The sequence below is a fragment of the Capnocytophaga cynodegmi genome, assembly GCF_002302475.1.
GTDB lineage: Bacteria > Bacteroidota > Bacteroidia > Flavobacteriales > Flavobacteriaceae > Capnocytophaga > Capnocytophaga cynodegmi.
Genome location: NZ_CP022378.1, coordinates 1,550,245 through 1,603,830 on the forward strand (window position 1 = coordinate 1,550,245; position 53,586 = coordinate 1,603,830).

Annotated in this window: 81 protein-coding genes (2 of these 81 cut by a window edge); 2 read left to right on the forward strand and 79 right to left on the reverse strand. The window is 32.4% G+C overall.

Features of this window, described 5'->3' with window-relative positions; translation table 11 throughout:
* From CGC48_RS06820 to CGC48_RS07200, 77 genes are all read right to left on the reverse strand, one after another.
* On the reverse strand, positions 1–290 hold the start of the coding sequence (locus tag CGC48_RS06820) for a hypothetical protein (protein WP_098028977.1). The gene continues 652 nt to the left of window position 1, outside the view; 290 of the gene's 942 nt are visible here — the first part of the coding sequence; the start codon lies at positions 288–290; its stop codon lies off the left edge, out of view.
* Between the two features lie 42 nt (positions 291–332).
* Entirely contained in the window at positions 333–584 is a 252-nt protein-coding gene (locus CGC48_RS06825; protein WP_098028978.1) for an eL43 family ribosomal protein, read from the reverse strand.
* A 49-nt stretch (positions 585–633) separates the two neighbouring features.
* Positions 634–1,005 (reverse strand): hypothetical protein, encoded by a 372-nt coding sequence (locus CGC48_RS06830; protein WP_098028979.1) that lies wholly within the window; start codon positions 1,003–1,005, stop codon positions 634–636.
* Between the two features lie 38 nt (positions 1,006–1,043).
* Positions 1,044–1,475, reverse strand: coding sequence for a hypothetical protein (locus tag CGC48_RS06835; protein WP_098028980.1), 432 nt, complete (start codon positions 1,473–1,475; stop codon positions 1,044–1,046).
* A 48-nt stretch (positions 1,476–1,523) separates the two neighbouring features.
* Positions 1,524–2,393, reverse strand: coding sequence for a hypothetical protein (locus CGC48_RS06840; RefSeq protein WP_098028981.1), 870 nt, complete (start codon positions 2,391–2,393; stop codon positions 1,524–1,526).
* A gap of 33 nt (positions 2,394–2,426) precedes the next feature.
* Complete coding sequence (locus tag CGC48_RS06845; RefSeq protein WP_098028982.1) at positions 2,427–2,996, reverse strand: hypothetical protein; 570 nt, start codon at positions 2,994–2,996, stop codon at positions 2,427–2,429.
* 24 nt (positions 2,997–3,020) lie between these two features.
* Positions 3,021–3,251, reverse strand: a complete 231-nt coding sequence (locus CGC48_RS06850) for a hypothetical protein (RefSeq protein ID WP_098028983.1) — start codon at positions 3,249–3,251, stop codon at positions 3,021–3,023.
* Positions 3,244–3,609 carry a hypothetical protein gene (locus CGC48_RS06855; protein WP_157909881.1) on the reverse strand — a complete coding sequence of 122 codons (366 nt, stop codon included), beginning with the start codon at positions 3,607–3,609 and terminating at the stop codon, positions 3,244–3,246. The genes CGC48_RS06850 and CGC48_RS06855 overlap by 8 nt, the downstream gene beginning before the upstream one ends.
* 23 nt (positions 3,610–3,632) lie before the next feature.
* Positions 3,633–3,878: a hypothetical protein gene (locus tag CGC48_RS06860; RefSeq protein WP_098028985.1), complete on the reverse strand. Its 246-nt coding sequence runs from the start codon at positions 3,876–3,878 to the stop codon at positions 3,633–3,635.
* Between the two features lie 135 nt (positions 3,879–4,013).
* Complete coding sequence (locus tag CGC48_RS06865) at positions 4,014–4,892, reverse strand: leucine-rich repeat domain-containing protein (RefSeq protein WP_098028986.1); 879 nt, start codon at positions 4,890–4,892, stop codon at positions 4,014–4,016.
* Positions 4,893–4,905: 13 nt separating this feature from the next.
* On the reverse strand, positions 4,906–5,373 hold the full coding sequence (locus tag CGC48_RS06870) for a hypothetical protein (RefSeq protein WP_098028987.1): 468 nt from the start codon (positions 5,371–5,373) through the stop codon (positions 4,906–4,908).
* A 33-nt stretch (positions 5,374–5,406) separates the two neighbouring features.
* Positions 5,407–6,114 (reverse strand): DUF2695 domain-containing protein, encoded by a 708-nt coding sequence (locus CGC48_RS06875; protein WP_098029790.1) that lies wholly within the window; start codon positions 6,112–6,114, stop codon positions 5,407–5,409.
* 55 nt (positions 6,115–6,169) lie between these two features.
* Positions 6,170–6,694 carry a hypothetical protein gene (locus CGC48_RS06880; protein ID WP_098028988.1) on the reverse strand — a complete coding sequence of 175 codons (525 nt, stop codon included), beginning with the start codon at positions 6,692–6,694 and terminating at the stop codon, positions 6,170–6,172.
* A gap of 20 nt (positions 6,695–6,714) precedes the next feature.
* On the reverse strand, positions 6,715–7,644 hold the full coding sequence (locus CGC48_RS06885; protein ID WP_098028989.1) for a hypothetical protein: 930 nt from the start codon (positions 7,642–7,644) through the stop codon (positions 6,715–6,717).
* A 26-nt stretch (positions 7,645–7,670) separates the two neighbouring features.
* Complete coding sequence (locus CGC48_RS06890; RefSeq protein ID WP_157909882.1) at positions 7,671–8,948, reverse strand: hypothetical protein; 1,278 nt, start codon at positions 8,946–8,948, stop codon at positions 7,671–7,673.
* 36 nt (positions 8,949–8,984) lie between these two features.
* A complete protein-coding gene (locus tag CGC48_RS06895; protein WP_098028991.1) occupies positions 8,985–9,467 on the reverse strand; it encodes a HEAT repeat domain-containing protein in 483 nt (160 codons plus the stop codon).
* A gap of 83 nt (positions 9,468–9,550) precedes the next feature.
* On the reverse strand, positions 9,551–9,850 hold the full coding sequence (locus CGC48_RS06900) for a hypothetical protein (RefSeq protein WP_098028992.1): 300 nt from the start codon (positions 9,848–9,850) through the stop codon (positions 9,551–9,553).
* 10 nt (positions 9,851–9,860) lie between these two features.
* Positions 9,861–10,316 carry an SMI1/KNR4 family protein gene (locus tag CGC48_RS06905; protein WP_098028993.1) on the reverse strand — a complete coding sequence of 152 codons (456 nt, stop codon included), beginning with the start codon at positions 10,314–10,316 and terminating at the stop codon, positions 9,861–9,863.
* A gap of 220 nt (positions 10,317–10,536) precedes the next feature.
* Positions 10,537–11,013 (reverse strand): hypothetical protein, encoded by a 477-nt coding sequence (locus tag CGC48_RS06910; RefSeq protein WP_098028994.1) that lies wholly within the window; start codon positions 11,011–11,013, stop codon positions 10,537–10,539.
* Positions 11,014–11,038: 25 nt separating this feature from the next.
* Complete coding sequence (locus CGC48_RS06915) at positions 11,039–11,746, reverse strand: hypothetical protein (protein ID WP_098028995.1); 708 nt, start codon at positions 11,744–11,746, stop codon at positions 11,039–11,041.
* A 102-nt stretch (positions 11,747–11,848) separates the two neighbouring features.
* Positions 11,849–12,649 (reverse strand): hypothetical protein, encoded by an 801-nt coding sequence (locus tag CGC48_RS06920; RefSeq protein WP_098028996.1) that lies wholly within the window; start codon positions 12,647–12,649, stop codon positions 11,849–11,851.
* A gap of 4 nt (positions 12,650–12,653) precedes the next feature.
* Positions 12,654–13,109 (reverse strand): SUKH-3 domain-containing protein, encoded by a 456-nt coding sequence (locus CGC48_RS06925; RefSeq protein WP_098028997.1) that lies wholly within the window; start codon positions 13,107–13,109, stop codon positions 12,654–12,656.
* Between the two features lie 16 nt (positions 13,110–13,125).
* On the reverse strand, positions 13,126–13,833 hold the full coding sequence (locus CGC48_RS06930) for an SMI1/KNR4 family protein (RefSeq protein WP_098028998.1): 708 nt from the start codon (positions 13,831–13,833) through the stop codon (positions 13,126–13,128).
* A gap of 22 nt (positions 13,834–13,855) precedes the next feature.
* Positions 13,856–14,335 carry an SMI1/KNR4 family protein gene (locus tag CGC48_RS06935; protein ID WP_098028999.1) on the reverse strand — a complete coding sequence of 160 codons (480 nt, stop codon included), beginning with the start codon at positions 14,333–14,335 and terminating at the stop codon, positions 13,856–13,858.
* Between the two features lie 2 nt (positions 14,336–14,337).
* Complete coding sequence (locus CGC48_RS06940) at positions 14,338–14,838, reverse strand: SMI1/KNR4 family protein (RefSeq protein ID WP_098029000.1); 501 nt, start codon at positions 14,836–14,838, stop codon at positions 14,338–14,340.
* A 106-nt stretch (positions 14,839–14,944) separates the two neighbouring features.
* Positions 14,945–15,829: an NTF2 fold immunity protein gene (locus tag CGC48_RS06945; protein ID WP_098029001.1), complete on the reverse strand. Its 885-nt coding sequence runs from the start codon at positions 15,827–15,829 to the stop codon at positions 14,945–14,947.
* 19 nt (positions 15,830–15,848) lie between these two features.
* Positions 15,849–16,322, reverse strand: coding sequence for a hypothetical protein (locus CGC48_RS06950; protein ID WP_098029002.1), 474 nt, complete (start codon positions 16,320–16,322; stop codon positions 15,849–15,851).
* A gap of 41 nt (positions 16,323–16,363) precedes the next feature.
* Complete coding sequence (locus CGC48_RS06955) at positions 16,364–17,464, reverse strand: hypothetical protein (RefSeq protein ID WP_198537130.1); 1,101 nt, start codon at positions 17,462–17,464, stop codon at positions 16,364–16,366.
* A gap of 273 nt (positions 17,465–17,737) precedes the next feature.
* Positions 17,738–18,193, reverse strand: a complete 456-nt coding sequence (locus CGC48_RS06960) for a hypothetical protein (protein ID WP_098029003.1) — start codon at positions 18,191–18,193, stop codon at positions 17,738–17,740.
* 22 nt (positions 18,194–18,215) lie between these two features.
* A complete protein-coding gene (locus CGC48_RS06965) occupies positions 18,216–18,587 on the reverse strand; it encodes an NTF2 fold immunity protein (protein ID WP_098029004.1) in 372 nt (123 codons plus the stop codon).
* An 11-nt stretch (positions 18,588–18,598) separates the two neighbouring features.
* The gene (locus CGC48_RS06970) at positions 18,599–19,261 is read right to left on the reverse strand and encodes an SMI1/KNR4 family protein (RefSeq protein WP_157909883.1); all 663 of its coding nucleotides are present in this window, start codon (positions 19,259–19,261) and stop codon (positions 18,599–18,601) included.
* 89 nt (positions 19,262–19,350) lie between these two features.
* Entirely contained in the window at positions 19,351–19,842 is a 492-nt protein-coding gene (locus CGC48_RS06975) for a hypothetical protein (RefSeq protein WP_098029006.1), read from the reverse strand.
* A 123-nt stretch (positions 19,843–19,965) separates the two neighbouring features.
* Entirely contained in the window at positions 19,966–20,748 is a 783-nt protein-coding gene (locus CGC48_RS06980; RefSeq protein ID WP_098029007.1) for a hypothetical protein, read from the reverse strand.
* Between the two features lie 50 nt (positions 20,749–20,798).
* Positions 20,799–21,353, reverse strand: a complete 555-nt coding sequence (locus CGC48_RS06985) for a DUF4303 domain-containing protein (protein WP_098029008.1) — start codon at positions 21,351–21,353, stop codon at positions 20,799–20,801.
* A gap of 54 nt (positions 21,354–21,407) precedes the next feature.
* Positions 21,408–21,950, reverse strand: coding sequence for a hypothetical protein (locus CGC48_RS06990; protein ID WP_098029009.1), 543 nt, complete (start codon positions 21,948–21,950; stop codon positions 21,408–21,410).
* A gap of 4 nt (positions 21,951–21,954) precedes the next feature.
* Complete coding sequence (locus CGC48_RS06995; protein WP_232780470.1) at positions 21,955–22,128, reverse strand: hypothetical protein; 174 nt, start codon at positions 22,126–22,128, stop codon at positions 21,955–21,957.
* A gap of 68 nt (positions 22,129–22,196) precedes the next feature.
* Complete coding sequence (locus tag CGC48_RS07000) at positions 22,197–22,865, reverse strand: hypothetical protein (protein ID WP_098029011.1); 669 nt, start codon at positions 22,863–22,865, stop codon at positions 22,197–22,199.
* Positions 22,866–22,880: 15 nt separating this feature from the next.
* Positions 22,881–23,258, reverse strand: a complete 378-nt coding sequence (locus tag CGC48_RS07005; RefSeq protein ID WP_098029012.1) for a hypothetical protein — start codon at positions 23,256–23,258, stop codon at positions 22,881–22,883.
* On the reverse strand, positions 23,255–23,533 hold the full coding sequence (locus CGC48_RS07010) for a hypothetical protein (protein ID WP_098029013.1): 279 nt from the start codon (positions 23,531–23,533) through the stop codon (positions 23,255–23,257). Before CGC48_RS07010 ends, CGC48_RS07005 begins: the two co-directional genes overlap by 4 nt.
* A gap of 8 nt (positions 23,534–23,541) precedes the next feature.
* Positions 23,542–24,345: a hypothetical protein gene (locus CGC48_RS07015; RefSeq protein WP_098029014.1), complete on the reverse strand. Its 804-nt coding sequence runs from the start codon at positions 24,343–24,345 to the stop codon at positions 23,542–23,544.
* 186 nt (positions 24,346–24,531) lie between these two features.
* A complete protein-coding gene (locus CGC48_RS07020) occupies positions 24,532–25,128 on the reverse strand; it encodes a hypothetical protein (protein WP_098029015.1) in 597 nt (198 codons plus the stop codon).
* 45 nt (positions 25,129–25,173) lie between these two features.
* Positions 25,174–26,163, reverse strand: coding sequence for a pentapeptide repeat-containing protein (locus CGC48_RS07025; protein WP_098029016.1), 990 nt, complete (start codon positions 26,161–26,163; stop codon positions 25,174–25,176).
* 18 nt (positions 26,164–26,181) lie between these two features.
* Positions 26,182–26,880, reverse strand: a complete 699-nt coding sequence (locus CGC48_RS07030; protein WP_098029017.1) for a hypothetical protein — start codon at positions 26,878–26,880, stop codon at positions 26,182–26,184.
* An 18-nt stretch (positions 26,881–26,898) separates the two neighbouring features.
* Positions 26,899–27,294, reverse strand: coding sequence for a hypothetical protein (locus tag CGC48_RS07035; RefSeq protein WP_041993731.1), 396 nt, complete (start codon positions 27,292–27,294; stop codon positions 26,899–26,901).
* Positions 27,295–27,321: 27 nt separating this feature from the next.
* On the reverse strand, positions 27,322–27,750 hold the full coding sequence (locus tag CGC48_RS07040; RefSeq protein WP_018278739.1) for an NTF2 fold immunity protein: 429 nt from the start codon (positions 27,748–27,750) through the stop codon (positions 27,322–27,324).
* 13 nt (positions 27,751–27,763) lie between these two features.
* On the reverse strand, positions 27,764–28,201 hold the full coding sequence (locus tag CGC48_RS07045; protein ID WP_098029019.1) for a hypothetical protein: 438 nt from the start codon (positions 28,199–28,201) through the stop codon (positions 27,764–27,766).
* 5 nt (positions 28,202–28,206) lie between these two features.
* Positions 28,207–28,653, reverse strand: coding sequence for an SMI1/KNR4 family protein (locus CGC48_RS07050; RefSeq protein WP_098029020.1), 447 nt, complete (start codon positions 28,651–28,653; stop codon positions 28,207–28,209).
* Position 28,654: 1 nt separating this feature from the next.
* Complete coding sequence (locus CGC48_RS07055; protein WP_098029021.1) at positions 28,655–29,020, reverse strand: hypothetical protein; 366 nt, start codon at positions 29,018–29,020, stop codon at positions 28,655–28,657.
* A 1-nt stretch (position 29,021) separates the two neighbouring features.
* The gene (locus CGC48_RS07060) at positions 29,022–29,486 is read right to left on the reverse strand and encodes a hypothetical protein (RefSeq protein ID WP_098029022.1); all 465 of its coding nucleotides are present in this window, start codon (positions 29,484–29,486) and stop codon (positions 29,022–29,024) included.
* A gap of 30 nt (positions 29,487–29,516) precedes the next feature.
* Positions 29,517–30,092 carry a hypothetical protein gene (locus CGC48_RS07065; RefSeq protein ID WP_098029023.1) on the reverse strand — a complete coding sequence of 192 codons (576 nt, stop codon included), beginning with the start codon at positions 30,090–30,092 and terminating at the stop codon, positions 29,517–29,519.
* Between the two features lie 8 nt (positions 30,093–30,100).
* Complete coding sequence (locus tag CGC48_RS07070; RefSeq protein WP_098029024.1) at positions 30,101–30,745, reverse strand: hypothetical protein; 645 nt, start codon at positions 30,743–30,745, stop codon at positions 30,101–30,103.
* Between the two features lie 16 nt (positions 30,746–30,761).
* Positions 30,762–31,208, reverse strand: a complete 447-nt coding sequence (locus tag CGC48_RS07075; RefSeq protein WP_157909884.1) for a hypothetical protein — start codon at positions 31,206–31,208, stop codon at positions 30,762–30,764.
* 19 nt (positions 31,209–31,227) lie between these two features.
* Positions 31,228–31,614, reverse strand: a complete 387-nt coding sequence (locus CGC48_RS07080) for a hypothetical protein (protein WP_098029026.1) — start codon at positions 31,612–31,614, stop codon at positions 31,228–31,230.
* A 2-nt stretch (positions 31,615–31,616) separates the two neighbouring features.
* On the reverse strand, positions 31,617–32,519 hold the full coding sequence (locus CGC48_RS07085; RefSeq protein ID WP_098029027.1) for a hypothetical protein: 903 nt from the start codon (positions 32,517–32,519) through the stop codon (positions 31,617–31,619).
* A 57-nt stretch (positions 32,520–32,576) separates the two neighbouring features.
* The gene (locus CGC48_RS07090) at positions 32,577–33,350 is read right to left on the reverse strand and encodes a hypothetical protein (protein ID WP_098029028.1); all 774 of its coding nucleotides are present in this window, start codon (positions 33,348–33,350) and stop codon (positions 32,577–32,579) included.
* An 82-nt stretch (positions 33,351–33,432) separates the two neighbouring features.
* Positions 33,433–33,852 carry a hypothetical protein gene (locus CGC48_RS07095; protein ID WP_098029029.1) on the reverse strand — a complete coding sequence of 140 codons (420 nt, stop codon included), beginning with the start codon at positions 33,850–33,852 and terminating at the stop codon, positions 33,433–33,435.
* 45 nt (positions 33,853–33,897) lie between these two features.
* Complete coding sequence (locus CGC48_RS07100) at positions 33,898–34,656, reverse strand: hypothetical protein (RefSeq protein ID WP_098029030.1); 759 nt, start codon at positions 34,654–34,656, stop codon at positions 33,898–33,900.
* 2 nt (positions 34,657–34,658) lie between these two features.
* Positions 34,659–35,540 (reverse strand): hypothetical protein, encoded by an 882-nt coding sequence (locus CGC48_RS07105; protein WP_157909885.1) that lies wholly within the window; start codon positions 35,538–35,540, stop codon positions 34,659–34,661.
* A 181-nt stretch (positions 35,541–35,721) separates the two neighbouring features.
* A complete protein-coding gene (locus tag CGC48_RS07110) occupies positions 35,722–36,123 on the reverse strand; it encodes a hypothetical protein (protein WP_098029032.1) in 402 nt (133 codons plus the stop codon).
* Between the two features lie 270 nt (positions 36,124–36,393).
* Complete coding sequence (locus tag CGC48_RS07115) at positions 36,394–36,846, reverse strand: hypothetical protein (RefSeq protein ID WP_041993697.1); 453 nt, start codon at positions 36,844–36,846, stop codon at positions 36,394–36,396.
* A gap of 306 nt (positions 36,847–37,152) precedes the next feature.
* Positions 37,153–37,488: a hypothetical protein gene (locus tag CGC48_RS07120; protein WP_157909886.1), complete on the reverse strand. Its 336-nt coding sequence runs from the start codon at positions 37,486–37,488 to the stop codon at positions 37,153–37,155.
* Between the two features lie 11 nt (positions 37,489–37,499).
* The gene (locus CGC48_RS11790; protein ID WP_198537131.1) at positions 37,500–38,165 is read right to left on the reverse strand and encodes a hypothetical protein; all 666 of its coding nucleotides are present in this window, start codon (positions 38,163–38,165) and stop codon (positions 37,500–37,502) included.
* A gap of 29 nt (positions 38,166–38,194) precedes the next feature.
* Positions 38,195–38,608 (reverse strand): hypothetical protein, encoded by a 414-nt coding sequence (locus tag CGC48_RS07130; protein WP_098029034.1) that lies wholly within the window; start codon positions 38,606–38,608, stop codon positions 38,195–38,197.
* 46 nt (positions 38,609–38,654) lie between these two features.
* Positions 38,655–39,095, reverse strand: a complete 441-nt coding sequence (locus CGC48_RS07135; protein ID WP_098029035.1) for a DUF4304 domain-containing protein — start codon at positions 39,093–39,095, stop codon at positions 38,655–38,657.
* A 479-nt stretch (positions 39,096–39,574) separates the two neighbouring features.
* Positions 39,575–39,889: a hypothetical protein gene (locus tag CGC48_RS07140; protein ID WP_098029036.1), complete on the reverse strand. Its 315-nt coding sequence runs from the start codon at positions 39,887–39,889 to the stop codon at positions 39,575–39,577.
* A gap of 155 nt (positions 39,890–40,044) precedes the next feature.
* Positions 40,045–40,716 carry a hypothetical protein gene (locus CGC48_RS07145; RefSeq protein ID WP_098029037.1) on the reverse strand — a complete coding sequence of 224 codons (672 nt, stop codon included), beginning with the start codon at positions 40,714–40,716 and terminating at the stop codon, positions 40,045–40,047.
* 37 nt (positions 40,717–40,753) lie between these two features.
* A complete protein-coding gene (locus CGC48_RS07150) occupies positions 40,754–41,086 on the reverse strand; it encodes a hypothetical protein (RefSeq protein ID WP_098029038.1) in 333 nt (110 codons plus the stop codon).
* A gap of 45 nt (positions 41,087–41,131) precedes the next feature.
* Positions 41,132–41,575, reverse strand: a complete 444-nt coding sequence (locus tag CGC48_RS07155) for a hypothetical protein (protein WP_098029039.1) — start codon at positions 41,573–41,575, stop codon at positions 41,132–41,134.
* A 38-nt stretch (positions 41,576–41,613) separates the two neighbouring features.
* Positions 41,614–42,258, reverse strand: a complete 645-nt coding sequence (locus CGC48_RS07160) for a hypothetical protein (protein ID WP_041993673.1) — start codon at positions 42,256–42,258, stop codon at positions 41,614–41,616.
* A 21-nt stretch (positions 42,259–42,279) separates the two neighbouring features.
* Positions 42,280–43,032, reverse strand: a complete 753-nt coding sequence (locus CGC48_RS07165; protein WP_098029040.1) for a hypothetical protein — start codon at positions 43,030–43,032, stop codon at positions 42,280–42,282.
* Positions 43,033–43,049: 17 nt separating this feature from the next.
* Positions 43,050–43,382: an immunity protein Imm33 domain-containing protein gene (locus CGC48_RS07170; RefSeq protein WP_018278767.1), complete on the reverse strand. Its 333-nt coding sequence runs from the start codon at positions 43,380–43,382 to the stop codon at positions 43,050–43,052.
* Positions 43,383–43,529: 147 nt separating this feature from the next.
* Entirely contained in the window at positions 43,530–44,081 is a 552-nt protein-coding gene (locus CGC48_RS07175) for a hypothetical protein (protein WP_098029041.1), read from the reverse strand.
* Complete coding sequence (locus CGC48_RS07180; RefSeq protein WP_098029042.1) at positions 44,068–44,763, reverse strand: hypothetical protein; 696 nt, start codon at positions 44,761–44,763, stop codon at positions 44,068–44,070. Before CGC48_RS07180 ends, CGC48_RS07175 begins: the two co-directional genes overlap by 14 nt.
* A 15-nt stretch (positions 44,764–44,778) precedes the next feature.
* Positions 44,779–45,624, reverse strand: coding sequence for a hypothetical protein (locus CGC48_RS07185; protein ID WP_098029043.1), 846 nt, complete (start codon positions 45,622–45,624; stop codon positions 44,779–44,781).
* A gap of 18 nt (positions 45,625–45,642) precedes the next feature.
* A complete protein-coding gene (locus tag CGC48_RS07190; protein ID WP_098029044.1) occupies positions 45,643–46,296 on the reverse strand; it encodes a DUF6707 family protein in 654 nt (217 codons plus the stop codon).
* A gap of 67 nt (positions 46,297–46,363) precedes the next feature.
* Positions 46,364–48,505, reverse strand: coding sequence for a suppressor of fused domain protein (locus tag CGC48_RS07195; RefSeq protein ID WP_098029045.1), 2,142 nt, complete (start codon positions 48,503–48,505; stop codon positions 46,364–46,366).
* A 38-nt stretch (positions 48,506–48,543) separates the two neighbouring features.
* Positions 48,544–49,512, reverse strand: coding sequence for an SPFH domain-containing protein (locus CGC48_RS07200; protein WP_098029046.1), 969 nt, complete (start codon positions 49,510–49,512; stop codon positions 48,544–48,546).
* Between the two features lie 180 nt (positions 49,513–49,692).
* Here CGC48_RS07200 and CGC48_RS07205 point away from each other — a divergent pair, with 180 nt between their 5' ends.
* On the forward strand, positions 49,693–50,046 hold the full coding sequence (locus CGC48_RS07205) for a hypothetical protein (RefSeq protein ID WP_098029047.1): 354 nt from the start codon (positions 49,693–49,695) through the stop codon (positions 50,044–50,046).
* A gap of 66 nt (positions 50,047–50,112) precedes the next feature.
* Here the strand turns inward: CGC48_RS07205 and CGC48_RS07210 are convergent, their stop codons facing one another.
* Positions 50,113–52,014: a coiled-coil domain-containing protein gene (locus CGC48_RS07210; protein ID WP_098029048.1), complete on the reverse strand. Its 1,902-nt coding sequence runs from the start codon at positions 52,012–52,014 to the stop codon at positions 50,113–50,115.
* Positions 52,015–52,342: 328 nt separating this feature from the next.
* Here CGC48_RS07210 and CGC48_RS11740 point away from each other — a divergent pair, with 328 nt between their 5' ends.
* Positions 52,343–52,501 (forward strand): hypothetical protein, encoded by a 159-nt coding sequence (locus tag CGC48_RS11740; protein WP_157909887.1) that lies wholly within the window; start codon positions 52,343–52,345, stop codon positions 52,499–52,501.
* 82 nt (positions 52,502–52,583) lie between these two features.
* Here CGC48_RS11740 and CGC48_RS07215 read toward each other — a convergent pair whose 3' ends face one another.
* Positions 52,584–53,586, reverse strand: partial view of a TonB-dependent receptor domain-containing protein gene (locus CGC48_RS07215; protein ID WP_098029049.1) — the 3' portion only. 1,406 nt of this gene lie beyond the right edge of the window; the window shows 1,003 of its 2,409 coding nt (coding positions 1,407–2,409); its start codon lies beyond the right edge, outside the window — the gene reads right to left on this strand; it ends in the stop codon at positions 52,584–52,586.

Here is a 53,586-nt window from a genome sequence, read left to right on the forward strand (position 1 = left end):
TGTATTTTCCGAAACCATTTTTCTTTTATATTGCCTTCGGGAGTTTGTTTTTCTCGAATTGTTGGTTCGTGAAACTGAATTTGATTGTCAAAAACTTCTTGAGCTTTGTTGATTATGCTGGTAAATTGCCCCTGAATTCCCATTTTGAAGTTAAAAAAACTTCGTTTGTGAGGGTCAATGTCATCATTATAAAAGTCTTGTACAGAAGATTTTGTTTCTTTTGCAAGTTCGTTGGCACGTTCGGTTAATTTGTTTAAAAAATTCTCGAATCTAATGTGTAATTCTTCCATTTTATATGTGTTTGATGTTCAAATTTTGTTTCTGCAAGGAGGTTAAAACTTTTGGCTATTATCTTCTTTTTTGATGTAAATTCCTTCATCAAGTTTATTGCTGATAAATTCATAACCGCAATAGGCACAATGTGTTATTCCTTCGTGTTTTGCTCTTCCTGCTCCACAATTTGGACAATCTTGTGTGTCAAGTTTTGCTTGTTCTGTTTGGAATTTATCATCGCCATATTTTTTCTGCTGTTGTGTTTTTAGTTTCATCTTCTCTACAAAAGATAATTTTTTATTTTCTTCCATTGGTAAGCGATTTTTATTGATATAACATTTTATTCCAGTAAAAATAGAGTTAAACGCTGAAATATTTGAATAAAAACTTCGGGAAATGATTATCCGTGTGATACTCTCCAATGATGTAGCCCAAATGCTCTTTTCCTTCAAAGAAAACACATTCTACTCCATATTCAGTAGGTTGTTTGGTGCTTTCATTATAAGTGAAAATTTCTAAGTAATCTTGTCCGCTGACTTGCTTCTGCATTTCTTCTATTGGGAAAATTCTTAATTTACTCAGGTCTTCCACAAAATCAAGCATTTCGTAAATTTCTTCCAAAAACTCTCCCGAAATATCAAACTTTTCGGCTAAGGTTTTGAAATCCTTTGTTTTGTAGCTTTCTATGAAATCTGAAATAGCAAAATAAATTTCTTCTTTAAGTGTTTGCATATTATTTAATTTTAGAAAAAGTTAATGCAAAATGCTTTTTATTCATTATCAATAGGTTGATTAGTAAGGAGTTTTTGAAATTTAGTGAAATTATCAGCGTGTTTTTCGCAAAACATATCGCTGTACCAGGTCCAAACCGAACCGTTGTGTAGATTGATGAACAGAAGTCCCTCGTTTAGGCTCCCAATCACGAAACCACTTTCTACTTCTTCGGGAGTGATATAACATACATCTTCACGAAAATCAATCATTGAAAAATCCAATTCTGACTTGCTTAACCACTGATAGTTAGCATTGTTTTTATCATAAGTATTTGAAAGTAATTGGCTTTCTGTCCAAATTTCTACTTCCTCACTAAATTGGTTTTCTGTGTTTGGGTACATTGTTAGCCAAAAATCTTGTTTCTCATAGCTGGTTATGAAATCTAAATATTCCTTTGGAAGGTTTCTTCCTAAATGTTCTGTAATCATATTGTTATATTTTATTTTGAGTTTATTTTTACACTATTTTTTGAAAGTTTATAAATTTATAGTTGTTTGTCCCCACCATTGTTCCTCTCCTGTTTTTGTAATTTTGAAGTAGCTGAAGATGAGTGTCCCATCGTGGTATTCCATTGAAGCAATATCGGAAAGGATTTCTCCGTCTTCGTTTTCTTCTGGTTCGTAACCTTCAATGATGATTTCTTCGCCAAATTCCATTGTTTCGGGATTAAACAGAAAATGACGTGCACTATATTCATTGGAAACAATCCAACATTTGTCCGTTATTTTGCTGATTCCTCCATAAGAAAAATCCTCTGGAAATGTGAATGTTTTCAGCGTTTTTAGGTCGGGATAGGAAACTATGAAAATGGTATCTTCATAGAAGTTAAGTAGTAAAGCCTTTGTGTTGTTATCGAATGCAAACAAAAAACATGCATTACTTTCTATTTCACGCTGAATTTCTATTTTGTTAGCTTTTACGGACAAAAAATACTCTTGTGAGCCATCTTGTCCTCCGCAAAAATCAATGGCAACGCTTGTTTTCTCGGGAAGTAACGTAATTATAAAGCTCGAATCGTATATCACATCTTCCATTTGGGTAGAAGCGAGTTGTTTTCCTGTGTAATCGTAAACAAAAATGCTTACTAATTCCTCATTTTCACGACGAACGAGCCAAATCCACTCATTACGCGGGTCGAATTTTGCATAACAGATACTTTCTTTCAGTTCCCAAAGTTTTTGACGTTCAAAATTCCATACCGAAAAGGTTTCATTCTGCTTGTCCCATTTCAGAAGTAGTTTATTCTGCTGGTCAATGTCAAAACTTATCCAGTCCGATACAAAGTTATCGAGATTTATAGTATACTTTGGGTGATAATTCGTTTTTGTAAAATTGCGTATAATCATATTTTTTATAATTACTTTTTTGTTGTAAATCGCTCAAAATTGTTTGTATTTATGTTCATTTTGAAGATAACGAAGGCAGTATTTTCTTGTTTCTGCTTCGCCTCGTGTGTGTTCTATTTTCTGATATAAGGCTTTGACTTTTTCGCTAAAACCTCCAATTTTGCGACTGCATAAAACGCGCATTGTTATATAGCCCCAAGAGATCGGGATTTCGCTTAAAGTTTTCACGTAATCAGTGATTTGCTTATCCATTTTAGCATCTTCCAAAGTGTATAGGAAATTAATTCTTGCCTCTGCAGAATATTTTTCGTTGTAAAAAACCTCTAAAATAGCGTTTTGCACTTTTTCAGATTTTGCCAATTTCGGATAAAAACGCTTTAAGCCTGTACCTACACGCAGGGCAATGGTGGCAAGTTCGTATTCGTATTCTTGCTTTGCCCACGAGTTGGCAAGGCGAAACGGCTCTTGAAAATTGTCAAAGGCAAAATCTACCGCTTCAAAAAAATGTGCTACTAAAGTATCTTCGGTAAAACTTTGATTTTCATCAATAAAGCGATATAACATCGCTAGCATTTTATGGTCTTTTTCGGTCAATTGTTTCATTTAATTATAAGTTAAAGATTAATTTTATTTTTTTAGAAGCCACGATTTTAAAATTTGCTTAAAGTCGCCCCAGCCAATAATCGCCAGGCATTCGCAGATTCGTACTACTGTGTTCCATTCGGTAGCATTCTGATAATGAGAAAATTTCAAAAACGCGTGTTGTAATTGTTCTCGTAACTTGATTTGATTTTCGGAAGAAACAAGGAATTCTTCAATTTTGTGTAATTCATTGATTTTTAAAATTTTATCAAGCATTGTTCTCTCTTTTAATTTCTATTTTGGAGTTTTCAAATTTGTATTCTAACCAACTTTTAGAAGTGGCACTATATCCTTTGATAATCAAACTATTATTTTCTTTAAAGATTTCTTGTATCAACTCAAAAGGTTCTATTTCATTTTCCGAAATATCTTTTATTTGATGGTTTCCAAAAGGTATATCTGATGTAAAATGTTTACCACTAAACTCAGACCAATTTTTAATTTTGATGGAGATATAAGACGAATACTTTTCTTGAAAATTTGTATAATTATCTAAAATACAGATTGTTATTTCTTTTTTACGGCTAATCATTTGAATTACAGGACAATCGCTAATATTTATAATGTTAAACATTGTTTTTGTTTGATTTTCTTTTTTCATAGAATTTCTTTCGTCAATAGTGTTTCTCCACGATATTTTTTCTCATATTTTATCAAAATGCCATTATGAAAATAGCCAATGTAATAAGCACACTCGTTTTCTTGTTCAATAGCTTGTTGCTCACTGATTTCTTCATACAAATAGGTAGGTTTAGCGGATTTTTGTTTATGCAAATCGGAACACGATAAGAAAAAACGCTTTTCTATAGTTGTTTTTTGCTCTTTTAATGAGTTTTTTGTCATAATATGGTTGTTTTTACAAGAAATCGAAACAAAAAATGATAAAATCAGACTAAATTTAATAATTTTCATTTTATCTTCTTCATAGTGTGAAACTGCTTTTGAGTACCTAATTCTTTTCTATTGAATTTCATAATGTTATTTTTTCTGCAATTCGTTCAGAATCGCGGTCAATTCTTTATTGGAGTGAGTGTAATTGGGCTTTTTCGTTCCGAAATAAACTTCTTTTAGTTTAGCATCAACAGCTGGTTGTAAGTTCCCATCTGTCAGTTCTTTAAATTGCAAAAATTCTAATTTTGGGCAATCTTTCACAAAATTAATATTTTGTATTTTTTGTAGAAAAATAGCTTTTTGTAAAGTTCTGGATTTCAGTTGAATGTCCTTCAATTTTCGACAAGATTCAATATTCAGTATTTTAAGATTTTCACAACCGCCTACATCGTTGACATCCTCTAATTTACTGCCCATTTGTAACCAAATTTCCTCCAAATTTGACAAATTTTCCAATCCTTTAGCAGTTTTGCATAAAAATTGAGCAAAACGAACCTTTTTAAGGTTTTTTAGTAGTGACAAACGGCTAAAATTTTTATCAGAAAAATGACGAATTTGGATATATTCCAAACGTTCACTCTTTTCAAAATTGATGATATTTTTATGCAAAGCACCAATAAATTCCGTGAGATTTTTGCATTGCGAAATATCGAAAACTTCGTTATTTTCAGTCTGAAAAATATCATTGAACCACATCAGGTTGATTCTCCGTAAATTGGGTAGGGAATAGAGAGCCTCGAACCCTGTGATTATCGTATCATTATCGTGAACAATAGTCAAATCCCGAATGCTTTTTAAATCTTTCAGGTAAGACAAGTCAATTCGTTTTACTTTATCCCAACCAATACCTCCAAAACTTATTGTATCATATTGATTTTGTATGATTTGCTCACGAACATATTCGCCTTCTGGAGCATATCCACTGAATATATTTCCTGTTGGGAAAGTTTCAAATTTACTTTTCATTTCTTTTTCAAAATTAGATGTTTTCTTTCAAAAATAGAGACCAATCATCATCTTCATCTTTAAAATGGAGGATATGATTTCTATACTTATCTCCAAAAACATAATCTTCTACAAATTCTGTAAAACTTGTATCAATGTTTAGCATATCTCTGTATTTTTCGGCATCAAAATGTACATTTCCAGTATTTTTGTCCATAAAAACAGGTTCGTAGAGTATTTGTCCAATTTCATACATTGTGTTTTTGGTACTTTCAGGAACTCGGTATTGGCTGTCCAGAATTTCCGCAGTTCCCCATAGTACTACATCTCCAAAATAGCCACCATCACAAATTTTTAAGAAATTTTTGTGCTCATCGGTTAGTAAATTTTCGACTTCTGTGTTAAAATGTGTTGCTCCGTCGGGTATTGCTCCAATCAAAATAGCGTCTTCCAAAGCATTTAGCCGATTTCTGTAATGTGAAATTAAATCTTTTATCTTCATATTTTAAATTAAAATTATTTGTAAATCAAAGTATTATTTTATTGCGTTTAATAATTTTTCCAATTCTTTTAGGTCGCCTTTGTAGCGTTGATTTTCAGTGTAAATTTCTAAATACCACATGTTTGTGTTTTTAGGTTTGCACCATATCACTACACGAATATTGTTTTGCGAACGCAAAATAACCAAATGATATTTTTCTAATTCTGAACGTTCAATAGTGTGATTTTCATAATCTTTTAAAAAGAATGTATCATTTTTCCATTGATTTTCAGGAAAATTTTCCTTCAGATTTGCCAAACAAACATTCATTCCTTTTCCAATTTGAAAATAATATTTCTTGTTTTCCTGCTCAATACCTTCGGTCATTTTCCAAGGCTGAGGTACTGCATCGATTTCGAATCCAAAATTTGTGTGTAATTTGTTGATTTTTTGCTTCTTTTCAAGGATTTGTTTGAACTCTTTGGGGATTTCCACAGGCTCTTCCCAAGTATTTTCTAAATGGCTAAAAAGCTCAGTTACATTGTACAAAATCTCACAATCGCAATATCCACCATTGTCTGCCAACCAATCAATTACTTGATGCGGATTTTTAACTTTGTGTTTTGTCAGAAAAGTGAAAGTATTTTCGATAGTATGTTTGCAACTCTTTTGTTGTAATTTTTCATTCAAAAAGGTAAATAATTTAGGAAAAAGTGCTTCTTCCATTGGCAAATCTGTTAAAAATTTTTGTTTTTCTCCCATTTGAATTGTTTTTTGTTTGCTTAAATATTTTTTATTTATGGCTATTATTTTTAAATTATTTCCAAATTTTCGCAACAATTTCTTCTATTGATAATTCGTGCCAATTACCGTTTTTATCTTTTTGGCTGTTGAAAAAATCTGGCTTGTATCGCTTAAAATTCAACTCCAAAAACTGACGAAAATAATTATGACTGTAAAACATATAGGGCATAAACTGCTCCTGAAATTGATTTTCACACTCAAATTCATTATTGCGAATGATAGTAACAAAGGCTTGTAAATCATCACGCGTAAGGTTGTCGTGCTTTTGGGCTTCGGGCATCGCCAAATCAAACGCAAAAACCTCAATGCCATTGCTTTCCCACCATTCCCATAGCCAAGTTTCGGACAAATCTTTGCCTGTCAGCTCACTTAAATAAACCTCCATTGCTTTGTATTCGGCATCAAAAACCGCTTCTGGGGTATCATCAGGCTGAGCATCCCAAAAGGTTTCATAATCTTGCAATCTCTTTAAAATCAGAGGGTAGAGTTTTTCTGTGGTTGCCCAGTCGGGACGTAATTCTTGCCGAAGTGTGTTCATACTTTTTAATTTATTATGTATTAGATGTTTACGTTTATTACTTTTTTATCTCCTGATGCGTGAGCAATTGCCAAAATTAATTGCTTTTCTTCAAAAAAATGAAGAATAGATGTGCTTTTAGGTGCAGTGATTTCGTTAATTATGCTTTCTTTTTCGATAGAAAACTGCCAAATTTTGCTGTCTCCGATTAAAAATAATGAATTTTCATCGTTTGAAAGCATAATTTCATTAAAATTAAACTCAAAATAGTATGTTTTCTGTTGTTTTTCAGCAGAAATAATTAAAATTTGACTTAAAGGTTTGATCGTGTCGGTATTCATACCGCCTGTTTTAAATTGTCCTAATTGAAAATAAAAATTTCCTTTTTTATCCTTTGTGCCATCGTGAAAAACTTGGGTTTCCAGTACAATTTCCAAACTATTGTTTGGCAAATTATAACGTTGTATAACGCCATTTTTTGAGCTGAAAATCAGATAATTATCTGTATCTTCTTTGATGATATTACAACACCAATCTTTTTTGGTGACTTTCTTTTTTAAGAGTTTGTTCTCCAGATGATTAAATACAGAAATTGTTTTTCCTGCGTAATTCATCATCACAAAATTCCCTACATCATCGCTTTGCATAAAATCGGTATATTTGGGTATGCTCTTATCAAATTTTTCTTCGATTTGTAGTGTTTCTCGATTGATTTTGAATATTTTACTATCCGTTATAGCAAAAATAGATTTGCCTTCAGGCGAAAAATATAGACATCGAACCATACTGCGTATCAACACATTAGCGGTCTCTTTACCTGAAAGAAAAGAAATTCTACGCAATCGCATTGAGCTATACATCGAAGTCCAGCCATCTGCCAGATAAAATTCATCAGGCGAGAAAGGGTCAGGAGTTGGAGGAAGGATTCCCACAATACTATTTTTAAATGTTGTTTCCCAGAGGATTTTCATACGCTATGAAAGTTTTTGATTTTGTGTTATTTATTTTGTAGTTTTTTTATTGCATCTTGATTGACCAAGTTTGCTGGTAATTTTTTGTAAAAATTCAATTTTTGTTCGTCTGTCCATCGAGTGTTGTTATTGAGCATAATAGGAATGTTGTATTTGCTTACGGCTTCAGGTTTGTAGGCTATCCACTTTTCTATTATTGCTTCGGTGATGGGAACTTGCAAAAGGTTAAGAGCATCAATGTAGAGTGAAGCCCCCTTTTCTGCTTTTTCCCGTTTCAAGAAATATGTAGCTAATTTTTCTTTAATAAATTGATTTTCAAAATTTTTAGGAAGTAAAGCCTGTAATATTTGGTCATATGATTCATACGCAGCCGCCACTCCCGCACTCAGCGAGAAGTATGTTTGTAATGCAATTTTTTCAGGTACTATTTCGGTAAGTATTTCCAGCCATCGCTCGTCCAAATTCTCCTTAATTTCTCTGCTGAAATAGGTGCTTGTGTCGTTTCTCTCATCGTAATAGTTGCCCCATTGAGCTATGGCAGTGTGTTTTTCAGTTTTCTTGTTGAAATATAAAAGTGCCAGTGCATCAAGTATATATGTTTTTTCTTTCGAGAGAAGAAGAGGCGAATATTTTTCGAAAAGAACTTCTGCCTTTTCAGTAAAAAATGAAGCAACCATTTTTGCTGTGAGCCAATTTTCTCCGTATTTTTGGGTAAGTTCGTCTGCCAAAGTAATCAAACGCTGGTCTGGATTTCTGATGATGGAGAGTGAGAGGGTTTGAGGGAAAATTTTCTTTTTGGTTTCTTTGGTAAAGGTATAAAAATTAAAATGCTGATTAATAGATGATTTGAAATTGAAAGAAGCAAACTTATCGTTGTTTTCAGCCAAAAGTCGGTAGATATTTCGCATTTTTTCACTTGCTTTACCCAATATTAAGGAAAGAAATCTTTGAAAATCCTCGAAATTATCAACTGATAAGCAATAACTTTTTTCATTTTGAAATAATTTGGTGAAAAACGTGTGAATTTCCTCTGCCACTAAGTCCGAAACCATATCCGAAGTGCCGTGTAATAAGATTTTTTCGCCTTTACTTTTGGATTTGAGTAGTTTTTTGAAGATTGGTAAAGCCTCTGCTACATCAAATCTTGTCAGTCCTTGCAAAGCATATTCCTTGTTGTAACCTTTTTCATTTTCTGCAAGATGCAGTAACACAGGAATGTTTTTCGCATCATTTGCTAAGTTTTTTATAAAATCTAATTTCTCGCCACCTTTTAGTTTCGCGATTTTGTTTAATGTTTCTTGCATATTTCCTTTTTTATTCAAATTTTTATCTTCACTCTTTTACATTTCGCTTAAAATTTGTTTGGCATAGGGCTTCATATATTTATCTGAAAGTAAAATAGTTAAAATTTCTTTTTTAGCGTCACTGGGTAATTTTTCAATAGCAGATAAGGCGTTGTGTCGCAAATTTTCGTCTTCATCGCTATCACAAACAATTGATTTTGCTAATATTACAAGTGGTTGATAATCAGTAAAGTTTTTTAAAGCCATTACCGCATAATTTTTTACCAAATAATCTTCTTCATTAGTAATGATATGCTCCAAACTTTGGGCGATTTTGTCTTTCTTTTGGTATGGAATTTCATAAAGACCAATGATTTTCAGTGCTTCAATTCGTGCTAAATCATATTCTGATTCGTTTGCGATAATTGCGTTGAAAAAATCCCATTTTTCATCAGTTTCTTCGTATTCAACTTCTCTAATAAAATCATATTTTTGGTCATCTTTTAAAGCATTTAGCTTTTCTAAAAAAGTATTTGTCATAATAGTTTCTTTTTTTTTAATTAAGATCGAAAGTCTTCGACATAATTTTTTTTTAATATATTTTACTAAAGTCTTTCTAAAAATTATTCTTGATAATCAATAATTTGAATTGATATATTTTGCGAGTACAGATAGTTTTCCAGCTCTTCCAGATATTGCCAAACATCAGCTGTACTCCACTGGCAAATATAAATACCATCACTTTCGATTATGAGACTGACATTGGGAAGCTTTCCGTGATTGTCAGAATGCCGAAAATCCCAAAATAATTGTTCTTTTACCCAATATTTTCGCTCAAAATAGTCATTTTTTGATAAAATTTGTTCTATTTCAGAGATTTGTTGGGGTGTTAGTTTTACTCGTATTTTGTATTCAAATCCCATTTCTTGAAGTCTATTCTTGTTCCACTATCTCGGATTTGGACAATAATTCATCAAAGCAATCAGCAATTTTTCCCACGCTGCCTTCGTCTAACCAATATTCCCAAACAGACATATTGTCTTGAATATCAAAATATAAACGAATGCCATCACTGCTGTCAGCGAACAAAAATCCATTGGCTACTCGCTCTCTCGGAAGTGTTTCTGAGCTATCGTTTCGTTTAACTAATTCGGGTTTGGTTTGTTTGTGGGTATTATCTTGTGTCCATTGATGCAAATATTGCCATTTTTGCAGACCACTTTTCGTATCTATTGAACTAGAAAGGCGATTAATATTTCTGATATCTATTTCTTTTCCTTCGTATTCTAATACGCAAAATGATTCAAACTCGCTTATCAATTTTTTGTAAGATTCTGGTAATGTTATGTTTAATTTGTTTTCAATTTCTTTTAAAAAATGTGTGTTCATATTTTTTCTCTTTTTCTTTAAAATTATTTATTCTTTTTCATAACTAAGTGGTAGAGCCAATTCTTCAAATATTTGTTTGGCTTTTTCCGAAATAAATATGCCCAATCTGTTCCCATTTTTTCGTGTAAAATTAAATGTAGTTTTACACCATAAATATTCATAATATTATTGAAACTTTTTATTTTTACGGACTTTTCAAAACCTAAATTTTCGGTAAAGTTTAAAAATCTTCATTTTCAAATTTATTTCCAATTGGTTCTAAGCTAATCATTTGTAAAAAATCACAGAAATTGTCAGCATATTTTTCGCAATGATAAAGGATAATCTCATTTTCCCAGTCCGAATCATCACTGAAATGCCAAATTGAGCCATTGTGCAGATTGATAAAAACATTACCTTCATAAGTACCCGCTATCGTAAAGCAGGTTTTCACTTCATCAACAGAAATCGGCTCTTTTGGGTGTAAGGGTTTTACCTTTTTAAACGCATAATCGCCTTTACTAATCCATTCATACCAATAAGAGTTTTTATCATAACTATTTGACAATAAGCCTCTCTTGGTGTAAAGATTGATTTTCTTGTTATTGTGATATGTATTATTAAAATAGTACATCTGAAAATTTTCTTTTAAATTGATTTTTTCAATAAATTCCAAATAGTCTTCTGGAATAGTTCTACCTAAGTGTTTTGTAATCATATTTTTAGTTTTTTGAATTTCAAATTTATCGTTTTTTCATTTTTGGTCGGAAAGAAGTTTTTTTGTCAAAACCTTTATTTTCAATTTTTTGTTCGTTAGGAACTTCTGGAGACTTTTCGGTTTGAGATTTTAAATCGGACAAAAACTGCACGATGTTTTGCCACATAAAATCAGCATCGATATAAATCCCAGCCTGAGCCAAAAACGGATTGGAATCTAATAATATAGACGAGTCGTGCCAGAGTCTTCTAAGTAGCAACAACGGTTTTTGTGAAAAATCTTCCCATTGCAATTTATTTCCTTTACCCGTTAGAATGTTTTGCACAACATAGATGTTTTTGGCTCTGCTTTGGTGAAATTGCTCATATAGTGAATAATTATTTTTGGTATATAGATACGAAGTGATGGTAATGCTTTTGCCGTTTTTGAGTTTGAAATCATCACTCCCTAAAAAATAATCAGAATATGCATCCAAGTCCGTCACATTTTCCAAGTCAAAATGCGTGTAAATGTGGTTTTTAGTTGAAAAAATATGCACCAACTCATTGCCTACATACAGCACGGAATGTAAAGCATCAGTATCAGTTGGTTCTTTAAAAATGTTATTATTTACAAGCAGTCCATTTTTAATGAGTAAAACAGGGTCACGGCGGTCGAAGATAAGCGTCTCATCTATTCCGTATTCGGCAACTTTCCAATCGTAAAAATCTTTGAATTGACTGATAATTTTCATTTTTCTGTTGTGAAATGTTATGAGACAAAAATAGCCCAATTTTTTTCAGAAATAAGAAATTGGGCGTCTACAAAGTGTCTACAAAATATAAAAAAACATTTTTTATTTTACGATTTCCAAAGAATAGATTTTCCCATTTTTAATATCAAAAGCCATTGTTTTTGTTTCTGCTTTGATAGCTCCGTTTTTCGTTTTTATCACAAAACCTGTACGAACTGCAAAATAATTTTTATTATTGGTGAGTTGTTTTTGCCACAGATATTTAGTTTCGGTATTTTCTTGGATTATTTTCTGAAAGAATGTTTTTATTTTCTCAATTCCGATATGTTCTTCTCCTTTGTCGGAAACAATTTCTCCTTTTTCGTCGAAAAGATTGCATAAATCATCTAAAATTATAGGATTTTGAACGAGAATTTCCAATTTTTCGAAAAAATAAGCTACTAAATCGTGTAGTTTTTGTATTGTGTTGGGGTGGTATTTTGGGTGAAAAACAATCAATTTTCCATTGGGATATTCGCCTTTCCAGCCACAAGGAAACGCACCTTTTTTGTATGCTTTGAAGATCATATTCCAAATAGGATTGTTTTGCCTGTGCTTGATATTCAGATAACAATTGAGCAAATCGTATTCTACTTCGTCATAATAGGCTTCATAACCAGCTTTTTGTAATTTTTGTAGAATGTCTTTTTGTACGTATCTCCATTGCGTTTCTTCGTCCTGATTTCGTGGAAAATCCCAATCCAAGTCGTTTTTTTCTCGTAAATCAAGCCAAACTTGCTCAACATCATCATTGTACAGATAAATTTCGGCTTTTTGTTGGTCGGTTAAAATTTCCCAATCATCGTTTTCAATCGGGTCAAATTCAAATAACTTGTTGTTTATCAAATTAATAATTGATTTCATATTTTTAAATTCGTTTTCTTTCTAAGGGTGTATTTTGTAAAATATTTTGGAGTGCCACAAACGGATTTTCGCCATACAAAATAAGTTCATCTCCTTCAATATGAAAGGCATAAACTGCTCCACTTTCATCGGAAAACAAATCGTACCAACCTGACCTCATTGTTCCGAGTGGAAGTATTTGTTTTTCAAGCAGTTTTTCTGCGTATTCCGTTTGGCTCTTTGGAAAATATTTCATCAAGTGCTCTAAATTAAATTCGGTAATATGTCCTTTGTGTGAAATTTGCTGACCGTTGAAATAGCAGAAAAATAGCACAACTTCTCTTGGAACAGACTTATAACCTGCATTTTGATAAAGACTGATGATTCGTTGTTCTCGTTCAGAAAAGATTTCTTTTGGAATTTTTCTTTCGATTTCAACTCCAATTTTGAAAAGTAGATTTTGTAAGGATTGCGAAAACATATCAGATATTTTTTACTTATTTGATTGAGGCATATTGTTGTAAAAATTTGATGATTTCGTTTGCTTTTGAGGAGAAAAGTTTCTGAAATTTCATTCGGATTTCGCCTGTATCCAAATTGAAATACACCCAACCGCCAATATTTTGCAAAACGCACTTAGGTTGGTAATTTTCTTCTCCGAAAATCATATCAATTGTATAGTTTTTTTTGAATTTTTTATAGAGAATGTTTATTTTTTCGAGTGTTAAGTCCGAAAATTCTCCTTCAATTTGGAAAAATCGCCAATCATTCTGATAAAAAGAGTCAAAATAGAGTTTTTTAAGATGATACTCATTTTTGTACCAATTAATTATTTCCCAAAGACTAACAAACGATTTGGGATATTCGGAATGACGAGGTAGGAGCAAGTAGGGCGAATCCTCATCGTTAAGAGCAAGGATTATATCGCCATCAATGGTTTTGGCGATCATCACGCTATGGAGAGCCTTTTGTTGTAATGTTTCGTTCCATTCCCAAAGGTCTAAATATTGAGCAAAATTGTTCTTTATAAAATTTTCATCAGGTATCTCAAAAAGTAATAATTCATTGAGATTTCCGTAACCGTAATCTGCTAAAAATATTTTGTAATCTTCTGGTAAAGAATATTTAGCCAAATTTTCTACATTGCAAATTTCAGCTTCACTCACTGAATTTGCTTTCCCAATGTAATAGATGTTGTTTTTCATATGCAAGATTTAATGAATGGAATTATTTTAAATTTTCTAATAAATCCGTAAAATTTTTAGCTAAAATGCCTGATTTTTCGTCAATTTCACCAGAATTATGGTCGAAATAATATATTTTTCCGTCATTTTTCATCAAAAAATAGTTTCCTGAAGGGTCTGTTGCTATAGGTAAGCCTTTTGAAGCAAACTCCTCCAACAAATCTACAATGGAATTATATTTATAATCTGATTTTAGAGATAAAAAATGGTCAATAACCTTGCTTTTTATTCGTGATTTAGAAGGAATTCCACCGTTCTGCTTCAAGAGAAAATCAAAATAATCTTTTGGAAGATTAAAATTTATTTTTTCTTCTAATTTACATATCATTTCAGTAGAAATTTCTGCGGTTTGATGGGCATTTATGAGGTTTCGCGTTGTTCTTTTGTCCAATTTCAGGTTGAAACGTTTCATATATTCCAACTTTTCAGGACTCAATCCGTATTTTTCAAATTTTATTTTCATTTTTATCTAAAAGAAGTTTTCAGGATTACTAATTCTTGTATTAAATCTTTTAACCAATCGTTAAAGTTCATAAAATCAGTGTCTTCTTCCCAGTATTCGGGTGGAATGTCAGCATAAAAAACACCAAAATTATTTTCTTGTTTTTCAATCAAAAATCCCATTGGATGTCCGTTATCTGAACCAATGATTAGAAATGAAGGGAATAAATTTACGCCAGTTCCTTCAAATACTTGTCTTGACCAATCAAATATTTCATCAGGAGGTAAAAAATCAATTCCTAAACCATATTCCGTTTCAAAAAGCGTACACGCTCCCACAGAAAGCAGAAATTCTTTGTAATCAGCTGGAAATTTGATGTTATGCTTCTCTTCAAATCGAATAATTTCTTCTTCACTAACAAGTCGTTTTAGCTTAAAACAATATTCATCATTTCCATACGGAATCATTGCTCCCTTACTTTTCAAAATTAATTGGTTGATTTTCTGTAACAATTCTGAATTCATAAAATGGTTTTTTATTTGTTTGCAAGATTACACGTTCCCTTATTAAAAACCTAAAAGTGTGCGTCTACAATGTGTCTACAAATGAGACTTATTTTAGATATTTTTCTTATAGACTTTGTTTCTCCCAATTACCTCGTTTACGCTGACAATCATCTATTTGCCAAGAATTATCTTTTTGTTTTATCATCAAAAATCGGTCTTGGAAAATATCGGCGTTGGTGTGAATATAGATTCGGTTTTTGGAAATGATTTCAATATCAACAATTTGGTGTTGTCCATAAGAACCTCCTTTCGTTGTAGACCAATGATATCGGTCGTTGTTGTGATGTTTTTGGGTTGCGTATTTTTGGTAAAGTTGCTTCACTTTAGATGTTATTTCGTTTTCGTCTCCTTTGTTAAAATTAATGTCGGCAAATCGCTCCCATTCTGCCATCGCTTTGAAAAATGCTAACAAATGATTTTTAGCTATTTCTATTTCTGTTTCACTCAGTGTCGCAGAGGTTTTCTTTTTGGCAAAATTTCTTTGCGTTTGTTTGAAAAATTCCATTTGTTCAGCAGAAAATTGGGTGTGGGAAACGGGTTTGAGCTTTTTATTGTCCGCCACCGCCAAAAGTCCTTCAAAAGTTATCTTTGTACCATCAATTCTCAAGGTAGTAAGTTTCGGGATTTTAGTTATGATTTTCAGGGTGTTGTCGTCTACTTTGGTTTTTTCGATACCGATACAATCAAGTTTTGGGTGATTTTCAAAATGAATAAAACCTTCGCCTGTGATTTTCGTTTCACCCAACCAAAGCAACTCAAGTTTAGGTAATGTTGCCAGATACTCAAGGGCTTTGTCTGTAATATTTGTACCTTCCAAACCTACATTGACGAGTGATTTGCATCTACAGATTTCCTGTACATCATCATCCGTTATTGGTTTGTATGTCAATGAAATGCCTTTATTTTTGCTTTTGCCAATTTCTATGGCTTCGGGGTGTAAATTACTCATATTCTCTGTGTTTATTTTTTTAATTCAATATTTTTTCTAAAACTTCCCACTCATATTCAGCATCGTGCAAAGCCAAAGCGTATTGATTTGGAATAAAAACTTCAAAATCAGGATATTCTTCAAACCAAGTGTCCAAATATTTGCAAAGTGTAGATAATGAAACCTTCACAAAAAAATATATATCATTTTCTGAAAGAGTAATCCAAACAAAATCATTTGGTAGGGATTTTATTTTTTCAATAAAAAAGATTTGTGCTTTTTTGTGTTGTGAATGATACAAATCCTTATCTATCAGTCCGTTGTTGTGAAAAGAAAATGACTTCACAGCTTTATTTTCATGGTTCCAAATACCTGAATTTCTGAACTCAGTGAAGAATTTTTCTCCTTTTTCATCTTTTGAATTTATGATTTCTTCAATATTCAAAAAACAAAATCTTTCCAAAAGTTTCTTTTCAGCATTTTTTATTCTCAATTGTTCCAATTTTTCAGACATTTTGTTCAATTTTAGTTTGAAATTACAATGGAATATCTTTTTTATTTCAGAATTTTCTTAAATTCATTCATTTTTTCAGGATTGATTGTTTTAAAGTTCTTTTTGAAGTCCGATTGGTCGAAATATCCTGCTACGATTACAAAATCATCTGTTTTGTTCAAATTAAATTCTTGTAAATCTTGTTTTAGAGCCTTGGCACATTCCACCATAACTTTCGTCGCCGTGCTGTATTTTTCGTTGAGCTCGGTTTGCTGATTGAACAAATCAAACAAATTTGCTGTTTCGTCATCTGTATCAATTTCCACCCAGTGTGAGTAGTCCGCTACATTCCAAATGATTTCGCTATGAGATTCATCTTCAGTCCACTGCTCTCTATCTGATTGAGTCCCAAAACCAATTTGTGGTGGGATTATATTCTGACTAAAATAACTCAGGTTGATACAATAGAGTTTTTCCGAAGGAGCGTGATTTTTAATATTTTGTTTTAATAAAGCGAGTAATTTTTCTTGTACTAATTCAGTTAATTTCTTGTAGGATAATCCTTTTTGTGGTTTTTGATACCAAATGTAATCACCTTCTTTAATGGTTTTCAACTGCCCAATTTCATCATAATCATAACTCATTGTACGATTGAAATTTTCACCATAATTATCCACGCCTTGCCATTCTTTGCGGATAAGTTTATCATTTTTGTAGATAAAATGCTCTATCCAGTAGCCATTTTCTTCAAAAAAAGAATGGATTTCGGTTAATTGGTTGTTTTCGTACAGAAGTTTTTTAATGTTTATGAGTTCTTTGTCATTTCCGTAATCAAAATGATAACTCAAAATCTCATTTTGGCTTCTGAAATAGAAAGTTTCATAGAAATTATCTTTGAAACTGGTCATTCCCCTCGCTACAATTATTTCATCAGCGGCATTTACGCCATATTGTACAGCATATTGCCTATTTTTGGTAGGTTCTTCCTTTAATATTTTACCTTTCGAAAACCGATTTTGCTCAAACCAAAACGGATTTAACGAAAAAAAATCATTACTCGTCCAAAACCAGCGAACTACCTGACTTTCAATATTTGCTTTTAAGGTTTGATAATCATTTTGAGCTTTGTTAAAAAGCTGTTTTAATTCTTCAATGTGTTTCATATTTTTCAAAAAATGATTTTACTTAATTTTTTATTATGACGCATATCTATTATACGACGTGAGCTTATCCAATACACGACTGCTAAAAACAATGGCGTGAGTAAAATAGGTAGCCAATGAAATCCTAAAAAGTAATACAAGCTACACAAAATCAGTTTTTTTAATTTTTGTACTATTGATTATTTCTTAGTAAGATAGTTACTTTTATTGAAATCAAACTTTTAGTTATTTGTAAAAGTAGCTAAATTCTTTTTTGTCCGTTTCCGTGTATTTTTAATTGTCTTTTGTATTGCCTAAATAATTAAAATACGTATTTTCAAACAAAACAAAATGGGTTTCATCTGTTTGATTTAGATTTACTTCTATTTTTTGCTGAGCAATAGGTTCTTCTCCATTCCAGTAGAGAAAGCTATCAACTTTAAATCCTTCATCTACAAGATTTTTTATGATTTTGAAAAGAAGCTGTGTGTTGAGAATATTTTCGTCGTTATCTTTTTCCTCTAGCCAGTCTTGTAGCTCACAAAATCCGATGTCTTGTGCTAAATTTTGTTCAAAAATTCGCAAGTGACAACTGCAACTATTCGGTGCCATTGTAGCCATTTCATAACAATACGGATACTTCAAATTTACTTTTGATGGGTTTTGCATTTTCTCAAAAAATAAATTATCACTATTGTACAAAGCCAAATCTTTAGGGAAATCTGTACTGATTATTAATATATAACACATATTTTTATGGATTAAAAGATATTTATCTGCTATGTGATAGTTTTAAGATTTTTGCATCTTTTTTGCGAATAATGATTTCAAAAGTGCCTCCTCGAATTCCCATAGGAAGCGTTCCATTTACAACAAAATACTGCTCGAAATCGTGTATTTCATAGGGCTTTTGGTCTTCAATTACCGATTTTGGGTAATGCTTAAAAAGTATTGGCTCGATAACTTCCAGTAGTATTTTTTCGTCGGAAATGATTTGGAATTCATCTCGGGAAAGCAAATTATGTGTTTTGTTTTCTGTCAAAACTTCTTTCAGAACACTTTCGGCATATTCTTTACCCAAAAATAAGCGTTCATTGGCTATTCTTGCGAGTTCTTTTTTATGTTTGTTCGCGTTTTTTTTCATTTTGTTGCCAATTAAGGATTGATAAATTCACTATCTTCCAATTTATACTTCGGATTGTTGCCAAATTCCAAAATTGGGTAATAGGCTTGTAAATATTTCATTTTGTCTTGCGGATAAGATTTGAGATGAATTTGCCTGTCGAGCCAATTTTCATAAAATGTGATAATATCCACATTCAGAGCGTAATATCCCGTAAGATTGATACACCCACAATCTACCCAAATTTCTCCTTTTCTTTCTCCATTAACGACCAAACGAAAGAAATCTCCACAGCCATATTCACAAATGGGAATAGTTCCGTTGAGGTTGTTGGTACTGCTGTATTTGTTTACCAGATTAGCAAAATTGGCATCTGTTTCCATTCGCTCTTCAAAATCATCATAAGCTGTATTTTCTCCAAAATTGATAACATCTTCAAACTCAAAATCATCAATGTAAGGAAATGGTTCGCTCAGTGTGATTTGCCATTCTTCATTCATTTTCAAAGCGTTTTGTAGGGAATAAAAGCCGTAGTAGGGAGCTTTTTGATGCAGTTGATGTGACCGACTATCATTCTGAATTTCAGTTAGGAAGTTAACGTAACTTTCAGGTAGTTTTAGCCGTAATTTTGCTTCAATTTCACGAATTTCAGCCAATGAAATCGTACTATTGGGGGTAATACTTAATGATGTCATTTTTTGCAAAACTCGCTTGATTTGGTCGTTATTTTTCGTTGCATTTCTCATTTTAGAGTCTAAAATTGATTTGTTATCAAAATAGAATTTTACTTTTCCCGAAAACTTTTTAGCAGAGGTTTTATGTACTCTAAGGCTTGTTCCTTATCCATTGCATTACTGGTACGAGCTGTATGTTTTAAGGTGATATTCACGAAATTATGAGGTGTTTGCATCATAAAAAAGTATCCCTCGAAGTACGAAGGCCAAATGATACTTCTGTCCTTTCCACCGCCAGAAAAAGCCAAGTAAGGATATCCATTATCATTTTGTACGGGTGTTTCCATTGGGTTGAAAGTCATAAAAGATGAATTACGATAAGCTCTTTTACTATCGGCTTGAAACTCTTCATATTGTTTTTTCCTGACTTGGTTTGGTTTGGAAAAAGTTTCGATTTCAATTCTGTATTTTCCGTTATCAAAAAAGTTGAGGTCTGGTGCCTTTTTGTATAAACTAAATTTGTTACTTAATTGAAAATCAAATTTTTTGTTGTAAGTCTCAAAGGAAATTAATTGCTCTTGCGAACAATTGACTAAGCTCATTGTTAAGGTACATAGCACAAAACAACGAGTAAAAATTTTTAAGTATTTTGTCATTTTAATTTAAAATTATGGACTTTTTTTAGGATTCAAATTGCTGAAAAACAATCTTAAGTGAAATTTTCGTTACGAATAATCAAAAGTGAAAAGTACAATGCGGCTCACAGGTTCATACAGCATAATGATAGCATCAGCTCCGTGCGAATATGTATAGCCTGATACTGAAGCAATTTGATAAAATGAATTGCCATTGTGTGTGATAGAAACATTCCAATTTTCATCTTCTGTCAGAACAAAAGCCGAAGGAATGGATTCACTATCCACCCAATTACCTCCCTGAATATCACCACCTAAGCTATCCAAGTAACGTCCGCCATAATAAGGAATAAAATCTTCTTCGCCAAAGTAACCTTTTTCCTGAAAGTCTTTTTTGTTTTGCTGATAAGTTGTTACAGCTTCTTCGAAGTTTTTGAGAGCTTCCTCGTAAGTTTCTTGTTTTCGTTGCTCAAATAAAGCGGGGTTGTTTTTGAAATAACTCATTTCCCAGTCTTGAGTCATTATTTCCTTAAGTTGGTTGCGGTACATTGTGCTTCGCAGAAAATATCCTTCCTCTCCTAAAAATTCATATTTATTGTCATCTGTTAGGCGAAAAGCTACCCAATTAGCTCCAATGAATTCATTATGAAAGTCTTTGGTGTATTCGCCGATATAACCTTCATAGGGTTCGATGGGGTTAATCATATGCAGAATTGTATCTTTCCATTCAGGGTTTATCTCTGCTAAATTGATAGAAATCAGCGGTAAAAAATGGTCTTTTAGCCAAGGTTGTTTTTCTACAAAAATGTTTTCCGCTTCATGAAAAGGTTTTAAATTTTCGTTTAACTCGTTGATGTTTTCTATTAAATTCATTTGTTTATGATGTTAATTTATTGATGAAAAGCAATTTTTTTATTAAAGAGCTATTTTATGATATTTTCAAATCCTTTTTTGTCGTTTAAGGCTTCTGCGGAACGATACAATAGAGAACCTTCGCTATTTTCGTCATAATCATCACTATAAAAGGCAAAAAGTAGTAGTCCGTTTTCATTTCTGTTGCCAAAAACGCCCTCTTCATCGCATTTTTTAAGAGCATCAATGATACATTGTTCAAAATCTGCTCGGATTTGGTTGTATCTGTCGTAATCGTCCAAGCCTTCTATAAGTGAATACGCGGTGTCGTACAATTCTTCACTTATAGAAGTAAAATCTCCTTCATAAAGTTCACAAACTCCTGACCAAATGGCATCTAACAATCCGTTATATTCGGGGTCATAATCATCTGTTTTTTTCCAAGTTTCTATATCTTGTTGTGTAATTCCAGCGTTATTGGCTGCGAAAAAATCATCAACCAAAAAGAAATAATACGCTACAAGGTCTTTACCTTCTTTATCAGTTTGATTTTTAATAAATTGGAAAGAATGGCGGATTTCTGCCTCAGCCAAAGCCTGAATTTTTTGTTTTTGTTCTGGAATCATAATGTTGATATTTAAGTTTTTATGAAATTTGATGTTATTTTACATATTTCTATCTTATTTGATATTTATATATAATTTATGCTTTTCGATAAGATTTTTTAGTTTTTCCGAAATAAACCAATCTGTGTAACTATTTTTATCACGAGCGATGTAAAATTCGGGCAAATTTTCGTTATAAACGATGTTTCCGAAATAGTCCAAAGTTAGTTCTCCGTCTATTTCTTCGGTGTCTGATTTTTCATAGTCGATAAGCTCCAAATATCGGTTTATTTTTCCTACAAAAAATTGTTTTTTGATAGTTTTTGCTTCAATTTCAATGGGATAAAAAGTAATTTCATTGCCCAATGTACCGGCTAAAGTCTCCACAAAACGCTCCGAAAATATGGGTAAACTTACAAAACCTATCAGAAAATCGACTTTCTCTAAATCACTATCCTTTACGCCTGTATCAGCTTTGCCAGTAAGGCTCATATATTGCAGAAACTTGCCGTCGCCATCAGGAGCAACGAAATAATTAAACATTCTGTCCTCAGAGGCTTTCACTGTAACATAAATGCACTCGGCTCGTAATTTGGGGGATAATTGATATATTTTCATATTTTTACAATATTATGGGTTTGTAATTCAGTACTTTATCAGCTATTTCTTCGGCTGAAAGTTCTGACCAATAAATATAATCAGAAATGTCTGGGTCAAGAACGCCTTTTTCTAATTCTTCTAAAATAGCGTCTTCCTCTGTTTCAGAGAGATTCTCCGTTCTTATTTTTTGTATCAAACTAATGATTTCTTCTTATTAAGTGTCATAATTTGTTTTATTTTTCCACTTCCAGATTTTTTCTCTTACTATGATTTCATAGTATCCCAAAATTTTTGTGGTAATGCCAAATATTTGATTTTGTGTGTTTTTTGTAATTTGTGCAAAGCGGAAATATCTCCCAATTTTTTAGCATAAGCAATTTCAAATTTTTCCAGTTTTTTCATATTTTCAATGCCTGACAGATTTTCAACAGACGGATGAACAAGCAAGAAATCTTTTAAATTTATCAAATCCGAAAACTCGCTCAAATCTTTGCCTTTGTATGACCAAATGTACAAACGAGTGAGTTTTGTAGCCTTGCCAATTCCCAAAATATTTGGCGAATAATCAAAACACAAATCTATTAAATTGAGGATTTTGGAAATATCAATTTGTAGTTTTTTACTCGGTTTTTTGATGTTTAAAATGCTTAATTTTTCCAAGGAATAGAGTGTTTCGATATTCAAAACTGCATCAATTTTAAAATTATCTTCAATGTTAAGTTCAGGTAAATCAGGATAATTTTGCAAAGGCAAAAAATCCAAAATCACTTTATCACTTGTGGTTTCAAATTTCCCAAAAAGTCCCACGAAATCAGCAGTAATTCTGATTCCGCAATTTTTTAATTTTGCATATTTTATCCCTGAAACTAAATGTTCAGGCAATACTTCTACGCAGTCAATACTTTCGTTGTAATGATATGTTATTTTGTTCATTTTCAATTTTTTTAGTTAAATCCAATCTTCAAAAGCAATCATTTTATCAAAAGTAAAAAAATCTTGCAATTTGTAAAGTAACTCGCTTTTTTGAAGTTGAATGATGATTTGAGTCAGTCCGTTTGGGTGCCCCTTGTCTGTTTTGTTGTCTTCTGAAATCCAAATAGTTACTCTTAAATCTTGACTATCAATATAAATGAAATCAAAAGCGGGAGAATATGTAGCTTTTTGTGTGCCATCATCGTACCAAAGTCGTAACTCATTATGATCATATATTTTATAAATTTCCAACAAATCGCAATTTTGCTCCAATGGGAATACATCTTGGGTAAATTGCAAAGAAGTGTATTTTTCCGACTTTATGTCATTACAAATCAGCGTATAATTGCTCATATTTTTAAGACTAAGTTTTTTATTTGGATTGATTTATCTTCTTTTATATCAATTTCAAAATGCACTTGCGAACTTTTTATTATAAAATCTTCAATATTTTGTATTTCAATTGTTTGTAAATTAAAATCAGTTTGAAGAAACTCCATACATTCATCAAGATTTTTAAAATTAATATGCGTCATATAATCGGGCAGATGATTTTGCCAAGTTTTCCAATCGTGTATTTGTTTAGAAATCAGTAGTTTTCCGTCTTTGGTGTAAATTAAATCTACCATTTTATTTTTTAGTTGATTATATCCGCAATCATATCATAAATATATTGTGTTTTTCCGCCGTAATGTCTTGGTTCTTCGGTGATTTTATCATACATATCTTCCAAGTTGTGAGCAGGGGACAAAACCCAAAGCTCATAGGGAGAGAACTTTACGTGTCCTATTTTCTTAAAATGAGGCAAAATTTCGCCCAAATCCTTGTGATTGAACCAACAATCGGTTTTTAGAGTGAAGACTTGATTGTTTTTACCACAGGCAATTTTGCTGTTGAGAAAATCGTCCATCGTTGGTAATGAGTCTTTTAAAAATTGCGTACACGCCAAATGGTATTCGAGTTTTCGGGGTGTTTGGTAAACTTCTGATATAAAACAAATTCCGTATCCTTGCGGAAGTTCAATTGCCAAAACGTCACCTACTTCAAAATGAGGTTCTTTTTTCTTGGTAAGTTTAGGTTGTTTGATGGGTTTTGGGTTTTCACTCTGGATTTGCTCTACCAATTTATCTAAGGCTTTTTGTCGTTGTTTTTGAGCCTTTATATCAATTTTAAGCCACTCTTTATTCGCTCCATTTTTGATGATAGCCAAAGTTTTTTGCTGGATATCATCAGGTAAATGTCCGATTCTCCAAAGTGAGTACGCAAGAGCTGTCCAATAAATTTCGGTGTGAAGTGCATCAGTGCAGAAATTTTCCTCCTCGTTCAACCAGTCTTGAATGATTTTTGCAACTTCTTCGTGGTTTTTGTAGCGTTCTGTAATGTCGTTGTAAATATCGTATGCACTATCGCTATCGATGATTTTAATTCCGTCTATTGCCATAACTTTCTTGTATTGTTTTTAGCGTGAGTATCTTACGCTCTTTTTTATAAAACTTTTGAAATAAAAATCAAAGATATTCTATTTCAACTAAAAGTAGAAAAAATAGCGTCTACAAAGCGTCTACAATAGTAAAAAAAATGTTTTTTGAGGATTTAATTCAGCATATTTTTAATTTTTATGAGGAAATTATGAAAAACTCTCAACTGCTAATATTTGTGGTTTCCCTTTTTTATATGGAACAACATTAGGAAAAGAATGAGTTTTTGCAATACTCCAAAATTCCCCTGTTTCTACATATTTGAGGAGTTCAGCTTTGAGTTTTTCGGAATTTCCAATCATTCCAGAAGAATTGTACTGGTAAATTTCATTTATGTGTTTGTCCTCATCTAAATATTCTATCAATACTTCATAGTTAATCCCTCGTAGGCTTTTTAATTGCATTAAAGCTACACCTTCTGGAAGCGTTTTCTCTTGTCTTAAACCTTCCATCATATAATGAAATGGATTGTGAAAAATGCGGTTACACGCTCGCTTGTTGGGTTTTACTAAAGTTTCTTTTCGTACAAAAAAGTCTTTTAACTTGTTCGAAGCCAATACATAGGTGCAGAGAAGAGAAACGGAGTTCAAATCCAGAGAGAGTAGCTTTTTTTCATTAGGTTTGGTGAAGAAAATATCAAAAAAATCAAAAAAATTATTTTCTCTATGTTGAACGACGCTATAAATTTCATCTGAAATTTTTATGGTGTAAACCTGATTGTCTTCCAATCGAATTCGTTTTAGCATTGTTTTTGTATTGATTTTTAATAATTTATATAATGTTCTGTATTTTTAGTTTTGTTTATCACAAATTCTTGTATTGGTATTTTTGGCAGCTTCGCAAATAAGTTCGTAATACAACTTATTGAATTCAGGCGATTTATAGCGATTATCCTCCTTGTGAAAACAACGATAGGGAATTTGCTCGTGCGGTTTGCAAAAAAGTGGAATGTAATTTAGCATTTCCTCGGTTAAAGTTCCTGCCTTTTGTTTTATAAGTTTCTGTAATTCAGAATAAAATTCTTCGGTGAGTTTTAATATACAATTATTGGGCGAAGGTTTTACCAAATCCAAATGAATGTAAGTTGTGAAATTACACGAAACCAAATCTGCTTTTGAAAAATCAATGTTTAACATTCGATTATCCAAATCTGCAACAGTTTTGGGGCGTTTATTATTCACTAATTCCTTAAAATGGTCGTTTTTTACACCAGCAAACGAGCAGTCGTACAATCTACCTTCAAAGATACAATTTTGCAAAGGCGATTGCCAAAAATTAATTTTTACCATTTCGCCTGTAAATCGGCAATTTTCTATCATTTTATCAATCGAAAAAGTGAAACGAGATGATTTTTTGATGTTTTCAAAATTACAACGATTGATGCTATGACAATAAAAATGTACGTCTTTATATTTACAATCAGTAAAACTGCAATTTTCCATTAGATAATCCTTTGCACCGAACCAAGTTTCGAATGAACTTTGGTCAAATACGACATTTTTAATACTTGCAGGTGAGTTTTTATCAGTACTCCACAACACTACGCCTCGCCAAACCGACCCCGAAAAATCAGCATTACAAAGTGACAAATCCTCAATGTGAATTACCTCATAGGCAGGTACTTCTTTTGGATTCCCGAAGTAAATTCCTCTAAAATCAAGCAATCCTTCCTCTGTTCGCCCGAAAGGAGATTGCGTAAAGTCTTTAGTTAGTTCTCGTACTTGGCTCAACTCTTCTGAATAGATTTGCCAACGCGTTTTTAGTTTTTTAGGTATTGCCATTTTTTAGGTTTTTAAAGTTTAAATATCTGTTAATGTAATGCTATTTCCGAAATTTACTTTCCATTTTTTATTTTGACGATAACCAATTTGCAAAGTTAGTATATTACCTTTGAACGAAAAATCCGTCACCATTGAAGGTACTAATATTCCTGCTGCAATGCTTCCTTTTAGCGACACAGGCACGAGTATTGCTTTTTGTTTGGGTGCTTTTATTTTCATCATAAACTGCATATAATCAGTGAGGTTTGTGATGATTTTATTGCCATCGTATTGCATTATGAGTTGAAATTTAGTCTCGTTATGTGTGATGTTTTTGGTTACCACCCACTGCCCTTGAAGATTGGTTTCCAGTACTTTTTGAAAATTCAGTTCGATGTTTTCTGCTGTCCAGTCGTGCATTGGAGCGATGTCTATCAGACTTTGTTTTACCGCCAAAATGGCTTCTTTGGGAAAATCTTTATCGGGTGTATTTTTGAGTTTTTCCACATCTACCCAGATTTTTATGCCCCATTCAAAACGTTTCCCGTTTTCATCTTTATTGTCAGTCAGAAACAAATTCAACGGACGAATCACTTTTGAAATGCTATTCTTACAGAAAAAGTCCGCAAAATATATCACTGAATACATTTTATCACAAAATGCTTTCTCTTGTTGGCTAAAAGCATCTGTATCATATACATACACATTGCCAATACGGATAGAAGTCATTGATTTCATTTTTAGTTATTTAAATTTCTATGTCAATATATCAAATTCATCAAAATTCTCGCCATCAGATGAAGAAGCCATCCAAGTAAAATCCTCCAAAATCCCCTTGTAGAAGAATAACATAAAATCATCGCCTACAAAAGAAATTTCATCTAAAACCAATTGATTTTCAAATGAATGTAAATCTAACCTAGCTTTGTCTTCTCCTCTAATTTTATTATTATAGGTATCTAGACATTCTTTGGCAAGGTATTTTTTGGCTTTCCCGTCCATTTCGTTTAATCTAGGAATCAATGAATTAGTAAGTTTCAAAGTGTTTTCCAGCGGTTCGCCATCGGGTTCTAAAACCAACGTTAAAGGGTTTTCATTAAATAAGATAGTAGCCTGATTGTTTTTTAAATCGTTGCTTGTGATTGTTTTCATTGTTTTTCTTTTAAAACTTTAATTTCATTAAAAAATCACGCTATGCCACTTGTCTTCAGATTTGCTTTTTTCTTTGGCGGTATCTATTTTCCATACATCATCTACTTTTTTGAGTTTGTAAATACGCTCTCCTTTTAGTCCTGCGTAAATTCTTTCGGTGATCATCACAGCAGATTTACCTTTTATCTCAACAGAAATAATGGTCTCTTTATCAGAGTCGTATTCGGGTGGAAATCTGACCGAAATTCCAGCATTGAGCATTCCGTATTTTCGTTCTTTTTGGGTGAGATGAGTCTCATAAATTTCTCGCACGATTTGTATTTGTTTTTCTTGCCAATCGGGATTGCTAAAAATTTCATCATCTTGTTCGGTTTCATTATTGGCAACTACCTCCCACGCATTCATTTTTTGCATAAAAGTGATAAATTGCTGTTTGATTTGTTCTGTCTCGTTCATATTTTTTTCAGTTTTAAAACAAATGTGGATTTCTAAATTGTTCACTTTCTTTTCCTTCTTCGCTCATTTCAAATTCGCCTACATAGTACAAATTTGGATAAGAAAAAGAAGTTTCTTTATTGATTTTTAGGTCTTTTTTGTAAATGATGATATAAGAATTTGGCAAAATATCTTTCTCTTTGCAAAATTTTTCTATTGTGGGTAGGTCTTCTTGTTTGACAACAGAATCAAAAAATAACTCCGACAAAGGAAACTCATATCGAAAATCAGGATTTAATACCTCTACGCCGTAATTGCCTATTTCTCCGTCAAATACATAATCTTCGATGCCTAATTCTTTGAAAAGCAAAGGAATCGTATGGGTTTCGCCAAGAGCGTATTGGTCGTAATCTTTTGTTTTTCCTTCTTCTATACGGGCGACAAACAAGTGATAATAATAGGTTTTTTGCATAATTTTTATTCTTTTGAGTGATACGAGTACGGCTCATCTTTAAACAAGACGAAAAAATTTTCGAGATTATCGGCAATAATTCGCCAACGCAAGTCTCTGTCGTCCCAAAAAATGATTCTCGGCTCGTTTTCGTTTTCACTAAAATCCATACAAAACTGACAACCAGCTCCGTCCATTCCGAAAGTCAGAATTTTAGAGAAATCCGTAATGTAGCCCAAATCGTATTCGTTTACTTTTTCTTCATCTGCATATTCTTCGGCTTCTTCTGGTGGAAAATGCTCGGGCAACTCTCGGCTTTCTTCAAGAATTTCTTCCTCAGTTTCATACAAAATATTTAACTCAGTATCCAGCTCAAAGCCGTATTGGTCTGTTTGTGCTGAATGTTTATTATTTTGATTTTTCGAGATTAGTTCAAAATAATTGTAAGGAATTTTTAAATTTTTCTTATTCATTTTATTTCTGTTTTTCGTGATTAAATTCTTCTAAAAACTTGTAATATAGTTCGATAGCTTTTTGATGTTGTTCTTTTGAAATGTCATAGGCTAAAAAATCTTCCCAAATGATGTTTTTAGGGTCAAAACCTGTTGTGTAGGCCAAAATCATATTGGAGAAACCTGCAGTGGATTCACAGAACCTGAGTTTTTGAGCGACAAAATCGTCGAAGCCATCAAGTGGATTATCTTCTATATTATTTATGAAAAGAGCTGAAAAATAACCAGATAAAAAGTTTTTTAAGTTGGGTAACGTAGGAGGATAGAAGTACATATCAGGTCGTATTTTCATCACTTGTAATAGCTCGTATAAATTTCTTGGTTGCATATCAAAAGAATTTAAGTTTTCTGTCAGGATTTTTAAAATAGTGAGGATAAGCCAACTTTTTGCTTATTAATGCATTGTTGTCCATTTCAAATTCGCCAAAATAATACAGATTAGGAAACGAAAGGAAAACTTCTGTTGGGATTTGTAAACCTTTGCGATACAATATGATATACGAATTTGGTGAAATACTTTTTTGCTCACAAAGAGCCTCCACTATTGGCAAATCTTCTTTTTTCAAAAGCGTAAATTTTAACAATTCAGATAACGGAAATTCATACCTGAAATCAGGATTTAATACTTCCAACCCGTAGTTATCTGTTATTTTTGGTGTGTAATCTTTGATGTTTAGTTCTTTGAAAAATAATGGGCTATTTGTTTCTTTGTCAAAGATATAGCTATGATACGCTTCAAATTCACTTTCTTTTATCTGAGTCAAAAACAAATGGAAATAATAGGTTTGCTTCATTGTTTTTCTGATTAAAATTTGATATAATCTTTAGGAGCGTAATACTCTTAATTCGTTGGTAATGATAGTATTCATCTTATTGTCAATATTAGGATTTCGCTCTGTGATGGCATTGGCTATTTTTACACGAATGGCTTCTGTAACCAACGCCATCTGCATTGATTTTTTATAATCGCCGTGATAATTGGGAATCTCTCTTTGTAATCCTTTTATGAATTTTAAGGATAAAATTTTGGGTAGATAGTTGTCATAAAGTATTTGAGATTCATTGAATTGTGTTTTTAAATTGGCGATTTCTAAAAAGCGATTTTCAATGGCTTGTTTTTGCTCGGAACCGGCATCTGGCAACTCATAACAAAGGCAAAGCATCATTTCGGTATCTTGCCACTCAGGAAAATTCTCCCTAAAAGGTACGGCTATCAATTTATCAAAAAAGAACTGTACCAAATCGTACTTTTCTTCGGTAAAAAAGCACTCCAAAAGCCCACGAAGATACATTCCATCTCTACCGATTTTAAATTTTTGAATTTTTTTGAGCTTTTCAAAAAATCTCTTTTGCATTCCATCTTGGCAATGCATTTCTAATTGATTGATAAGTGTTTGCATCTATTTTTTTAAATAAACTTTAAATTATTCTCTACCAGATATATGTTTTCATTTATCACTTTTTTAGCATTTTCCGAAATCCAAAGATTGGGCTTAAAGAGAGTTTCTTCCCGCTGGATTTTGGCTTTTTTGCAGATTTTTTTGATGGATTTTACTATATCTTTATAAATTGGTGTAATGATTTCATTTTCAGTAGAAATTCCATCAATGCTTTTAGGGCGTACCAATCTCAAACCAATCATACCTTCGGTGTTGGCATATATCATAGATATTTTATCGTTGAAGAAATTTAATTCCGCAGGAGAAAGTCCAATGAAAGGTTTTTTATTTGATACTCGTTTGAAATCAATATTTCCGTCTGATTTTGAGTTAATTTTTTCAAATTTTATGTTGCGGTAATTATCAGTTATCGAAATATACATAGGTAGGTAAGTGTCTGTAAATTCGGGATTAACGAGTTTTCTTTTACCTACAATTATCTTTTCCCAAAAGTTTTGATAAGCCAAAAAAATGCTTTCTTTGGAATCGTACTGATAATCCAACGCCACGCGACAATTTGTTTTCATAAAGTAGAAATCTCCACTACTGAAAATCAGCTCAAATTCATCGGGAGTGATGATAAAATAGAATTTATCCCAAGTGATTCCGTTCATAACAATTACAAGATTTTTATTTCAATTCCCAAGTTTGCTGCATTTTGGCTTGTTTTATGAGTTGTTCAAAGTTTTTTGCTGTTTGACATATGTATAAATCGTAATAAATCTCCCAAACGCTGTGGTCTTCAGGGTGAAAGAACACCACACCACCATCTACCGAACCAAAACAAAAAGCCTTGCGAATTTGTTCTAAACTAATGCCTTCAGTTTCGCCTTCTAAAGGTTTATAATCAAGTTCTGCTTCACTGAGATATTGATATTTCATCAGGCTTTTTGCGTTGTCAGGGTCATTTTTGCGAGTGAGCATATCGTAGGCATAAATGGTGTAATCCTGGCGTGGAGTACTACTCTGCTTTGCTGTTTTGCGTCTTCCATAACGAACGCTTATCATTTGATTTTTCTGTGTAGTTGTCATAAAATCCCTGTATGATTGTGGGACATTTTCATTTTCTAAATTCATTGCTTTATTTTTTATGTTGTTATTCATCAAGATTCGTGTAAAAAGGAGACTTAGCGTTTGCCATAAAAGAAATTAATTTCTGAGGCATCGCAAGCCACGAAATGCCATCTTCTTGCTGTTTGGTATGCCAAACTACCTCTCCCTGAGGATATTCCCACATTGTTACATCAGTTTCAAGACAGAAGGGAGGAATCCACAAAAGTTTTACCTCGCCATCTCCAGCCCAACCTGCCTCCAAAAACAATTCTTTCACCACTGAAACATAGCTTTCTGCATCTTCCAAAAATTCAGATGGAGAGACCAAAAAATGCAGATTATCAATGTATTCATAACTTTCAATTCTGAAATTTCTAACTTCTTCTGGCGGATAGTTTATTACTTTATTTTTAGGAATTGTATAAGCCATTGTTATTTTTCTAAATATTTTTGAATGTTCAGTTTATCTGTTTTATCTGTGTTTATTTCGTACATTTCACCCGTGTTATAAATGACCCAACTATCGAAAAAAGGTGTTGATTTACCCCAACTTTGCACGTTTGTATGTGTCAATTCACCTGTTGATATATCAATACGATTTCCGAGAGAATCATTAAAAATAATCTGATTATCAAGAATAAAAAAGTTTGGGGCGTAATAGAATTTTTCCCAATCCAATTTTTTGGTTTTCCATAGAATTTCACCTTTTGTATTGAATTTTATTCCAAAAAATTCACCGTCAATGGCAAAAAATTCGTCATTACCCAATGCTTCTACCCGATGAATGAGCTTTTTTGCTCCTAAATGAATTGTTTTTTCTTCCAAAGTATTTAAATCCAATACAATAACTTCATCTTTTTTGCGAGAATTTGGATAAACAAAAACATCATTATAGAAATTTTTTGAGCAATAGGTCAGACAAGCATTCCCTTGCATAAAATGCATAATTTCATTCTTTTGCGTGTCAAAAAGAAATAATTTGTCATTGCTTTTACCTTTTATACCAGCACGAACTACCAATAAATTCGGAACGGAAGTAAACCACGCTTCATAACCAAAAAATACATTAGTTTCAAAAAGCAATTCTTTGGTTTTTAGGTTGAAAATCTTGGTCTTGCGTTTTCTTTTTTCGTAGGTTCTGTCAATGGTTAGAACTTTTGTTCCGCAAGGGGAAATATCAAAAATCTCACTTTCGTCGGGTTCGGTTGCATATACGAATTTTTCATCAGTATTAAAATCAATCAGAAAGGTTCCGATTTGTTTCCCCTCTCCATTTATACAATTAAAAAATGCTGTTCTGTTGGCATTATGTACACCACAATTAAAATAAATCATATTGTTTTTCTTTTAAAAAGTTTTATTTATAGTTATTAACGTTAATATTTTTTCTTTTTATAATCCGATGATGTGAAAATGCTTGTCTTTAATTGCTAAAAATACCCCATTTTCAATACCTTTTATCATAGAAAAATCTATTTTTCCGAGTTTTTCCAGCTTTTTGGTGTATAAATTATAACGAAATAAGGTGTTTTTATGTTCATAAGGAGCAAAAAACACTATTGTTTCCTTATCAGAGACCATTGCGGAGGCTCCTGCTAAAATTTCTGGCATTTTTGTACGCTCTATTTGAAAGTTTTTTAGATTCAATTGGGTAAGTTCAAACTCCGTATAGGCAAAAAAGAAAATCGAATGCTTCCCTAATTTGCAAAGAGCGTAACAATCACAAATATACTCATATCCCAAACTCGAATTAACCCCAAAAAGTTGTTTTCCTTCCAAATTAAAGACTGCCAAACCTTCCGTACTGGGAGGATTGCCGAAAACACCTTCATCAAAATAGCTGACAATTATTTTTCCTTCGCTAAAAGTAATATTTTCGATGGCATCGCCCACGTAAAAAGACTTTTGCAAAACTCCATCAGTGCTAAAAATGAAAGCGTTGACACTTCCTGAACGCCTATCAGCAAGTAAAAACGAATTATTATCAAGCATTTGTACCAACGGAAATTTTATTTTAATCTCTTCTTTTAAAGGAATAGTTATTCCGTTAATATTTACGCTGTTTTTTCCGTCGAAAGCGATGTAATTTCCGTAAATATCTACATCAATAGCAGGAAAATCCTCAATATTAACGCCCAAATTAACCACTGAATTAAATATATTCATAAGAATATCACTAAAATTAAACTTTTTCTCGTTTTAAGAGTGAGATTTTACTTTATGGCTAATAATTTGCAATTTCTTTTTGTTAGTTCTCAAAATAGGCGATGACTTCCTTATCTTCCTCTACAATATGGTCAGTTATATGAAAAACATCGGATTTTTGTAGATGATTTAGGCTTTGTTCTCGGTCTAAAATTTCAACTTCAGGAATGTTTTTCCACGAACATTCGTCTTTGTTGGTTAGTGTAATATTATAATTATCATCTTTTACCCAAATTTTGATCGGAAAACCTGTTTTTTTGATAATTTCCTCATTGTTTTCGTCCCATTCGCATAGAACAACCAAACATTCTACCACTTTTGGGTCGTTATGGTCTTCAAATTTTGCATAATAATAGGCAAAGGCTTCGTTATCTTGATAAACAAAGCGTGTCAGTTGGGTGATTTTAGCATTACAGCAATTGCATTTTTCAAATTTCGGAGCTTCAAATTCTATCGTAATCATATTTTAACATCAATAAATTTTTAAATAATAAATTCTGTTTGTTTTTTAATTTTTTGAATTCTGCTTGTAAAAATCAATTACTTTTTTCTGTATTTTTTCTGGATAAATGGTAGCAGAATATGCTATTTCATCAGTTGAGATAAAGGTTAGTAATTCTTTGGCTTTGTTTTTAAACTTTTCATATTCAGAATTATTTCCTTTTTCTTTGTAAATTTCACTCAAAAAGTAATTTGCCTCAAAAGAGTCTTGGTAAAATTCTTCATAGTTAATACCTGTTTCCAAAAGATTAGTGGCTATTTTTAGATATTTTTCGGCTTCATCTGCGTTTTCTAAAAAGTAGTTGCAAAGTCCTGCATTGATGTAAATGGCTGGTACAATATCAGCTCGGTGTTTAAACTGCTTACTTTCAATCTCCTGAATACCCTTTTGGAGAACCGATAAAGCTTCCTGAAAACTTCCTAATTGCATCGCATAATCGGAATAATTGAGATAAATAACCTCTAAATGACTTCTGTTTTTCTCTTTTGAGAGTTGTTCTAAGGCTTTGCTCTCCATTTGTAGGGCTTCTTCCAAAAGCTCATTGTCTCCAAGGGCATATGCAAAGTCGTCGTAAAAGAAGGCCTTACTTATGTGCGTTCCGTTTTCGGAGATAATAACTTCATCATCTTTCCAAATGTTAGGATTGCTTTCGAGTTCAGACAGTAATTCTCTGAAAAGGGCTATGGCGTCGGCTGTGTTACTGGTGTCTCGCAATTCAATAGCTTTCTCGTATCGTGTTATAAAATCTTTTTGTTGTATCATCATTTTTAGTTGTTAATCATATTAAACTGCTTAAAAATTGGCATAAAAAGTTGCATCATTAGTCCGTGTTGTACGCGTCGTAAATCATCGAGGAAATATGAATACGAAGGGTCTTGCTGTCCTTCTTCCTCCTCATCATCTAAAAAAGCAGACCACAAAAAGTAAGAAACAGTAGTGTAAATCCTAACGATATACAAAGGTTTGCTTTGCTTTATATGTTCTATTTTTTTGTGAATTTCGCAGCCATATATTTCTAATTCTTTTCGAGAGATTTTCCCATTCAGATAATCAGTGGCGACATCTAAATAATTGCTTAAATCAGGGCAAGATTTGGTAAGTGAAATTACATAAGTTCGCATAAAATTAATACAATGCAATACGAAATCTTTGTTGGACATCATCTCAAAGGCGAAGAAATCGTACTTGTCTTCAGCAATATCTTCAATAATCCACCACTCGGACTGATTTTCGTCTTGAAATAAGGCTTTTTCCTCATCGGAAAGCTCTCGATAACGCATATTGGGGAAAGGATTATCATCTTTGGCTTGTTGCAAATAGGCTCCAAATTCACGCGGAAATTTTTCATCAATTGCCGAAAGTTTTTCTATGAGCTGGGCTTTTTTGTATTTTATGCTACCTTTTGACAGAAAAAGCAAATCCGTAAAAAGTGTGGATAACTCCAAAATGTTTTTGGGTTTTCCTTTTAGTTTTTTCAACTCTTTGGTTGTTTTTTGAATACATTCTTCTCGTTCTGTTTCATTTGGATAACCAAGCAAATGCCACTCGGCATATCGTAAGTTGGAATGTGCGGCGTAGCCTTGTTCCATCGGTAAAATGTACTGACGAACAAAATCCATACATAGGCTTAAAAATATTCTGTAATTCATTTTTATACTCTTTTGTCATTGTTAATCAAATACATATCAATATCTATTTCAGTTCTTGTTTGATGGCAAAAATCTATTATTTCCATTGATGGAGCCAATCAAGGTGTTATTTCTTCTACATAAATGGTCGGCATAATTTTTTTAGTTTTAGAAAAATACAATTTGATTGTAAATTTTTGGTTTAAAGTTGCTTACAACTTTCGTCACTGAGAATTGAACTTACATCATAGCCCAATTCAGACAAATAATCTATTCCATTTTGTGTAGAAATAACATTATTTCCTGTCCAGCCGTATTTTTTTCCTAATAAAATAAATTTCTGAATGTATTTAGGTTGATGAATATTCACACATTCGGTAGTGCCAGTGGTTAAGTTGGGTAAATTCACGCCATTTTTCAGTGGAAATCCTGCATAGAAATCATATTTTGAAGGAAACTCAATAAGTAAAGGTGTAGTTTTATATCCTTCTGAAAATATTTTCATTCGGATAAAGGAAGGGAAAGTTTCCATTTGGAAATTATCGGTAATTCGATAGTAATAAATGGCATCTTCCACAACAATTTTTCGTAATTTATTTTTCATAGATATTATTTGTTTTTAAAAAGATTTGTTTACTTGGGAATGTAATCTTTTCGCTTCATAAATTTCGGTGAATTTTTATCATTTATCAAAATATATTCTTCTGTTTATCATAATTGATTTCTATTTTATAAAGATAATATGTTCTTTTTTGTCAATTTCACTTTGCCTGATAGCTTTTTCAGTTGTTGTTTGTAAAATTTCTTTACTTTTTTGAATTTCACGCTCTACTATTTCTTCCACAAAGCTCATATTTTTAGTGATGTTTAGTTTTTATTGTGGAAAAATGTATTCTCCAGAGAGTTCGCATATATGCATCAATATTCCATTTTCAAAACGTATTTCCAATTCCATATAAAATTTAGAATTAGCCAAAAGCCAATTCGTATTGGCCAATACAAAAACGATATTTTTAGGATTTTCTGCTTGGCTTGGCAATGCTATGGCTTCAAAATCTAGCTCAAAGCTGTCATTTTCTTGTTGCTTGATGCGTTTTTGTGCAAGTAAATAATCATAATAGGATTTTGTTTTTTCTTTAATTTGTTCCAAAGCATTTTCTGTGTTAAGAAATTCTTCAAAAGCCACTTTTTGTTTTGGTGAAAAATCATTAAAATTCTCATTTTCTGTATAAACCCAAATGAAAGCATTTTGATGTAAGTTTTTTAGATATACTTCTTTCGTTGAAATTGCAATCCCGTCTTCTTTACTAAATTGATAGTTGCTCATATCTGTTCAATATTGTTTAATATATTTTACTTTTTGTGTATTTATCTTTTTTGTTAATTATCATAATCTTCTGTTCTTTTGTCTTGAAACAAAAGAACCAAAAATTCAAGACTTTGGAAACTTCACTAAAAATCAATTCATTTTACTGAAAATCTTTAAACTCGCTACGCTCAAACAATAGAGATTTTCTACGTTTCATTCATTGATTTTCTTAACGTTTCGTCTCCAAGGTCAAAAACTTACTCTTGAAATTCACTCTAATAAATATGACAAATTGTATCACGTTAGCTATATTTAGCTATTTTTCTATAACAAATGCAATACTTTCAGACTAAAAGTATCCTGCATCGTAAGTTTTTCCTTATCTACAAAAGTAATCGTTAAAATATCATTTTCAGCACTATACTGATACATATTTTGGTGTAACTTATCATAAAAATAACCTACAAATTCTTCATTGGACTCTTCATCATCGGTATTTTCTACAAAATCAGTGAAGAAAATATATTGCGGAGGAGTTTCTGTTGCGGTTTCAATCTGTTTTAGCCAAGTCGGGAATTCTTTTGGAATATTTTTCGTCAAATTGTAAATATCTTCTAAAAAAATCTCATCAGGAATTTCATCAAGTTTCATTGGGTTCATAATATTTTGTTTTAAAATAGAATTAATGTATTACCATTGATTACAAACTGAAATCCCCTTTGCCATAATTCAAAGTAAGGTTTTAAAAAATCGGTTTTCGGTTTATTTGTCAATACTGGATATTGTAAATATGCAGCTAAAAAGTAATCACAATTTATTGAATAATATGCTTCACGAAGTATTGAAATTAAACTTTCGTAATCCGTATTATCAATATACCAAATAGATAAAATTTCGTAGAGTTCAGTTTGTGCTTCATCATCAAAATTTTGCTCTCTACTGTCCGAGATTTCAATATTTATAATTTCTTTTAGATAATTTTGCAGGGTTTCTTCTTCAACGAATGAAGCAAATTCTAAAAATCCTGCCAAAAGCTCTTTACCAATGGCTTTTAGTTCTTCTTCTGTGCCTTTTTTATTGGGTACGAAATACCCTGGAGCGATATTTTGCTCAAAGGCTTGTGTAGTTTCTTCTTTTGTCGCTTCAAAAATGGGTTTTATGCGTTGGTAAAGTAATTGTCCGTTTTCAATGGGTTCAAAAACTTTTTCAACATTCTTTCCGTCAGGCATAAATGATTGAAAATAACCATAAAAAAGCTCTTCTAATTCATTGCAATCAGTATCCATTTCCTCTCCAATAAGTTCTGCGAGGTATTGAGCATATTCTTTCTGTGTCATATATTGATATTTTATTAAAAAATTATTGATTAATATTCATAAAGTACAGCTTTGCACTCATTTAAAGGAGTTTGTTTCCCTTCTGAATCTATAAATATATTGTTGCTGATTTCCCCAAATAAAAATCCTTTTTCTTTCCAATCTTTTTGAATGGTTTGTGTGATTTTTTCCTTTCCTGAAGCTCCTTTGAAAGAAACTCCACAGAATTTTTGTCCGTTGGGCAAGGTTATTTCACAATTGGAAGATAAAATGCAATAATCCAATGGCTCTAAATCCTTTATATCAAATAATTCATCGAAAGAATCTTCAAAATCAGAGATGCTTTTTGCTATATATAAGAAACCTCGCTCTGGATTTTGATTTGGGTGATTTCCTGCAACATTGATAAGGTCTGTAATTTCAGTTACAGAAATGTTTTTCTTTTTTATATCTTTTTTGGACATTGTATTTTTCTTTTTTTATGAATGTTTATTAAGTAAATTATTGAGTTTAATCATAAAAATTCTCTATATCTTCCTTGTTTTTGAATTTATTTAAGAAAGTTAGTATGTATTTTTTAATATCTTCTAAAATTAATTCTTTTTCCGATTGATATTTTTGTTTTCTGATAAAAATATCCTGAATTTCATCGAAAGTATACCAGAAATCACCGCTTTCTTTGAGGTTTCCGATGCGTTCACGGATAGGAAAATGCGTCACAGAAGGTATATTTTCATCAGTTTCTAAGTATTTAACGCAAATATTTGCTGTAAAAGTGACCGATTGGCTGTTATTATAAATACTTTTTTGAATATTGATAAGCTGACAGATAGTATTCTCTATTCGATAAAAACTATTTCCTTTTTTCTTAAATTCGATGGGTTTTAGTAAATCGTAAATAGCTTTTATAGTCTCATCAAAAGCAAGTTGTGCATTGGTTTTCTCTTTCATATTTTGTTGTTTTTTTAATTTTTTTTGATGTTTAACTAACTAAATAGCTTCTTTTTTATTGTTTTAAATTCTTTTATGTTTTATTTTTTTGTTTTTGAAACTAACTTTTTTGAATTTTTATCAATATATTTTATTTTTATAACTCACTCTTTTATATTTTATACTGATTTTTTGGTTTTTTATCAATATATTTCATTTTTAAGACTCACTTTTCTATATTTTACACTCACTTTTTGATTTTCTACTAAAAAATATTTCCATTTTATACTGAATCTTTCCTTTTTTACACTAAATCTTTGTTTTTTTATAAATAATCATTCCTTTTTATAACTAATTTTTCGTTATTTTGTTGCTGTTTTTTGTTATTCTTTCAATAAAAATCATTTTTGTAACTGACTTTTTTATTTTTCTTAGTGGATTGTCCGTTTTTTGAATTTATAATTGTAATTTTCTCACAAAAATTTTCATATAAAAAGCTGTTAATCACTGATGCAGCATAAATTTTCTTTATGAAACACCGCATACGATACAATAGCAATCATTTTATATACAAAATTTATTTCAGGTGATGTAGTTGCCTTTGCAATCATCTCAACAGAAAGTGCAAATAGTTCTTTATAGGCAATTTCTAATTCTTCAAAAGAGAAAATAGGGTCGTTGTAATAGTTTTCCCATAATTTCTTGAAAAATCTTATTTCGGTTTTGTCATAAAGTTTGGCTAAAATAGTTTCCTCTTCGTAAGTTATATAGCTAATGCCTTTGTTTTTAGTGTTTTTTAGATGAATTGAGAGCATAGTTTGTCTTTTTTTTATTTGTGTAAATCAAAATAATAAAAAAAAATATTTTTACGTATCTTTTTCTATGATTTTTGATGGTAAAATTGATGGTTTTATATCTATTTTTCTATTTTTTTAGTTCTGATGAAGCTAGTTAGACTTTGAAATATTTTCTATGTAAGCAAACCAATTTCAATTTCATCATTAAGAGGAATACGTTTCAGGTTTTCGTGTGATGTTTTCTTGCTTTGAGTTTTATTGAAAACATTAAAGGCATATATTTTTTTGATTTTTCCATTTAAAATTTCACCAATTTGTCCTTGCCAAATCTCTTCTTCCTTAGGAATATAGGAGGTGGAACTCCAAAAACTTTCTTTTGTTATCCATTCATCCCAACTTAGGTTTTTATCAGCAAGATAACCGTAAGCGTAATCGATTCGGACAATAGGCAAATAAGTTTCGATGATTTTTTGGGCTTTTTCGTAGTCAAAATTATCATTAGCTTGCCAGAAAAACTCAATATCTAATCGGAAAAAGTTATGCGATTGCATCCATAGATTGAATTGCGACCTATAACTATAATAATCTTTGTGTGAAGCACCGATTCCGAACAAATTTTTATAGCCTTTTTTGTCGATTTTCTTCCAAAAGGTTTGTTGTTTTACCAGCGGGTCACCTTTTGAAATACCATATCCCGAACCATGGATGTCCATTCGTAAATCGGTCTGTGAAAATATCTCTTCGCCAATGGTAATGAGTGTTTTTACTAATGTTTCTTTCTCGTTTTCGCTGTAATTTTCCTTGCCAATGTTAGCATAAATACGAAGGTAATTCTGATTTTTCATTAGAATTTAATTTTTTTAAAGTTAAGTTGTTCAAATACTAATATTTTATCAATAAAGATGATTTTTTATGAAAAATATCTTTGTAAAAATGAATTGATGTTCCATATTTGAATTCATATTTTAAATATGATGAGAGCATTTTAAAAACAGATGATGTTGCTTTTATCTCTCCTTGAAACCAAATGTCCCAAGCCATTTGTATTGTTTTATTTTCTTTTTCAAATTGATATAAATCAAAGTCGATAGCTTTATCGAAGATTTCGGGGTTGTATTCTGCGGTGAGTTTCCAATTGTTTTCTTTCAAAAAATCAACAATTTTATAAAAGATTTCAGTTGAAATATTGGTTGCAATGTGTATTTCATCATTCATTGGACTTATTTTTTGTTGTTAATTAATTGATTTCAACCAAATAAATCATTCTATTTTTTGAATGTTAGGAAATGGATTATCTTTTGATGATTTTCGCCAAATGCTTTTCTCTGCCAGAAGTAATCTTTCTTCTAAATTAAAGTTTCCCATTCTTGAAATCACATCATTAGCATCGATTATTTGATTTTTGCTGTTGATAATAACTCCTTTTGTTTCTTTAGCAAGAAAATAGGCGATTTGGTACACATTTTCTTCTGTATTGGAAGTTATTTTGAATGTTAAATTATCTTTTTCAATGCATTGTATGTCAAACCATTGATTATTTTCCCTGGAATGCATATAAAGCTCTGTCCAATCTCTGCTATACACGGGAGAAGCATTGCCATCACTATCGCAATTATGAAAATCATCATCAAAAAAGAAGGCTTTAAAGACTCGAAAATCAGATCTTTGTTCCTTTATTTCTACTTTTAAATAAAATTGTTCCATTGAATTTTTAGTTTGATTTTTATTATTAAACGTATTTCTTATCTAAACGCACTATATGTGGCTAAAATCGTACTTAATTTAGAGGTGTAATCTTCAATATATTTCATTGTAATGTCATCTCCATAAGGCTCGAAACATTTTTTGCCTAATTCAGTATCAAGAAGATAAATATCTTTTTTCGTAAACCAAATTTCTTTGCTTATTTGACATAACTTGGTAAAATTGGGTTCTTTTTTCAATTTATGAAAGGCTTTTAAGTCTATCAATTCTCTTTCGCCAAGTGCTTTTGCTTCTGATGCTTGTGTAGAAATATTACTTATGTTGTGCATTTCCCTAATAACTGCATCTTTAAGGTAAACCACACTTGGCAATAAGTTAGTAAGTCTGTTTATGTAGTCATCAAAGAAGCCGGCTCCTAATTCCCAATTTTCTGCCAGAGGAATACCAATAGCTAAAGGATTTCCTATCCAACTATCATCATTATAACGTGGCGGAGAAATAATTAGGTGTCCTCTTTGGCTCTCTTGTGAATGCTGACTGACGTAAACATACATATATACTAAGTTTTCACTATCCAATTCTTTAACCCAAGAAGTCATATTACGAATCTCCATTGGAACAGCTAAAAAACCTTGTTCTTTTAAAAACTTACTTAATTTCTTAATTTCTTTTGTAAAACTCATAATGATGTTTTTCTCTATTTTTTACCATTTTTCCCACCAGAGGAATTTTCTTTGAGGCTGTATTCCCATTTTTTTTAACTGCTTACGGAATTCTGGTTTTTTCTTGCCTAGTTTGTATAATAATTCATTGTCTGTTTGATGATTATAGAAAGCAAACGCTTCCAAAATTTGACGAATATGCCAATAATCTTCTGAAAATAATAATTTTGTAAGTTCGCTAAGCCTATCGGGAGGGGCAATGGTAATTAGCGTTTCTACAAAAAGATATCTGTCGTGTTTGTTTTTAGTGTGATGTATTTTTTGTAATAGGTCATCAAATACTTTATTATCAGTAGCGAGTTCTAACTCGGTTCGATGTTTGTTCAGAAAGTCAGGCGATTGAACACCAAAGGCAGAAACATCGGTAATTTCTTCGGATTTTACCTTTTCATAAAAGGCTTTAAGTGTGCGAAAAACTGGTTTTGTCCAAAAATCTTCTGAAATGAAGAAAATCCAACCTCGCATTGCTCCTTTTGTCATAATTCCTACACAATTGCTGTCTTCATCTGCTGAAAATAACAAAATATCATCATAAAATGACAGATTTTCATATTCTTCTTTCAGAAATTGTATGTATTCCTCGTTAATTTCAACTTCTTCAGTGTCAAAAAGATGTATATTTCTATCGAATTTGGTGTAATTGGCATACCAATTGTTGATAATATCAATTTCTTCTTGTAAAAGCCCTGCTGGATTGAGGTTTAAATCGCTAAAATAATCCTTGTTAGAAGTCATTTTTAGTTGTTTTTGGGTTAATTTTCATCTTTCCAAACATCTTCATAGCCTTCATTGTCAATGATAAAACGAAATCCCTGCTCTAATCCCAGATAAGGCAATACTTCAGGTAAAATTTCAATTAGATGATACCAATGTATCGGTTTGTAGAAATCATTTGCGTCAGAATATTCTCCGCAATAGATAAACCACGAAACTTTTTCGTCTTTCTCCAGTACAATTCGTTGCCCAACAATAGGCATTTGCCCCAGTGTGTCCAGAGCTATCGCCACCATTTCATTGGGTTTTAGTTGCTCGAACTCAGATTGATATTTTGCACAGATTTTTAGTTGGGATTCCTTTATGTTCATAATTTTATTTTTCTAATTCTTATATTTTAAAGCAATGAATCTTAGCTTTTTACTGATTTTTTTTCCAGTTTTGGTATTCTTTGTTTGAAGTTTTATCTATTCATCCTGATTTTTCAGATTTTTAGCGGTAAAAAAATGTGTGTTTTTTCAACTTTTGATTTTTCCCATTTTATCTCCTATAAATTGCCTCCACTCAGGTTTTAGCTTTGGGCTGATATGTTCAGTTAGTTTTAATAATTCATTTTTATATTGAGAACCAGAGAGTTTGTATACTGCCCACAGCAATTTTTTATGAAATGAATAATGATTGTTGTATTGCATATACTTCAGTTTCATTTGAAAAGCCTTAAGCAAATATGCAACGGATTCTTTATTTCTGGCTTCTTCTAAAACAGAAATAATATCTTCGTGGCGTTCGTGCCAATCTTCAAGTAATAAACTTTGACACAATCCTACAACTTCTTTATTACGAATATTAAATATAAAAACGACCAATAAAGCACCTTCCAAAGTTTCATTATTTCTGTTTGTCGCACAATCCTTCAGAAACAAAGTAGAAAGTGTTTCAACCGAAATGTTCTCTTTTTCAGTATATTGTGTGATGTAATATTTTAGGTCGTATTTAGAGAGTTTTTCCTCATAAAAAGAGTCAATATACTTATTTATTTCTGTAAAATCCATTAGTTTATTCTTTGACATTGAGTTTTATTCCGTGAGCTACTGCAAATTTTAAGATGTCTTCTCCAACAAAACTGCTATAAGTAAAATTAAATTGCTTGACGGTTTGTAATTTTTCATACGATTTAATAAACTTTCCTTTGTAACTGCATTTTTCTACAAAATTGTTTAGAAAAATCTCAGCTTTTTCTTTTCCACTGTGCCAAAACACAAAATAGAAAGGCAAAAGTTCATCGTGTTTAACATTTTTATTGAAAATTGCTCCATTTTCCAATAAGAAATCCACCGCCTTGTCTTTATTTTCAAAAAGTTCAAAGATAGGTAAAGCATATTCTTTTAAATACTTTACAATTTCATCGATAGTTGGTTGAAAACTAAGTCCTGCCAAGTTCCATTCGTACCAATATTGGCGTGGCGTGAGGTAGCCGAGTTGTTTTGTAAAGATTAACTCCCACATTTCTTGCCCGTTACTTTGTGTGTTGAGCCATTTTTCCATTTTTTTGGAAGAAATGTTAATGTGTGGAAGTATGGCAACGCTGCCGCTGTAGTTTCGCATACTGGTCTGAAAATAAATTTCAAATTCGATACTTTTATTTTGGCTTACTTTCTTTAGTTTTCTGCCTTTTTGTATGGATTTAAAGTCAGGAAAATGCTGAGCGATTTCTCCGCAACCTTTTTCAAATATTTCTTTTGGACTTGTCATAGTAACTATATTTTCTTATTGATTATCAAAAGCTAAATGTAATAATGCTTTTTGTAATTGTATCAAGTTTTCCAAGTTTTGACTTCTTACTGAAAAGAGAGAACTTTCACAATCAAAAAATAATGTTTTAAGTAAAGGTTTGTTGGTTTCTTTTAAGTACTTTTTAAGTCGTTTTTCGATGTCGTATGCGTTGATTTCAGTATCTTCAGAATGTTGTTTTTCAGTCAAAAAGAGGTCAAAGTCATCTAACAAAAGAGTATATTCATTGTCCGATGAAGCAAAGATGTGAGGGCGAAAACTCCGTGTACTTTTTCTTGAAATCGTTGGCTCTTCTGGTTTTTGTTCGTTTTCTTCTAATTTTTGTAAACATTCGAGCAAATAATTTTGTAAAGCGCCTCCTAATTTGCTGTACTTCAATTCAGCTAAAGCAATGTATTTGTCCTTCAGTATTTGATTTTCTACTTTTATGATTATTTCGCGTTTTTGAGCGTCATTTTTCCATAAAAAATCAGGAATATCGTTGCTGTTTTCGATAATTTTGTCCAAATCGCTTGTTAGGTTTCGCAAAAAATCATCTCGTAATGCTTTAGGAATCTTGCGTTTATTGCGTTCACAATAATCAAGCAGAATTATTTTCCATTGCTGAGCTTCTTCGGTCATTATGGGATTATCCCCTCCATCAAAATGTTCTGACAAAAGGCTCAATGCTTTGATGTTTCCAAAAATACCTGTACGAATTTTGTCTAAAGTTTTGTAATGTTCAATATCTTCACGAATGTTTTTAACATTATAATTGGCGGCATCAAAAAAAGCTAATGAAGCAAAATCATTTCGTTGTAGGTCGCTATTTGTTATTTTCATAGTTGTATTTTATGTTACTTAATTGTATTTAGCGAATCGTTTTTCTTTTAGTGTTTCCAATTGCTGCGAGATGATTTCTTCCATATGATTCTGTAACGCTTCCCGATTTTCAAAATTGGGAGTTTCCAACCACTGCGGAAATTGTAAAGTTTTGAAATCAACAAACTCGCTGATAAGTTTCACTTGGCTTCCTTCTTTCAAAAGCCCTAAACGCATTGCATATTCATAGCTTAAATCCTCTTCTTCAAGAGCTTCAGCTATTTCTGTCTTGTAATCATTGATTTTGTTGAGTGATAAAATCCGATGAAAATAATAATCCAAACTTTCTTGTGCCTTTTTGGTACTTTGGTAATGGGTAACACTTTTGTAATGCTCAAAAATGGCTTTCCGTTGGTTCGCAGTGATGTTTGGAACAGCAACAATGATGGCTAAATAGGATTCCATATCGCCCCAAATAAGGAAATCTTCTTCAAAAGGTACGCTCAAAACTTCAGGAAGTAAAGCCAAAAGCGGTTCATATTTTTCACAAATAAAGAGGCTGTCCATCAAATCAGATAAAGTTTCACGATTTGCTGAATTTTTAATGGAGAATTTCTTTTTCAGTTTCTCTAAATTCTTTTGTTGCTTTTTTGTGATGCAGAATGCCTCTATTTTTTCAAAAGGAATATTCATAATTTATTAGAATTTTGTGAGAAGAAATGCCAATCCCACTTTTTTGAGGGATTGGCAAGAGAAGTGATTAACTTCCTAAATTCAAGTAAATTACAGGCGTTCCGTCTTCTTGGTAGGATTCCAAATCGAAACCTTCAAAGAAAATATGGTCACCTAAATCTTTGTTAGATAACGTATTGTGAATATGACGAAGTAAGTTTAAAGCTCCGTAATAGTTGCGGTCTTCACTTTCAAGTTCTGCTAATATACGAGCGTAGTACATTCCGTCCTCGTCGGGATTATCAAAAGTTTCAGGATTAAGCAAACGCTCATTTTCCAAAATATCTTTCTCACTTTTGATGTAAGCCTCATACATCATCATCACTTTGGAACTGCTAAAAATGGTTGCGAAAGGAGTGAAGTCTTCCAAATCGTTTTCAATATCAGCATTGTAATCTCGTATGGCGTCCCAGAAATGCATCAGTGAACCGTAAAAACGGTCGTTAAACGCCCACGCAATATTATCTAATAAATTAGGAGTTTCCATAGCCTCGTAATCTTCACAAACATTCACACGATTGATGTCAACTACTGGCGGATACGGAATGTCAGCTGCTTCGAACTTGTCCAGTAAATCGTCTGCCGATTGGTCGAGTTTGAATTGAGTTTCTTCTGGATAAAGTGGCACTACATAGAAGAATCCAACTTCTTTTCCCGAAGGTAATTCTGCCACAGCCCATTGGCTTTGTTCACCGTCTTCACTTTGTGCAACTGCCCCAATGAGCATCAAGCAATCGAAATTAGTGCCTTCCAAAGCATCATTGGTAGGTATGGTATGCCCGTATCCTAAATAAGTTTGATGCTGGATAGGCAAACGAGCCAAGTTTTTCAGCCAACGGATAGGCCAATAGTCTTTTTCTTCTTCACTTTGGATATTCCAAGTAGGAGGTAGGTTGATAACCAGTTCGGCAAATGGCGAGGCGTGATAATCCTCTGGGGTGTACATCTGAAAAGCTCCCATACCGCCCGTTACTAGTGTGTAATAATTGCGTTCTGGTGTGGGTTTTATAAGATAAATATCGCAATGAATATCAGGAGATACGAGTTCGTGCAAAACCTCATCAAACTTCCCGAAGGTCGTTTCGATGTAACTTTCCAAAGCCGTGCGTTCTTCTTCAGTGTAATACGCTGCTTCTTGGTAATTTCCGTCTTCAGCAAACTCAAGCCAATTATTTTCGGCATTGTACACCAATTGTTCTGATTGCAAATTGCGAATGATGTAACCTAACCAATCTTTGATGTCGTTGTAGAGATAACCTACTTCAAAATTATTGATGTCCTCGTTGAGCATCACGCAGATAATTTGCCCATAAAATTCTTCCTGTTTGGGGTCTAAATCCATACAAATGAAGAATTGCTCTCCAGCCAAAATCGGAATCCATTTTTCGTTGAAAAGTGTGTTTTGGACATCTTCTTCATCAAAGAAAATTTCTTCGGAAAGTCGGACATTTTTCCAATTCTCACCATAATGTTGCTTTACAAAGCTCAGCCATCTTTCCTGAATTTCAGTCACTTCACTTAATGAAACAAAATGCTGATTGCCTGTTGCGAAAAACGGAACAATTTGTTTTTGACCATTGAAAGTGCGATAAAGTTCTTTATAAGCTTCAGGAAGTTTTGCACCAATTTGGTTTTCAAAACTTTCCAACTCGGCATCGGAGGCTCCTGAGGCAATGAGTGTACGTAAATTGGGAGCTTTTTTCTCTAAAAAGTGTAAAAATCGTTCTAACGGATATTGCACTCCTTCTCTTCCGCCGTTGTAAACCTCTACAGGCGAAACTCCTTTTTCTTGAGCATATTCAATACAAGCCAAATACGTATCTACATCATTACCAGAACCTTGTAATTCTTGTTCTCTGAGGAAGTGTTTTTTTGCTAATTCACTGTTATTGAGGTAGAAGTAAGAATACCCAATGCGATAATTCCACGAAGCCGTTTCGCCAAGTTCTTCTTCCAGATATTTGAAAACGTCGATAGCTTTTTGCAAATATTTTTCATTTTCAGCAGATTGGTCGAGCCAGTAAAAGTTGTTATAAGCCCTTCCGAGTTCGCTCAGAACGGCAGTAGAACGCTCTTCCACAGGCAGATTTTCTATAAAGTCGATAATAGCTTGGATGTTATCATTTTCATCCCAAGCATCAATTTTTTTTAGGATTTGTTTTTCTGTCATAATTTTAAATTGATTAAAACTTTGTTGAATTCTATTTTTTAAAAATTGGCTAAAATTTCAGCCTTTTTTGTCTTGTATTCTTCTTCATTGATAAGTCCATTTTCAAAAAGTGTTTTGAGTTTTTGAAGTTTCGTTGTTAGGTCATCAATTGTAGTTGGCTGATTTTGTTGTATTTGTTGCTGCATCGTTCCCATCATCATTCCCATTGCCACGCCCTCTTTCACGCTTGAATTAAGGTTGCTACGGTCGTTACCAATGGCATTGGCAGTGTTAAATTGCTGAAAACGATTCATATCGCCAATGATATTCATACTTGTAGCTTTATCATAGAATTCTGTAACTTCTTGCGGAAGCGTTACTGAACTTATTGTAAATTGTGTTACCTCAATTCCAAAATCCGAGAAATAAGGTTCAATCATTGGACGAATTTTATTGCTCAGTTCGGTCATATTTCCTGCAACATCTACAACTGAAAGATTGGCATTAGAAAGAGCTTCTCCAAACTTTGGAGCAATGAAATCACGAAGTTGTGTTTCCAATTCAAAGATAGTTAATGTGGGATACGTACCTGCATATTCCTTAAAGAACTTGGAAACATCAGTTATTTTTACATTGTAGGAGCCAAAGGCACGTATTCGTACTTGTCCGAATTGAGGGTCACGCATTAGCACGGGAGCAGGTGTTCCCCATTTAAGATTTGCGAATTGTTTGGTTGAAAAATAATACACATCAGCTTTGAAAGGGCTTTCAAAACCATATTTCCAACCTCTGAGTTTAGAAAGAATTGGTATATTTTGAGTAGAAAGTGAATGTGTACCAGCACTGAAAATATCAGCAATGGAGCCTTCATTCAGAAAAAGAACAGATTGGCTTTCGCGTACAATAAGTTTTGCTCCGTTTTTAATTTCTTTGTCTTGATCGGGTACTTTCCACATTAGCAGGTTAGGAGTGTGTTCTACCCATTCAATGATTTCTAAATACGGTAGTTTTGAATTTGGATTCGACATAATGAAATAATTTACTATTCATTGGCAAAGATAGTCAGAAGCTCAAACTATATCAAAGAAAAAGGCGTCTACAAACTGTCTACAAGTGTTCTTTTATACTCATTTTTAGTGTTTTTTTGAGTTTTGATGTAAGAATGTTTTTCAAAAAATGTATATTTGCCACAATAAAATATAAGAAAGATGAAAAAAATTTTATTTTTAATTGCTGCAATAGTGATGATTGTAGCCTGTGGAAAGAGTGAAAATAATCCAGAAGGAGGAACCTACACCGTGAAAATTCCGAAAGCGGAAGGAGTTAAATTGCTCAATGTAGCAGTTGTATATGATGGGAAAACCGACACAGAGGTTGTTAATAAAGCTCTTACAGAAGACTGGGTGAAGACTTTTACAACTCAAGGTCATATTGCAGTTTCGGTAGGAGCAAAAGGAACAAACGATAATTCTGTTTTGAAGTTGCAATTACTCAAAGGAGATAAGGTAGTAAAGGAATCTACTGCTAATGGGGTACATTTGGTGGCAACAGTTACTAATTAAGGAAAAATGAACTTTGGTTTTAAAAGAGATTATCTGATATGATGTTTAAGATAATCTCTTTTTTTGTTATGCGGTTAAGCTTTGGAGAAAATCTTCCAAGCTGTCTTCTTTCTCTAAATTTAGTTTCTGTTTGATGCGATATTTGCTCATTCGGATACTTTTGGGTTCTACATTAAAGGCTGTAGCAATTTCCTTTGTGGAAAGCTTCAGATACATATAAGCACAATATTTCAGGTCGAGTGATGTGAGTTTATTGTCTGAAATTTCACTAAGTTTATTGAAAAAATCGGGGTGAATATCTTGGAATTCTTTAACGGTTTGCTCTATTGTATCATCTAAGAATTTTTCTTTTTTCAATACACGTTCAATGTTAAAGGTGTTTCCCTCTTGCTTAATTTTATCTTTTATTTCTTCTAATAACTTGTTTTTTCGGTCGATTTGAAGTGCGTTTGCTAATACTTCTTTTTGCATTTGTTCATTTTTGAGCTGTAAGAGTTCTTGTTCTGCTTTTAGTCGAGCCTGTTCCTCTTTCTCAAGTCGGAGTTGCATTTTTATTTCTCGCTCCATTTGCGATTTTTGTATGGAAAGTAGTCTGCGTTCCTTTTCTTTGAGCAATGCACGAGCTTCGGCCTCGTTTTTTTCTTTTTCGAGTCGGAGTTGTTTTTCGTTTTGTAGTTTTGCTTTATTTTGTTGATTGCGAACGACGAACACAAGCGAAACCAATGCCAAAACCGATGTGCCAATGTAAAGGTAATTGAGTTGCTTTCTGCTTTCTGCTAATTGGGAAATGGTTTCTATTTGTTGTTTTATTTGTTGGTTTTCAAACTCAGCTTCCAAGCGGAGCATTTGTTCTTGCTGGTTTTGGTCGTAAAGCTTGGCTTTATATATTTCTTTTTCGTTTTTTAGGTGTAGGGCTTTTTCAAGATTTCCGCTTTTTTCGTAGAGTTGCGAAAGAGCTTGGGCAAGGGCAATGAGTGTATAATAATCAATTACGGGTTGTTGTTTGCTTATTTCCAAAAAAGCCTCTGTGAGCAGTCTTTCTGCTTCTGATGTATTGCCTTGTTGCACAGCGATTTCCGCCAAAAGTCCTTTTGCATTAGCTTGAATTGAAGCGGTATTGCTTTTTCCTCGCGATACTTCGAGGGCAATAGCAGTGTATTTCTCAATATTGGCTAACGTATTTGGGTCAGAGAGCTTTCCGCTTTGGTAATAGAAATCCGCAATGTTGATATTGGTTATTCCGTAAGTGATTGGGCTTACCTTATTCGGAAATTGCTTGTAAAGTGCCGCCGATTTCTCCAAATAAATCAAAATACTATCTTTAAAGGCTTCGTTTTGCTCTTTTTTGTACAGATATCCCATAACAGTAGACATTGCCGAGTAGCCGTTGGAGAGCAGATTGTAATTAGCGACCTTGTTGGCGGTTTCTATAGTTTTTTGAGCGTATTTTCGGGCAAGGGAAGCGTCTTCTACACTTGAATAAGCCCCGTAAAGAATGTAATATAGCTTCGGTTTGAGTGTTTCCAGCCTGTTTTCCTCTGCGATTGTCAAAGCCAGTTGGCAATTTTCAACAGCGAGTTGACGAATGTCGAGATAGTTATAATAATAGGCTTGAGTGTAATATCCGTAAGCGATTGCTTGAGAAGAATGAGCCTTTTCGGCTATGCTTCTGGCTTTCTGCATATATTCTTTAGCTAAATTGGAATTCTTTATGGCGAAAAAGTATTTCACATATTCCGAATATATCTCAGTTAAATAGTCTTTCTGATTGTTTTCAGCCAGTAATTCAGCTTGTTTGAGGACATCGTAAATCTCTTCAAGTCTTCCTTCTCCTCGTAATTGCTCACTGGATTTCAGATAGCCTTCTATTTCTTTCGAAAAATGTTGCCCGTGAACAAATTCAGCTCCTAAGAGTAGCACGATGAGGATAATTTTATATAAATCAACTATTCGGGATATCCTTTTCATTTATTTTTAATTTTATATAGGCAAATATAGTAATTTACTTTATAGAAATAATTGTAGAAATTATTTTTTTAATTTCCTTTTTAGGGTAAATAAAATGAAATGAGTATAAAAGGACTTCCTTTTTTGGTAAAATAAATTAGTTTTATATAATACGAATTACATTCTATAGATAATGAAAATAGTTTTAGATTAAAAAGTAACTTGTTTGAGGTAAAATAGAGTAGGATAGGAGGGGAAATGCTACGAAAAAGTAATAGCACACAATAAAATAACATAGCAAGTATATAAAATAGTATAGATTTATTTTAAATATCTTCGTCGTGATACTATGATAGACTATCCTGATTTTAAATATCCTTGTCGTGCTACTATGATAGACTATTCTATTTTTCAATATCCTCGTCGTGACACTACGATAGTCTATTCTGATTTTAAATATTCTTGTCGTACTACTACAATAGGGTATTCTGATTTTAATTCTCTCTAAAATATAACTATGATACTAATTTTTTATTTAAAAAATCACTAAAATAGAACACTTTTTAAGATTTTGGAAAGTAATTATCCCTTTAAAGCCTATCTGCTTCCTCTAAATTACTTTGATGAGCCGTTTTTGAGCTTTGTTTTCCGATTTTGTAAGTTAGATAGAACTTTACTTGGCGTGATTCTGCATATCCCCAGATGTAATTATCCAAATTTGGAAGATGACTTTCTGAGTCCCAACGTCTGGTATGGAAAATATCGGTAAAAGAAAAGGATAAATGAAGTTGATTATTTAGAAAACTGCGTTGCAATCCGATGTCAATACCTCCAGAAGGCTTAGCAATTTCATTAACATTGGCTATTTGTTTTGTGGTGTAGTCAGCATTAATCTCGCCAGTGATTTTGAAAGGCAATTTAAGCTGATGTTGTGAGTTTATGGAGAAAGTCCATTTGCTGGGGCTAAAAGAAGTATAATTTTCTATCTGAAATGAATTTCGAACATAGAATAAGGAAGGATTTATGTGCATTTTGTACCAAGAAGCACACTGAATTTCTTGCAGAATGCTTGTCGAGAAATAATTTTGGTGTCCTATGTTGCGTGGAATCATAATTACACGTTCGTTAGCCTGTTTCTCGGTAATTTGTCCGCTGAAATCATTTGTATAATTGTAAGAAAGTATAGCGGTTGTCTTGTTCCAAGTTGCAGTAGCACTAATCTTATGTATTTTTTGGGGCTCTAAAAATGGATTGCCCACCCAGTCGGACAATCCGTCGAGAGCTAAAATGAAAGGACTTAAGTTTTGATACGCAGGGCGGGAAATCCGACTGCTGTAATTGAATCCGTAGGCTGTTTTATCGCTTTTCTGATATGTGAGACTTAGGGAGGGGAATAGATTGAGGTAATTCCGTTTATTTTCTTGATAATCTTGGTTACTTCCTTGTCGGGAGAATAATTTTCCAACAGAAAAAGTATGCTCACTACGTAGCCCTGTTTCTAAGGAGACCTTTTCGCTTACCGCGATGGCATACTGAATATATGCTGCGAATAAACGTTCTTTATAATTGAAAGTATTAGAACGATTTGGGATT

Bases quoted from the DNA above. Each gene is read 5' to 3' on its own strand.
- CGC48_RS06825 (WP_098028978.1), bottom strand. From the start codon at position 584: ATGGAAGAAAATAAAAAATTATCTTTTGTAGAGAAGATGAAACTAAAA.
- CGC48_RS06830 (WP_098028979.1), bottom strand. From the start codon at position 1,005: ATGCAAACACTTAAAGAAGAAATTTATTTTGCTATTTCAGATTTCATA.
- CGC48_RS06835 (WP_098028980.1), bottom strand. From the start codon at position 1,475: ATGATTACAGAACATTTAGGAAGAAACCTTCCAAAGGAATATTTAGAT.
- CGC48_RS06840 (WP_098028981.1), bottom strand. From the start codon at position 2,393: ATGATTATACGCAATTTTACAAAAACGAATTATCACCCAAAGTATACT.
- CGC48_RS06845 (WP_098028982.1), bottom strand. From the start codon at position 2,996: ATGAAACAATTGACCGAAAAAGACCATAAAATGCTAGCGATGTTATAT.
- CGC48_RS06850 (WP_098028983.1), bottom strand. From the start codon at position 3,251: ATGCTTGATAAAATTTTAAAAATCAATGAATTACACAAAATTGAAGAA.
- CGC48_RS06855 (WP_157909881.1), bottom strand. From the start codon at position 3,609: ATGTTTAACATTATAAATATTAGCGATTGTCCTGTAATTCAAATGATT.
- CGC48_RS06860 (WP_098028985.1), bottom strand. From the start codon at position 3,878: ATGACAAAAAACTCATTAAAAGAGCAAAAAACAACTATAGAAAAGCGT.
- CGC48_RS06865 (WP_098028986.1), bottom strand. From the start codon at position 4,892: ATGAAAAGTAAATTTGAAACTTTCCCAACAGGAAATATATTCAGTGGA.
- CGC48_RS06870 (WP_098028987.1), bottom strand. From the start codon at position 5,373: ATGAAGATAAAAGATTTAATTTCACATTACAGAAATCGGCTAAATGCT.
- CGC48_RS06875 (WP_098029790.1), bottom strand. From the start codon at position 6,114: ATGGGAGAAAAACAAAAATTTTTAACAGATTTGCCAATGGAAGAAGCA.
- CGC48_RS06880 (WP_098028988.1), bottom strand. From the start codon at position 6,694: ATGAACACACTTCGGCAAGAATTACGTCCCGACTGGGCAACCACAGAA.
- CGC48_RS06885 (WP_098028989.1), bottom strand. From the start codon at position 7,644: ATGAAAATCCTCTGGGAAACAACATTTAAAAATAGTATTGTGGGAATC.
- CGC48_RS06890 (WP_157909882.1), bottom strand. From the start codon at position 8,948: ATGCAAGAAACATTAAACAAAATCGCGAAACTAAAAGGTGGCGAGAAA.
- CGC48_RS06895 (WP_098028991.1), bottom strand. From the start codon at position 9,467: ATGACAAATACTTTTTTAGAAAAGCTAAATGCTTTAAAAGATGACCAA.
- CGC48_RS06900 (WP_098028992.1), bottom strand. From the start codon at position 9,850: ATGGGATTTGAATACAAAATACGAGTAAAACTAACACCCCAACAAATC.
- CGC48_RS06905 (WP_098028993.1), bottom strand. From the start codon at position 10,316: ATGAACACACATTTTTTAAAAGAAATTGAAAACAAATTAAACATAACA.
- CGC48_RS06910 (WP_098028994.1), bottom strand. From the start codon at position 11,013: ATGATTACAAAACACTTAGGTAGAACTATTCCAGAAGACTATTTGGAA.
- CGC48_RS06915 (WP_098028995.1), bottom strand. From the start codon at position 11,746: ATGAAAATTATCAGTCAATTCAAAGATTTTTACGATTGGAAAGTTGCC.
- CGC48_RS06920 (WP_098028996.1), bottom strand. From the start codon at position 12,649: ATGAAATCAATTATTAATTTGATAAACAACAAGTTATTTGAATTTGAC.
- CGC48_RS06925 (WP_098028997.1), bottom strand. From the start codon at position 13,109: ATGTTTTCGCAATCCTTACAAAATCTACTTTTCAAAATTGGAGTTGAA.
- CGC48_RS06930 (WP_098028998.1), bottom strand. From the start codon at position 13,833: ATGAAAAACAACATCTATTACATTGGGAAAGCAAATTCAGTGAGTGAA.
- CGC48_RS06935 (WP_098028999.1), bottom strand. From the start codon at position 14,335: ATGAAAATAAAATTTGAAAAATACGGATTGAGTCCTGAAAAGTTGGAA.
- CGC48_RS06940 (WP_098029000.1), bottom strand. From the start codon at position 14,838: ATGAATTCAGAATTGTTACAGAAAATCAACCAATTAATTTTGAAAAGT.
- CGC48_RS06945 (WP_098029001.1), bottom strand. From the start codon at position 15,829: ATGAGTAATTTACACCCCGAAGCCATAGAAATTGGCAAAAGCAAAAAT.
- CGC48_RS06950 (WP_098029002.1), bottom strand. From the start codon at position 16,322: ATGTCTGAAAAATTGGAACAATTGAGAATAAAAAATGCTGAAAAGAAA.
- CGC48_RS06955 (WP_198537130.1), bottom strand. From the start codon at position 17,464: ATGAAACACATTGAAGAATTAAAACAGCTTTTTAACAAAGCTCAAAAT.
- CGC48_RS06960 (WP_098029003.1), bottom strand. From the start codon at position 18,193: ATGTGTTATATATTAATAATCAGTACAGATTTCCCTAAAGATTTGGCT.
- CGC48_RS06965 (WP_098029004.1), bottom strand. From the start codon at position 18,587: ATGAAAAAAAACGCGAACAAACATAAAAAAGAACTCGCAAGAATAGCC.
- CGC48_RS06970 (WP_157909883.1), bottom strand. From the start codon at position 19,261: ATGACATCATTAAGTATTACCCCCAATAGTACGATTTCATTGGCTGAA.
- CGC48_RS06975 (WP_098029006.1), bottom strand. From the start codon at position 19,842: ATGAGCTTAGTCAATTGTTCGCAAGAGCAATTAATTTCCTTTGAGACT.
- CGC48_RS06980 (WP_098029007.1), bottom strand. From the start codon at position 20,748: ATGAATTTAATAGAAAACATCAACGAGTTAAACGAAAATTTAAAACCT.
- CGC48_RS06985 (WP_098029008.1), bottom strand. From the start codon at position 21,353: ATGATTCCAGAACAAAAACAAAAAATTCAGGCTTTGGCTGAGGCAGAA.
- CGC48_RS06990 (WP_098029009.1), bottom strand. From the start codon at position 21,950: ATGAAAATATATCAATTATCCCCCAAATTACGAGCCGAGTGCATTTAT.
- CGC48_RS07000 (WP_098029011.1), bottom strand. From the start codon at position 22,865: ATGAACAAAATAACATATCATTACAACGAAAGTATTGACTGCGTAGAA.
- CGC48_RS07005 (WP_098029012.1), bottom strand. From the start codon at position 23,258: ATGAGCAATTATACGCTGATTTGTAATGACATAAAGTCGGAAAAATAC.
- CGC48_RS07010 (WP_098029013.1), bottom strand. From the start codon at position 23,533: ATGGTAGATTTAATTTACACCAAAGACGGAAAACTACTGATTTCTAAA.
- CGC48_RS07015 (WP_098029014.1), bottom strand. From the start codon at position 24,345: ATGGCAATAGACGGAATTAAAATCATCGATAGCGATAGTGCATACGAT.
- CGC48_RS07020 (WP_098029015.1), bottom strand. From the start codon at position 25,128: ATGCTAAAACGAATTCGATTGGAAGACAATCAGGTTTACACCATAAAA.
- CGC48_RS07025 (WP_098029016.1), bottom strand. From the start codon at position 26,163: ATGGCAATACCTAAAAAACTAAAAACGCGTTGGCAAATCTATTCAGAA.
- CGC48_RS07030 (WP_098029017.1), bottom strand. From the start codon at position 26,880: ATGAAATCAATGACTTCTATCCGTATTGGCAATGTGTATGTATATGAT.
- CGC48_RS07035 (WP_041993731.1), bottom strand. From the start codon at position 27,294: ATGAAAACAATCACAAGCAACGATTTAAAAAACAATCAGGCTACTATC.
- CGC48_RS07040 (WP_018278739.1), bottom strand. From the start codon at position 27,750: ATGAACGAGACAGAACAAATCAAACAGCAATTTATCACTTTTATGCAA.
- CGC48_RS07045 (WP_098029019.1), bottom strand. From the start codon at position 28,201: ATGCAAAAAACCTATTATTATCACTTGTTTGTCGCCCGTATAGAAGAA.
- CGC48_RS07050 (WP_098029020.1), bottom strand. From the start codon at position 28,653: ATGAATAAGAAAAATTTAAAAATTCCTTACAATTATTTTGAACTAATC.
- CGC48_RS07055 (WP_098029021.1), bottom strand. From the start codon at position 29,020: ATGCAACCAAGAAATTTATACGAGCTATTACAAGTGATGAAAATACGA.
- CGC48_RS07060 (WP_098029022.1), bottom strand. From the start codon at position 29,486: ATGAAGCAAACCTATTATTTCCATTTGTTTTTGACTCAGATAAAAGAA.
- CGC48_RS07065 (WP_098029023.1), bottom strand. From the start codon at position 30,092: ATGCAAACACTTATCAATCAATTAGAAATGCATTGCCAAGATGGAATG.
- CGC48_RS07070 (WP_098029024.1), bottom strand. From the start codon at position 30,745: ATGAACGGAATCACTTGGGATAAATTCTATTTTATCATCACTCCCGAT.
- CGC48_RS07075 (WP_157909884.1), bottom strand. From the start codon at position 31,208: ATGAATTTAGAAAATGAAAATGTCCCACAATCATACAGGGATTTTATG.
- CGC48_RS07080 (WP_098029026.1), bottom strand. From the start codon at position 31,614: ATGGCTTATACAATTCCTAAAAATAAAGTAATAAACTATCCGCCAGAA.
- CGC48_RS07085 (WP_098029027.1), bottom strand. From the start codon at position 32,519: ATGATTTATTTTAATTGTGGTGTACATAATGCCAACAGAACAGCATTT.
- CGC48_RS07090 (WP_098029028.1), bottom strand. From the start codon at position 33,350: ATGAATATATTTAATTCAGTGGTTAATTTGGGCGTTAATATTGAGGAT.
- CGC48_RS07095 (WP_098029029.1), bottom strand. From the start codon at position 33,852: ATGATTACGATAGAATTTGAAGCTCCGAAATTTGAAAAATGCAATTGC.
- CGC48_RS07100 (WP_098029030.1), bottom strand. From the start codon at position 34,656: ATGATGATACAACAAAAAGATTTTATAACACGATACGAGAAAGCTATT.
- CGC48_RS07105 (WP_157909885.1), bottom strand. From the start codon at position 35,540: ATGAATTACAGAATATTTTTAAGCCTATGTATGGATTTTGTTCGTCAG.
- CGC48_RS07110 (WP_098029032.1), bottom strand. From the start codon at position 36,123: ATGAAAAATAAATTACGAAAAATTGTTGTGGAAGATGCCATTTATTAC.
- CGC48_RS07115 (WP_041993697.1), bottom strand. From the start codon at position 36,846: ATGAGCAACTATCAATTTAGTAAAGAAGACGGGATTGCAATTTCAACG.
- CGC48_RS07120 (WP_157909886.1), bottom strand. From the start codon at position 37,488: ATGAACCCAATGAAACTTGATGAAATTCCTGATGAGATTTTTTTAGAA.
- CGC48_RS11790 (WP_198537131.1), bottom strand. From the start codon at position 38,165: ATGACACAGAAAGAATATGCTCAATACCTCGCAGAACTTATTGGAGAG.
- CGC48_RS07130 (WP_098029034.1), bottom strand. From the start codon at position 38,608: ATGTCCAAAAAAGATATAAAAAAGAAAAACATTTCTGTAACTGAAATT.
- CGC48_RS07135 (WP_098029035.1), bottom strand. From the start codon at position 39,095: ATGAAAGAGAAAACCAATGCACAACTTGCTTTTGATGAGACTATAAAA.
- CGC48_RS07140 (WP_098029036.1), bottom strand. From the start codon at position 39,889: ATGCTCTCAATTCATCTAAAAAACACTAAAAACAAAGGCATTAGCTAT.
- CGC48_RS07145 (WP_098029037.1), bottom strand. From the start codon at position 40,716: ATGAAAAATCAGAATTACCTTCGTATTTATGCTAACATTGGCAAGGAA.
- CGC48_RS07150 (WP_098029038.1), bottom strand. From the start codon at position 41,086: ATGAATGATGAAATACACATTGCAACCAATATTTCAACTGAAATCTTT.
- CGC48_RS07155 (WP_098029039.1), bottom strand. From the start codon at position 41,575: ATGGAACAATTTTATTTAAAAGTAGAAATAAAGGAACAAAGATCTGAT.
- CGC48_RS07160 (WP_041993673.1), bottom strand. From the start codon at position 42,258: ATGAGTTTTACAAAAGAAATTAAGAAATTAAGTAAGTTTTTAAAAGAA.
- CGC48_RS07165 (WP_098029040.1), bottom strand. From the start codon at position 43,032: ATGACTTCTAACAAGGATTATTTTAGCGATTTAAACCTCAATCCAGCA.
- CGC48_RS07170 (WP_018278767.1), bottom strand. From the start codon at position 43,382: ATGAACATAAAGGAATCCCAACTAAAAATCTGTGCAAAATATCAATCT.
- CGC48_RS07175 (WP_098029041.1), bottom strand. From the start codon at position 44,081: ATGTCAAAGAATAAACTAATGGATTTTACAGAAATAAATAAGTATATT.
- CGC48_RS07180 (WP_098029042.1), bottom strand. From the start codon at position 44,763: ATGACAAGTCCAAAAGAAATATTTGAAAAAGGTTGCGGAGAAATCGCT.
- CGC48_RS07185 (WP_098029043.1), bottom strand. From the start codon at position 45,624: ATGAAAATAACAAATAGCGACCTACAACGAAATGATTTTGCTTCATTA.
- CGC48_RS07190 (WP_098029044.1), bottom strand. From the start codon at position 46,296: ATGAATATTCCTTTTGAAAAAATAGAGGCATTCTGCATCACAAAAAAG.
- CGC48_RS07195 (WP_098029045.1), bottom strand. From the start codon at position 48,505: ATGACAGAAAAACAAATCCTAAAAAAAATTGATGCTTGGGATGAAAAT.
- CGC48_RS07200 (WP_098029046.1), bottom strand. From the start codon at position 49,512: ATGTCGAATCCAAATTCAAAACTACCGTATTTAGAAATCATTGAATGG.
- CGC48_RS07205 (WP_098029047.1), top strand. From the start codon at position 49,693: ATGAAAAAAATTTTATTTTTAATTGCTGCAATAGTGATGATTGTAGCC.
- CGC48_RS07210 (WP_098029048.1), bottom strand. From the start codon at position 52,014: ATGAAAAGGATATCCCGAATAGTTGATTTATATAAAATTATCCTCATC.
- CGC48_RS11740 (WP_157909887.1), top strand. From the start codon at position 52,343: ATGATAGACTATCCTGATTTTAAATATCCTTGTCGTGCTACTATGATA.